43 protein-coding genes and 1 pseudogene (1 of these 44 running past the window's edge) are annotated in these 47,202 nt (G+C 45.3%); 22 read left to right on the top strand and 22 right to left on the bottom strand.

What is annotated here, in order from left to right; all coding sequences use genetic code 11:
* Positions 1–967: 967 nt before the first annotated feature.
* From rpmH to UL82_RS10510, 8 genes are all read left to right on the top strand, one after another.
* Positions 968–1,111 carry a 50S ribosomal protein L34 gene (gene rpmH / locus UL82_RS10545; protein WP_046440977.1) on the top strand — a complete coding sequence of 48 codons (144 nt, stop codon included), beginning with the start codon at positions 968–970 and terminating at the stop codon, positions 1,109–1,111.
* Between the two features lie 37 nt (positions 1,112–1,148).
* Positions 1,149–1,538, top strand: coding sequence for a ribonuclease P protein component (rnpA, locus tag UL82_RS10540; protein ID WP_046440975.1), 390 nt, complete (start codon positions 1,149–1,151; stop codon positions 1,536–1,538).
* Positions 1,531–1,785, top strand: a complete 255-nt coding sequence (gene yidD, locus UL82_RS10535) for a membrane protein insertion efficiency factor YidD (RefSeq protein ID WP_083966480.1) — start codon at positions 1,531–1,533, stop codon at positions 1,783–1,785. The genes rnpA and yidD overlap by 8 nt, the downstream gene beginning before the upstream one ends.
* Positions 1,786–1,890: 105 nt before the next feature.
* Positions 1,891–2,847, top strand: a complete 957-nt coding sequence (gene yidC / locus UL82_RS10530) for a membrane protein insertase YidC (RefSeq protein ID WP_046440972.1) — start codon at positions 1,891–1,893, stop codon at positions 2,845–2,847.
* A gap of 243 nt (positions 2,848–3,090) precedes the next feature.
* Positions 3,091–3,738, top strand: a complete 648-nt coding sequence (rsmG, locus tag UL82_RS10525) for a 16S rRNA (guanine(527)-N(7))-methyltransferase RsmG (protein ID WP_046440969.1) — start codon at positions 3,091–3,093, stop codon at positions 3,736–3,738.
* A gap of 117 nt (positions 3,739–3,855) precedes the next feature.
* Complete coding sequence (locus UL82_RS10520; protein ID WP_046440967.1) at positions 3,856–4,818, top strand: ParA family protein; 963 nt, start codon at positions 3,856–3,858, stop codon at positions 4,816–4,818.
* Entirely contained in the window at positions 4,818–5,804 is a 987-nt protein-coding gene (locus UL82_RS10515) for a ParB/RepB/Spo0J family partition protein (protein WP_046440965.1), read from the top strand. The genes UL82_RS10520 and UL82_RS10515 overlap by 1 nt, the downstream gene beginning before the upstream one ends.
* 33 nt (positions 5,805–5,837) lie before the next feature.
* Positions 5,838–6,458, top strand: a complete 621-nt coding sequence (locus UL82_RS10510; RefSeq protein ID WP_148668924.1) for a hypothetical protein — start codon at positions 5,838–5,840, stop codon at positions 6,456–6,458.
* 56 nt (positions 6,459–6,514) lie between these two features.
* Here the strand turns inward: UL82_RS10510 and UL82_RS10505 are convergent, their stop codons facing one another.
* The 7 genes from UL82_RS10505 to UL82_RS10475 all read right to left on the bottom strand — a co-directional run bounded on the left by UL82_RS10505 (position 6,515) and on the right by UL82_RS10475 (position 17,896).
* On the bottom strand, positions 6,515–7,702 hold the full coding sequence (locus tag UL82_RS10505; protein WP_046440961.1) for an N-acetylmuramoyl-L-alanine amidase: 1,188 nt from the start codon (positions 7,700–7,702) through the stop codon (positions 6,515–6,517).
* Between the two features lie 73 nt (positions 7,703–7,775).
* Positions 7,776–8,096, bottom strand: coding sequence for a thioredoxin (gene trxA / locus UL82_RS10500; protein WP_046440960.1), 321 nt, complete (start codon positions 8,094–8,096; stop codon positions 7,776–7,778).
* 152 nt (positions 8,097–8,248) lie between these two features.
* On the bottom strand, positions 8,249–9,184 hold the full coding sequence (gene trxB, locus UL82_RS10495) for a thioredoxin-disulfide reductase (RefSeq protein WP_046440958.1): 936 nt from the start codon (positions 9,182–9,184) through the stop codon (positions 8,249–8,251).
* Positions 9,185–9,310: 126 nt separating this feature from the next.
* A complete protein-coding gene (locus UL82_RS10490) occupies positions 9,311–10,261 on the bottom strand; it encodes an RNA polymerase sigma factor (RefSeq protein ID WP_046440957.1) in 951 nt (316 codons plus the stop codon).
* Between the two features lie 514 nt (positions 10,262–10,775).
* Entirely contained in the window at positions 10,776–14,123 is a 3,348-nt protein-coding gene (locus tag UL82_RS10485) for a murein biosynthesis integral membrane protein MurJ (protein WP_232009491.1), read from the bottom strand.
* Positions 14,124–14,234: 111 nt separating this feature from the next.
* A complete protein-coding gene (locus tag UL82_RS10480; RefSeq protein ID WP_052735972.1) occupies positions 14,235–16,820 on the bottom strand; it encodes a DUF6049 family protein in 2,586 nt (861 codons plus the stop codon).
* The gene (locus tag UL82_RS10475) at positions 16,820–17,896 is read right to left on the bottom strand and encodes an NUDIX hydrolase (protein WP_046440953.1); all 1,077 of its coding nucleotides are present in this window, start codon (positions 17,894–17,896) and stop codon (positions 16,820–16,822) included. Before UL82_RS10475 ends, UL82_RS10480 begins: the two co-directional genes overlap by 1 nt.
* A gap of 153 nt (positions 17,897–18,049) precedes the next feature.
* On the opposite strand from UL82_RS10475, the gene UL82_RS10470 reads away from it, so the two are divergent.
* The 4 genes from UL82_RS10470 to UL82_RS10455 all read left to right on the top strand — a co-directional run bounded on the left by UL82_RS10470 (position 18,050) and on the right by UL82_RS10455 (position 21,476).
* A complete protein-coding gene (locus UL82_RS10470; RefSeq protein WP_046440951.1) occupies positions 18,050–19,498 on the top strand; it encodes a CCA tRNA nucleotidyltransferase in 1,449 nt (482 codons plus the stop codon).
* A gap of 22 nt (positions 19,499–19,520) precedes the next feature.
* Positions 19,521–20,129 (top strand): YqgE/AlgH family protein, encoded by a 609-nt coding sequence (locus UL82_RS10465; RefSeq protein ID WP_046440949.1) that lies wholly within the window; start codon positions 19,521–19,523, stop codon positions 20,127–20,129.
* A gap of 130 nt (positions 20,130–20,259) precedes the next feature.
* Positions 20,260–21,120, top strand: a complete 861-nt coding sequence (locus UL82_RS10460) for an AzlC family ABC transporter permease (protein ID WP_083966479.1) — start codon at positions 20,260–20,262, stop codon at positions 21,118–21,120.
* Positions 21,120–21,476: a branched-chain amino acid transporter permease gene (locus UL82_RS10455; RefSeq protein WP_046440947.1), complete on the top strand. Its 357-nt coding sequence runs from the start codon at positions 21,120–21,122 to the stop codon at positions 21,474–21,476. Before UL82_RS10460 ends, UL82_RS10455 begins: the two co-directional genes overlap by 1 nt.
* 373 nt (positions 21,477–21,849) lie before the next feature.
* On the opposite strand, the gene UL82_RS10450 is transcribed toward UL82_RS10455, so the two are convergent.
* The 4 genes from UL82_RS10450 to UL82_RS10435 form a co-directional block, all read right to left on the bottom strand.
* Positions 21,850–22,170, bottom strand: coding sequence for a hypothetical protein (locus UL82_RS10450; RefSeq protein ID WP_046440946.1), 321 nt, complete (start codon positions 22,168–22,170; stop codon positions 21,850–21,852).
* Entirely contained in the window at positions 22,167–23,159 is a 993-nt protein-coding gene (locus UL82_RS10445; RefSeq protein ID WP_046440944.1) for a bile acid:sodium symporter family protein, read from the bottom strand. Before UL82_RS10445 ends, UL82_RS10450 begins: the two co-directional genes overlap by 4 nt.
* A 76-nt stretch (positions 23,160–23,235) precedes the next feature.
* The gene (locus tag UL82_RS10440) at positions 23,236–23,613 is read right to left on the bottom strand and encodes a Rieske (2Fe-2S) protein (protein ID WP_046440941.1); all 378 of its coding nucleotides are present in this window, start codon (positions 23,611–23,613) and stop codon (positions 23,236–23,238) included.
* A 351-nt stretch (positions 23,614–23,964) separates the two neighbouring features.
* A complete protein-coding gene (locus UL82_RS10435; protein WP_046440939.1) occupies positions 23,965–24,633 on the bottom strand; it encodes a DNA alkylation repair protein in 669 nt (222 codons plus the stop codon).
* A gap of 461 nt (positions 24,634–25,094) precedes the next feature.
* Between UL82_RS10435 and UL82_RS10430 the strand changes: the two genes are divergently transcribed.
* Both UL82_RS10430 and UL82_RS10425 read left to right on the top strand, forming a co-directional pair.
* On the top strand, positions 25,095–25,385 hold the full coding sequence (locus UL82_RS10430) for a hypothetical protein (protein ID WP_046440937.1): 291 nt from the start codon (positions 25,095–25,097) through the stop codon (positions 25,383–25,385).
* Between the two features lie 363 nt (positions 25,386–25,748).
* Positions 25,749–25,976, top strand: coding sequence for a hypothetical protein (locus tag UL82_RS10425; protein ID WP_046440936.1), 228 nt, complete (start codon positions 25,749–25,751; stop codon positions 25,974–25,976).
* Between the two features lie 122 nt (positions 25,977–26,098).
* Here the strand turns inward: UL82_RS10425 and trpA are convergent, their stop codons facing one another.
* The 7 genes from trpA to UL82_RS10390 form a co-directional block, all read right to left on the bottom strand.
* On the bottom strand, positions 26,099–26,938 hold the full coding sequence (gene trpA, locus UL82_RS10420; RefSeq protein ID WP_046440934.1) for a tryptophan synthase subunit alpha: 840 nt from the start codon (positions 26,936–26,938) through the stop codon (positions 26,099–26,101).
* Position 26,939: 1 nt separating this feature from the next.
* On the bottom strand, positions 26,940–28,178 hold the full coding sequence (trpB, locus tag UL82_RS10415) for a tryptophan synthase subunit beta (RefSeq protein ID WP_046440932.1): 1,239 nt from the start codon (positions 28,176–28,178) through the stop codon (positions 26,940–26,942).
* A gap of 9 nt (positions 28,179–28,187) precedes the next feature.
* Complete coding sequence (gene trpCF / locus UL82_RS10410) at positions 28,188–29,594, bottom strand: bifunctional indole-3-glycerol-phosphate synthase TrpC/phosphoribosylanthranilate isomerase TrpF (RefSeq protein WP_046440930.1); 1,407 nt, start codon at positions 29,592–29,594, stop codon at positions 28,188–28,190.
* Positions 29,587–30,612 carry an anthranilate phosphoribosyltransferase gene (trpD, locus tag UL82_RS10405; RefSeq protein WP_046440929.1) on the bottom strand — a complete coding sequence of 342 codons (1,026 nt, stop codon included), beginning with the start codon at positions 30,610–30,612 and terminating at the stop codon, positions 29,587–29,589. The genes trpCF and trpD overlap by 8 nt, the downstream gene beginning before the upstream one ends.
* Positions 30,613–30,615: 3 nt before the next feature.
* Positions 30,616–31,314: an anthranilate synthase component II gene (locus UL82_RS10400; RefSeq protein WP_046440927.1), complete on the bottom strand. Its 699-nt coding sequence runs from the start codon at positions 31,312–31,314 to the stop codon at positions 30,616–30,618.
* A complete protein-coding gene (locus tag UL82_RS10395) occupies positions 31,314–32,900 on the bottom strand; it encodes an anthranilate synthase component 1 (protein ID WP_046440925.1) in 1,587 nt (528 codons plus the stop codon). Before UL82_RS10395 ends, UL82_RS10400 begins: the two co-directional genes overlap by 1 nt.
* Before the next feature lie 387 nt (positions 32,901–33,287).
* Complete coding sequence (locus UL82_RS10390; protein WP_046440923.1) at positions 33,288–33,752, bottom strand: SdpI family protein; 465 nt, start codon at positions 33,750–33,752, stop codon at positions 33,288–33,290.
* Positions 33,753–34,240: 488 nt separating this feature from the next.
* On the opposite strand from UL82_RS10390, the gene UL82_RS10385 reads away from it, so the two are divergent.
* From UL82_RS10385 to UL82_RS11255, 4 genes are all read left to right on the top strand, one after another.
* Positions 34,241–35,488 (top strand): dicarboxylate/amino acid:cation symporter, encoded by a 1,248-nt coding sequence (locus UL82_RS10385; protein ID WP_046440921.1) that lies wholly within the window; start codon positions 34,241–34,243, stop codon positions 35,486–35,488.
* A 181-nt stretch (positions 35,489–35,669) separates the two neighbouring features.
* Positions 35,670–37,163 carry a DUF1846 domain-containing protein gene (locus tag UL82_RS10380; protein WP_046440920.1) on the top strand — a complete coding sequence of 498 codons (1,494 nt, stop codon included), beginning with the start codon at positions 35,670–35,672 and terminating at the stop codon, positions 37,161–37,163.
* A 264-nt stretch (positions 37,164–37,427) separates the two neighbouring features.
* Positions 37,428–37,667: a hypothetical protein gene (locus UL82_RS10375; protein WP_046440918.1), complete on the top strand. Its 240-nt coding sequence runs from the start codon at positions 37,428–37,430 to the stop codon at positions 37,665–37,667.
* 978 nt (positions 37,668–38,645) lie between these two features.
* Entirely contained in the window at positions 38,646–38,819 is a 174-nt protein-coding gene (locus UL82_RS11255; RefSeq protein WP_169746262.1) for a hypothetical protein, read from the top strand.
* Positions 38,820–39,033: 214 nt separating this feature from the next.
* Here UL82_RS11255 and UL82_RS10365 read toward each other — a convergent pair whose 3' ends face one another.
* The 4 genes from UL82_RS10365 to UL82_RS10350 are packed head-to-tail and all read right to left on the bottom strand — an operon-like array spanning position 39,034 to position 42,870.
* On the bottom strand, positions 39,034–39,825 hold the full coding sequence (locus tag UL82_RS10365) for an ABC transporter ATP-binding protein (protein ID WP_046440916.1): 792 nt from the start codon (positions 39,823–39,825) through the stop codon (positions 39,034–39,036).
* Positions 39,822–40,865, bottom strand: coding sequence for a FecCD family ABC transporter permease (locus UL82_RS10360; protein ID WP_046440915.1), 1,044 nt, complete (start codon positions 40,863–40,865; stop codon positions 39,822–39,824). The genes UL82_RS10365 and UL82_RS10360 overlap by 4 nt, the downstream gene beginning before the upstream one ends.
* Positions 40,862–41,830, bottom strand: a complete 969-nt coding sequence (locus tag UL82_RS10355) for a FecCD family ABC transporter permease (protein WP_046440914.1) — start codon at positions 41,828–41,830, stop codon at positions 40,862–40,864. Before UL82_RS10355 ends, UL82_RS10360 begins: the two co-directional genes overlap by 4 nt.
* Complete coding sequence (locus UL82_RS10350) at positions 41,830–42,870, bottom strand: iron-siderophore ABC transporter substrate-binding protein (protein WP_046440913.1); 1,041 nt, start codon at positions 42,868–42,870, stop codon at positions 41,830–41,832. Before UL82_RS10350 ends, UL82_RS10355 begins: the two co-directional genes overlap by 1 nt.
* Positions 42,871–43,346: 476 nt before the next feature.
* On the opposite strand from UL82_RS10350, the gene moaA reads away from it, so the two are divergent.
* The 4 genes and pseudogenes from moaA to UL82_RS10330 all read left to right on the top strand — a co-directional run.
* Positions 43,347–44,348, top strand: coding sequence for a GTP 3',8-cyclase MoaA (moaA, locus tag UL82_RS10345; RefSeq protein WP_046440912.1), 1,002 nt, complete (start codon positions 43,347–43,349; stop codon positions 44,346–44,348).
* A 63-nt stretch (positions 44,349–44,411) separates the two neighbouring features.
* Positions 44,412–44,651, top strand: a complete 240-nt coding sequence (locus UL82_RS10340; RefSeq protein ID WP_046440910.1) for a MoaD/ThiS family protein — start codon at positions 44,412–44,414, stop codon at positions 44,649–44,651.
* A gap of 11 nt (positions 44,652–44,662) precedes the next feature.
* Complete coding sequence (locus tag UL82_RS10720; protein WP_052735970.1) at positions 44,663–45,322, top strand: NTP transferase domain-containing protein; 660 nt, start codon at positions 44,663–44,665, stop codon at positions 45,320–45,322.
* A 37-nt stretch (positions 45,323–45,359) separates the two neighbouring features.
* Positions 45,360–47,202: pseudogene (locus UL82_RS10330) on the top strand (nitrate reductase subunit alpha); it runs 1,870 nt beyond the window's last position.

Below are 47,202 nucleotides of genomic sequence, written 5' to 3'. Positions count from 1 at the left end.
AGTGTTTCATCCTTAACTTGGTTAATTTTGGGTTTAGCCAAATTGGCTGTGGTGAAGGCCAATAAGTCCATAATTACATTAAATGAATAACGTAAAAATCTTTGCAGAACTTTTTAAGATACTTTGACGCCCCTTGAGACATGGAATTTTACTGGCCATAGTTACATAAGTAGTTGCGAAATCGAAGAGTATCTATTTTTCTACTTTTCACATAATTTCAAGCATTAGTCCCCATATCTCTTTGTGGTATTGACCTTTGTTTCCACAGGGTTTTCCACAGCTGTGGAAAACTTTGGTGAAGAAACTGTGGGAAAAGTTTTCCACAAGTTATTCACAGGGCTGTGGAAAACTTTTGGTGCAATTTTTAATGCTTCTACCTGTGGTTTATGTAATTTTTAGGATAACTCTCAACACGAGATTGAGAGTTATCCACAGAGTGGATTGTTCACAGGGTGTGATTTTCTCTTGCTTCTATTTGTAGTCTTTAGGAAAGGAATCAGTCCAAAAAATAGAGTTTCTTCACACTGAAGAATTTTGGGTCAGAATGAAAAAATAATTGTTTTACGCGTGTCGATACTTCTGTGACCGGCAAAAGTAGCTATGAGCAGCAGTGTAATTACTTATTTGTAATTTCAGGGGTAGCGGTGGGGGTGTTGCGTGTCGATTTGTTCGACGCTAGTTTTTTCACCTAATATGAGTGAGTCTGTCACTGCACCGAAAAGGTCTTTTGCCTTTTCTTCGCACGTGCTTTAAATGAGATCGACGCTAGGATGCTGGAAGTTTTCAGCATCGCTTTTTCTAGCTGTTGGTGTTTATGGTCTGTAACCCAAAGGGTCATAACTCTCATATTTTATTTATTCAAACTTATTGGGTGACCAGCTCGGCTGAGGTTGAGAATGCTTTAAACGATTTATTAAAAGCGTTGTTTAAAGCGCGGTTGCTCATACATATTTGCTAGGAGTTCACAGTGGCTAAGGGAAAGCGGACATTCCAGCCGAATAACCGTCGTCGTGCAAAGAAGCACGGCTTCCGCATTCGTATGCGTACTCGTGCTGGTCGTGCAATTGTTGCTGCACGTCGTAGCAAGGGTCGCGCAAAGCTTACTGCGTAATAGCAGTAGCTTTAAGCACACAGAAATGTAACACGCGGTGCTCCCCGCCCAGTACAAGCTTGAGAATTCTGAAGCGTTTCGCTCAGCGATTCGTTTTGGCAAGCGTGCGGGCAGGAGCACCGTTGTTGTGCATTTACATCTTTATTCATATGGTCGCCTTGGTTTTGAAGCACCCTTTTTTGGTGGCCCCCGGGCAGGCTTAGTGGTATCAAAAGCCGTTGGGAATGCGGTAACCAGACATCAGGTATCGCGACGGCTACGGCATATTTTTATGCAGCTTATCGACGATATACCCGCAGATGCTCAGCTAGTTATTCGTGCTCTGCCTGCTGCTGCAACTGCCAGTTATGAGGAATTGGCTGATGATGTTTCCCAGGCTTATCTAAAATGTCTCAAACGATATGGCACTCATGCAGAACATGAATAATCGGCCACGATCTTTGCTGGGACAATGGCTTTATAATGCGGTGCGTTTCTACCAAAAATATCTTTCACCGCTTAAGATGGGTTCTACCTGTCGTTTCGAGCCTGTATGTAGCGCCTATGCGCTGGATGCTTATGCTACACATGGTGTTTTTAAGGCAACTGTGTTGGTGTTTGTTCGGTTGGTGCGATGTGGCCCGTGGCATCCGGGAGGATTCGATCCTGTTCCTCGTGGGCGTAGATGGCGTTAGAAAAATATCGCGTGAGATATTCGTAAAGTGTTTCTGACTTAATGTGCGTGTGCCATGTGGCTCGTTAAATTTTAATAACCTTAACTCAAGGAGTTCTGAAAAACAGTGCTCAACTTTATCTACTGGCCGATTTCGGCAATCTTGTGGTTTTGGCACAAGGCAGTCAGCCTTGTCTTGAGCCCAGATTCTGGTTTGTCGTGGATTTTGGCGATTATTCTGCTGACGTTTACGATTCGTGCGCTTTTGTTTAAACCTACCCAGAATCAGATGCGTTCCATGCGTAAGATGCAGGAAATGCAGCCAGCATTGCAAGAGATTCGCAAAAAATATGCGAATGATCAGCAAAAAATGATGCAGGAATCGCAGAAGCTTCAACGTGAAGCTGGCGTGAACCCAATTATGGGTTGTCTGCCAATGCTGGTTCAGATTCCAGTGTTCATTGGTCTATTCCATGTGTTGCGTTCTTTTAACCGCACCGGTAATGGCGCTGGTCAATTGGGGCTTTCGGTAGAAGAAAACCGTGCTTTAGGTAATTACATCTTCTCTGCGGATGATGTTCAGTCTTTCTTGGACGCTCGCTTATTTGGTGTACCGCTGTCATCGTATATTTCTATGCCAGAAAGCATGTATCAGGCATTCCAGCCGGTAGATTTCACTCGTTTTGATATTGCGTTAGTGGCCGCACCGTTGATTCTCATTATTGTATTGGCAACGCACTTTAACGCTCGTCTTTCAGTTGATCGTCAAAAAGAGCGTTTGGCTTCTGGCAAACAAAAGCCACCAGCAAATGATCAAATGGCTATGCAGACTAATATGATGAACCGCATGATGCTGTGGTTTATGCCGTTGACTATTTTGTTTACTGGTGCACTGTGGCATATTGGTTTGCTCTTCTACATGGTGGGTAACAACGTGTGGACATTCTTCCAGCAGCGTTATTTATTTAAGCGCATGGATGAAGAAGAAGAGGCTGAAATTCAGGCTAAAAAAGATGCTAAGCGAGCATCTGCTCCAAAACCTGGTCAGCGCCCACAAAACAATAAGAAAAAGAAGAAATCTTAACCTCTAGCGAATATTATCGCTTTTACTAGATTTAAGTATTTTTTACCGTCCATTATTTCATGGGCGGTTTTTCTTTCCTTCCTGTCATGTCCAGGGCGCATGCTAAGTTGTAATGCGTATTTATAACTAAGTGTGTTTCACGTGAAACATGTTTTTATGAGGCAAGATAAAACAACACTTAAACATTGGTGTATACAGCACTAGTGGTTCTATGTATAGAAAAGCTAAAAGGAAGTAGTATTCATGGATCAGCATCATCAATCTGAAGATATTCCGGTTATTGCCCAAGAAATCTTTGGCGACCGGTTAGCTGATGCATGTTCTTATCATGAGTTGCTAGCTACCGACGGTTTTACTCGGGGCTTTATTGGACCACGAGAAATTTCGCGGTTATGGCAACGCCATATTCTTAATTGCGCGGTTATTGGTGAAGCAATGGATACCGGTATTCGGGTTGCTGATATTGGTTCTGGGGCAGGTTTACCTGGTATTCCACTTGCGATAGCACGTCCGGATTTAGACATAACCCTTATTGAACCTTTGCTTAAACGTTCAGTTTTTTTAGGTGAAGTAGTAGAAAAATTATCCCTTAATAATGTTCAAGTTATTCGTGGTCGAGCCGAAGAAAAACAAGTACGTACCACACTAGGGCTTGTCGACGTGGTTACTTCTCGTGCTGTTGCGCCTTTAGGTAAGCTAGCTGGTTGGTCTTTACCATTGGTACGTAAAGACGGAATGATGATTGCAATGAAAGGTTCTACAGTCCGGGAAGAACTTCTTCGCGACGAAAAACTTATTAAAAAAGCTGGTGGTGGGCGTGCCAGTATTTTTGAAGTAGGTAAACAACTTGAGCAGGCAACAACGCTGATTAGCATTAAAAAAATTCGTTAGCCTTCTACCCTGCTCTTGTAGAGACAAGTATGAAAAAGAACTAGAGTTGAACCCGGAAACTCATGCGGTATAGCGCGCTAAAAATTCGGGAAACCGGAACTATCTAAGAAGGATGATATGGAAGAGCACGACTGGGATGACACGCCTATCGCGACAGCAGCGCGAAGAGCGGCTCAGGTATTAACCCCCAATAGTCTACATCTGCCGCGTCCTCAGCGAACCCGCATGGTGTCTATCTCTAACCAAAAAGGTGGAGTGGGAAAAACTACTACTTCAGTCAATATTGCCGCTGGGCTAGCTATTAATGGCCTAAAAGTTTTGGTTATTGATATTGATCCTCAAGGTAATGCTTCTACCGCACTTGATATTCAGCATCATGTAGGAACCCCATCAATTTATGAGGTGCTTATCGGCACTAAAACCATTGAAGAGGTTATTCAACAGTCCTCGGTTAATGAGAACCTATATTGTGTTCCAGCAACCATTGACCTCACCGGTGCTGAGATTGATCTCATGTCGATGGTTCGTAGAGAGTACCGGCTCGCTGATGCACTTAATGCACCTTTTATTAAAGAAGCGCAATTTGATTATATTTTCATTGATTGTCCGCCGTCGTTAGGCTTACTCAACCTTAATGCGATGACTGCGGTTGAGGAAGTACTCATTCCGATTCAGTGTGAATATTATGCTTTAGAAGGTGTGGGACAGCTGCTTAATAGCATTACACAAATTCATAAACAGCTTAACCCTAATTTGCATGTTTCAGCTATTTTGCTCACCATGTACGACGGACGTACCAAGTTGTCTGAACAGGTTGTACAGGAAGTACGAGGGCATTTTAAGGAGCTGGTGTTAAAAAACAAGATTCCGCGATCTATTCGTGTATCTGAAGCTCCTGGCTATAGTAAACCGGTTCTTACCTATGATGCTGGATCCCCTGGTTCGGTGGCATATATGGATGCGGCGCGCGAACTTGCCTTGCGTGGAGATTACCGCCCGCTTGATTCATCGGAAATTATTGGTGTTGCACCAGAAAAAGTAATGGAAGAAAACGTGGCTCAAGAAAGCGAGGCTAATTAATGAGCGACGAGTCTCGAAAAGGTGGTCTTGGCCGCGGTTTGGCAGCATTAATCAATAGCACGCCTAATAATGGTGAACGCTTAGGTAAAGACGCTACCAATGTTATTTTTGGCGATCAGAAGACAACGAATAATAAGCCTGCTCATTCTGACTCAGCTGCACTACCTGATGAACAGTTAATAGCAGGTGCTCGTTATCAAGAAATTCCCGTTGGGTTACTCATTCCTAATGATAAAAACCCACGCAATGTTTTTGATGACGATGATCTTGGCGAGCTGGTGCACTCTATTAAAGAGTTTGGCTTATTACAACCAATTGTTGTTCGCCCAAGTGAACATGATCGCTTTGAAATCATTATGGGTGAGCGCCGCTGGCGCGCTGCTTCAAAAGCTGGCTTAGGTACTATTCCAGCGATTATTCGGGAAACCGAAGATGGCAATATGCTCCGCGATGCATTATTGGAAAATATTCATCGTGTGCAGCTTAATCCTTTGGAAGAAGCACACGCATACCAGCAATTGCTGCAAGAATTTGGGGTAACCCAAAACCAATTAGCTGATCGTTTGGGTCGTTCTCGCCCACAGATTACTAATATGATTCGTTTGCTTAACCTACCAGTGAATGTGCAACGTAAAGTAGCTGCTGGTGTTCTTTCCTCCGGGCACGCTCGCGCTCTATTAGGTCTCAAAGGCGATGATGAGCTTAAAGATAAGCTTGCTGAGCGCATTATTGCAGAAGGCCTGTCGGTACGTGCAACCGAAGAAGCCGTAACACTTATTAATCGTGGTGAAAAAACCGCAGAAAAGAAGCCACGAGAGAAAGCCCCTCCCCCGGAGTTTTTGCGTACTGCTGCCGATCACCTTGCTGATTCTCTTGATACCAAAGTTTCGGTAAGCATGGGTAAGCGAAAAGGAAAATTAGTAGTCGAGTTCGGTGGCCGAGAAGATTTCGAACGCATTATGGCACTTTTAGGCGGACGGGACTAGATTCCTATGCTCTCGGCTGTCTCTGCAATTAGGATGCAGTCGCTTTCTCAGGTGCATCCGCAATGCGCAAAGAATATTTTTTTCGAACTCGCACCGAAAACAGCTGATCGGGTTAAAAAAAGTGGTGACCCACGCTTTGAAAAAGAAGCGTGGTTTTCCACCGTGCTTACCGAGCAACCATCATGTGGTTTTAATATTGGTTCCGAGAAGTATAGTGTGGCCAGTTTATTATTTTGCGCACCTCAACACGCTCCAGGAGTGCAACGTATCCCTACTGCCCCAGCTAGCCAGGATGCATATCTTATAACGAGTATGCACATTGATCCTGGCTTTGCTGGCATGGGCTTAGAGACAGTACTTTTCGACGCCGCTATTAGAGAAATACAAATGTATGGTGCTACTGCCATTGAAGCATTTGGTTTTCATTCTGATTTTCGTGATGACGCTACTGATCCTCAACCAGTAAAAGTTATGGATATATTTCAAGCACATCAGGAAATAGGTTTAATGAGCGTTGAAGTATTAACTTCGGCTGGATTTCAGATTGTTCAAGAACATCCAGTGCTGCCTCGATTACGTCTTGAATTGCCACCACCACAAGCATTAATTTCCGCAATGGCGGTTAATGAATTATTGGCTAAAGTTTTAGTTTAAAAGATATATAAAAATGGGTGCAGATCTTCTCTTAGATCTGCACCCATTTTTTGACCTTAATTCTTCATTCGCTCTTGTTCTAAAAGCTCACTAAATTTATAAGTGCCAGTAGGCTGATTATCGTCGTCAAGCAAATAAAGGCGCTTTACTGAGACAACAATAGCTTCAGCAATAGCATCGCGGTGTTTTGGATCACTAAGAATAGCTACATCATTGGGGTTGGTGAGATAACCGGTAACTACCTCAACTGTAGGCATCTTTGTTATGCGTAATAGATCCCAGGTGCGTCCGTGGTTGCCACAGTTTACTAAACCAGTACGAGCTACTATTTCTCGCTGGATAAAACCTGAAAGCAGCTCACCAGTCATTGAACTAGCACCCATTTCAGAACCGAAATAGAAACTTGCCACACCATTGGCTTTTTCATTGTGGTAGCGGTCGCATTGCATACGAATCATAAGATCGGCGCCAAAAGCATTAGCAATCTCGGCACGGTCTTTATGCGTAGGATCATCGTGACGTGGACGAGAAATAATGGTTTCCATGCCAGCAGCAATCATACGGCCTTCGATACGATTAGCTAAATCCCAAATGATTTCTTCTTCGGTGATATCGCCAAAAGCGCCTCGAACGACTAGACCTTTATTTTCGCCACCGAGTGCTGGATCAATAACTACTCGTTTGCCAGTAAGTTTTGGCCCGGCATCGCGCATTCGCTCTCGCTCACGTAAAGCCTGTGGGGAACCACCTTTAATGCGACGGCCAAGGCGACTAAAAGCACGGATTGTGTGTGGCCCGCAGATGCCATCTATGTTGAGTCCATAGTTCATCTGGTAGTTCATCAAAGCATGATGGGTTGCTTCCCCGAAATGTCCATCAATGCGATCGGTATAGAAACCGAGTTCTTGTAGTTGGGTTTGCAACTGTACAACATCGTCGCCGACAAGCTGATTACTGGGTTGATAGCTCAATACGCGAGTGCCAAGACGATGCGAAGCCTCGCGAAGTACCCGCAGAGTGATATCGTCGATTTCTCCAGAAGCGATAATTCCACGCGACTGTTGAAAGCCACGCAAAGTGTTTGCTAGGTGATCGTCGAAAAGCGTCTCAGAGTCTGTGTACTGCTGAGCGCTACTGTTGCTTACGGAACCTGCGTACTCGTTAAGCAAACCTAGTCGTGCAAGAGCACCTCGAACTTCAGCGACCCGTGGACTGCGGTCGCCGACTTTAAGAATGTCGGACACGCTGTGGTTTTCCTCCTTAATCGACCTGCTGCACAATTCATGCAGCAGGCAACGCTGGCACCTACGATACCAGTTAGAGGAACTTCTTTAACTCCGCCACGATGTCAGACTTGGAACGAACTCCAACAAATTCGGAAACCTTCTGGCCATCCTTGAAAATTAAAACGCTAGGGATGGACAAAATTTGAAACATTGCACCCAAATTGCGCTCTGCATCCACATCGACCTTGGCGACGGTTACCTGGTCACCCATTTCCTCGGCAATTTCTTCGATGATTGGACCAAGTTTTTTACATGGGCCGCACCACTGTGCCCAGAAATCGATCAGTACGGGTTTATCGGACTCGATAACAGTGGATTTGAAATCTGCTTCGGTAAGGTTGATTGGCTTCATATAAGTTTTCTCCTGTCTTAGATATAAGATTTACACACTATAAAACATAGCCATGTGAATATTAGGAGCTGCATTAAACAGTGTCCATAAAGTTAGGGGTTAACCTTGGCCTAGCACTAGGCTAGTTGAGTGCAGTTAGTTAAGCCTAAAATTTAGGCTTCAAATTCGCTGAGATAATTGCCAGCATCAATAGCACCACGGGCACCAGAACCCGCAGCGGTAATAGCTTGCTGGTAGTGATCGTCAACCAGATCGCCAATAGCAAAAACACCAGGAATGTTTGTGCGGGTGGAGGGGTGTTCTACCTGCACATAACCAGCTTCATTGGTGTTGATGACATCACGGAACATATCTGAGCGTGGGTCATGACCAATGGCAACGAACATAGCGGTGACATCGAGGGTAGAGTTCTCGCCGGTGACTGTATCGACAAGTGCTAGGCCGGTAACAGTAGACTCGCCTAGTACCTTGGTTACTGCCTTATTGGTGAGAATACGAATCTTCTCATTCTCCTGGGCACGCTGGAGCATAATTGCGGAAGCGCGGAATTCTTCGCGGCGGTGGACAACAGTAACGGATTTGGCAAACTTTGTTAAGAAGATCGCCTCCTCCATTGCCGAGTCTCCGCCACCAATAACCGCAATGTCGTGATCACGGAAGAAGAAACCGTCGCAGGTAGCACAAGCAGACACACCGCGTCCAAGGAGAGTTTGCTCACCGTCGACTCCTAAATACCGAGGAGCAGACCCTGTGGCCAGAATGACGGTGCGTGCGAGGTGTTCTTCCTCATCAACCCAAATCCGCTTGATGTTACTTTCTAGCTCTACCTTGGTGACTAATTCCATGCGCAACTCGGCACCAAAGCGTTCTGCCTGACTGCGCATTTCCTCCATGAGATCCGGACCCATAATGCCGTCTTTGAAGCCGGGGAAATTCTCGACTTCAGTGGTGGTCATTAGCGAGCCACCATATTCAATGCCTTCAAAAACAATAGGCTTGAGATCAGCACGTGCGGCATAAAGCGCTGCGGTATATCCTGCTGGACCGGAGCCGATAATAGCAACGTCATGGATAGGTTTTTCGCTCACTGGGATACCTTTCTTAACTGTTTCTAGCGATGATATTCGTGCTTAGTCTAGCCGGGGTGAATACCATCTCTCTAAGCAGAACCATTCTAAGAGATTATTAATTCCCACTCAGCAAATTTTTATTTTTTATGCTTTGCGACGTTTTGAATACTGCTCTATTTGTTGCTGATCCCACTCTAAAATTTCTCGGATTTTTTCCCGTGCTCGACACCTACGAGTATGAATAGTATTAACGTTGACATTAAAAATTTTGGCTACATAGTCCACTTCAAAACCAGCAATATCAACGAGCTGAATTGCCCACCGTAACTTAGTTGGTAGCTGATAAATCACGTCGATAATAGTGCTGAGGTCAACATATTCTTCAATAGGTTGTTCAGTATGAATGCGGTGGATGCGAACATGGCGTACCTCATTAATACTAATAGTGCGGTGATCTGGAGATTTATCGGGTTTATGACGTTTATCAGCAGCATGATTTCGCACTAGCCGGTGCAACCAGGTACCAAAACTTGCGGTGCCTTGGTAGGTATGAATTGCCTGAGTAGCTTTAAAAAGACATTCTTGGAGCATGTCTTCAGCATCGGAAAGAGTGGGACTTTCTTGACGTACAATCCACCACAATCGTCGTAAGTATTTGTTAATTAAAAAGGTAAGAGCAATATCGTCTCCGGCTAAATATTTTTCGACGACGGCTATATCACTGTAGTGACCATAAATTTTATAAAGGTCAGTGTAGTTTTTATTGGTCGTGATAAGCGTATGTGGTCCGGCAAAAGAAAAATTTTCTATATCAATATAGAAGTTGGTAATTGCTCTGCGTTCGCCTTTTTTAATTGGCGGGTACGAAGAAAAATAGTTTGTTGTTGCGGGTTTTTGTGGAGCACAAAAAATATCAAGAATTGTTTGGTGATAAAGCTCATCAGAGTAGGGCAAGACCATACCCACCGGAAGGGATTGTCGAGCGCGCCTAATGCACGCTGATCCAGGGTTAGTACGATGCGTGGAAAGCATAATGAGCGGAGCTGGATCAGGCTCATTAAGTTCATCGGAATCGATTTTTTGGTGGGGGTACATGGACGTAAATACTGGGAAGAATAAAAGTACATACGGAAAGTTGAAATAAGTTTCCCCCAAGGAAAGATTTCTTAAACGATGTTTAACTGACTAATTAATTGGGTGTTTTCTTTACTTAATTAGTTAAGGATGAAAAAGTAATTGTTTAGCAAATATGCTTTTTAACTGCATTTATGCAGTTTTTTACATTAATTATGTCGGCTGAAATTGTATTTTCCTGGTTCTTACTAGCAGTTGCTTATACATCTAGTTTCAGGTGGCCACATACTGATTACTGCCCTACTCATTTATAGTGGCGAGCACCCTAATAGAGCTCATTACCCCCATAAAACGTAGAAAAAACTCCCCTTATACAGGGAGAATGCCAGGTGATCGGCTAACTTTTAGCTAACCAGTAGTTCTGGATAATCCACTTCTAGTGTTGGTGTTTAAGTAGTGTGCTTATGCTTTTAGGAACATAAGCACACTACTGGCTTATCAGTAAAAGGTACTGATGAATATTGATCGAATGATTCTAGCGCGTGTGATGGCCAACGACAGTGAGGTTGTCGATCGTTATTTCTTGTTGTGAAATGTTTTCTAACCACACAATATAATTTTTCGCAGTCGAATCCCCAACATCAATACGGGTAATTCTTTCTGAAGCAGTGACATTACTAATTAGTTCCGCCTCGGTTAAAGAATCAACTGTTTGCGGATCGCTCTCAGAAACGCCATAAACCTGGATATTAAGCTCCCCTAGGCTGATACCAATAACAATGCTTTCAGTATGAATACCTTCGCTAGGAGTTACCCAAATACCAGTTTTTGTTCCTACCGGAAGCACAATGGCGGTGTTGGGGTCATCGTCGAAAAGCAGATCGGCACTATTAGGAAGAATATTGTTATTCGGCTCCCAGCTAGAGACATCATCAAGGGGCACCACAATATTAGGCGCAGACACGGAAGTGGAAGAATTTTGGCTAAGCGTACTGTTATTAATAGGTGATTGGCTGGAATTATTATTAAAAAGACTGATGAGATAAGCAGTCAGTAGTGCTACGGAAACAACTACTGCAATAGCTGCCAGACCAAGTATGGCTATGCCTGCGCGAGAATAACCTTTTCGGCCGAAACCAGGAGTGCTTTCCGGTTGTGGTGCGATATCAGCAGCAACATCAATAGTGTCATCATTATCGGGTATCTGTACTGCCAAAAGTTGTTGAATAAACTCTTCGCCTTCAGATTTAACAACTGGCTCAACAACCGTTTTCTTTTCTCCGACTAAGGTAGCCAAAGCAGTACGGATGCTGCGGATATCTTTATCAAAGCTAGTGCCTTCTAAGACCGCCGGGAAAGCCAGAACCGCCATACCTGAGGTATTAATGCGGATTCGAGCGCGGTTATCTAAACCAATACTAGTGTGTGCACTTCGAGCTATAGTTGCTGCCTGAGCAAGTGGAGTAAGTGCCACTAGCGCAGCATAAGGATTGACTTCTTCGGTAGCAACCGCAGCAAGTGGGCGACCTGGGGTCCAATCAGCGATCACAATGCAACCAGAACGATAATTAATAATCTCGACCCCAGGAGCTATGCAATCAAGCCCTAAACCAGCTAGTAATCGAGTACGGCGGGATACCTCAGCTGCTTTAGCAGCGGCTGCCGCCGGAGTTAATGGAGCTACTGGAGCCTGACCAGAAGTATCTACAAAAGTAAGCGCAACTTCTCTTCCGGTGAGCTTTTCTCTGGCTTGCCAAAAACGTGCCCCTGGTACAGAACCATGATCGGCAAGTAATCGGAAGTGACCATCAGAAACCTCAGCGCCGGGTACCAATCGCGGCCCGCGAACAATACCCGCCGACATCGGCGGAGGCACTGGGGAAGCATTGAAGGTGGCGTCGAAACGCAAAGCTTCGGCCTCAACCTCATTAATGGGAGCCATAGGAGCAGATTGATCGCTGACTGTAATAAAGCGACGCAAACCTGGAATGCGATGTAATACCGTACCAAGTGTGGCAACCTCGCTGAGTCCAGAACGGCTGAGCACAAGCCCGGTGACAATCAAGAAGATAACACCGACCACACTCAGGATGACTAATTGGATAAAAGAACTATGTTGTGGCAGTACGAAATTAAGTCCCCCTTTTACCACTAAAGCCACCGACACACCTATTAAAGAGGAACCAAGTGCCCATAGTGAGGTATGCAGCACGTCCTTTGATCCTAAGTTTCCTAACTTACGACGCAACAACAGCGCACCAATAACCGCACCAGCGATAAAACCAAAACCATTTGCGGCACCGAGCAGAATAACTACCTGATGTGAATTAGTAGTTATATATGGTGCTAAAAAGCTCAGCACAATCTTGGTAACGGTAATACCGGCGATAATATAAGTTGGTGTCCACGCTTCCTCCCGGGCATAAAATACGCGTAGATGCAGCAGCACGAGTGCATAAGGAATAAGCGTGAATGCAGAAAAGCTTAAGGTCAATCCCAAAGTTGTGGCGGAATTGCCACCGAAGTTGCCATAGGCAAAAAGACCATGGGCAATTGAGGTACCAAAAGTACTAAAGAAAACCACGATGGGAATGAGGGCAATAAAGGTTAATTTACTGCCTACTACTAAGTCGCGTACTACTGCCCGGTCATCACCATTAGCAGCATTGCGAGATAATCGCGGCATAATTGCGGTTAATAATGTAACGCCGATAATGCCATAAGGCACCTGCAATAACATCCAATGCTGCTGATAAATAATGGGGGCATCGTCGCTAGCTAAAGAAGCAATACGAGTGGTAACGATATAACCCAACTGAGAGATAAGCACATAAACGACAATGGCTAATGCCATACCACCAAATTGCTTGAGGCGATCATCCAAACCCCATAGGGGACGCAAAGACACTCCGGCCTTACGAATGGGAGGGATCATAATCAGTGCTTGGATTACCACACCTAAGGTAGTACCAATACCGAGTAACAGAACATGAGGATCGGTGATCCCAGCTGGTTCACTTGGCGATAAAGAACCAGGCACAATCCAATAAGCACCCATGACTACGAGCACAATGAGGTTGTTAATAACTGGCGCCCACGCACCGGGTTTAAACACACCCTTGGTATTAAGTACTGCCATTAATAAGGCAAAAACACCATAGAAGAAAATTTGCGGTAATAGCAGATAGGCAAAAGAGGTTGATTGGATAACATTGACCTTGCCTTCAATATCTAAGGTAGTGCGCACTAATAGCGGTGCCCCAATAATTGAGATGAGCGTTACTGCCGCTAATAGGGTGGCCGATAAGGTAAACAGCCGACGAATAAATGCCGCTCCCCTATCTGCATCCTCTTTTTCTGCCCGAACCAAAACCGGTACTACCAAACTGGTAAGAACCGCACCTAATACAACTTCGGTAATCAGGTTTGGCAAGGTATTGGCAACATTGAATGCTGAAGCTACCGCACCACCAAGAGTAGAAGTGAGCAACACATTACGTAAGAAACCAGTAATACGTGAGATCAAAGTAGCAATCGCCATTGACCCGGTAGAACTGACTACCTCTTGGTCATTACTTTGTTGATTTTCTGGCTGCACCGAATTAGCTTGGGCACGAGTGCTACTAGTAGCAGATTGAGTAGCTACTGACGTACTGGTGCTAGGTGCAGAATTGTTAACACTTGAGCTGGCTGTACCGATTGTGTTGCTAGCACGTGTTGAAGCCACTGCTGGTGGAGTACTTAATGAGGAAAAATCATCGCTTTGCGATGGTGCTCGTTTAGTTGTGAAAGTTTCTTTAGGCACGGGCGCGGGTGCACTCGGAGTGCGGAAGCGACTGCGGGTACCAGCCTGGTTGTTTTCTTGAGGTACCTGTGAGTTCACGATTACTCGCATTCTTATTGGGATTCATTCACCGGAGTCGGGAAAGCGGGCGGTTAAGGCGATTGTTATTAAGGGACAAGCCTTAGTCAGACTCTGAGAGAAAAACTAAGGCTAGTGGGTTGGTTTATGCGGATCTGCGGATTCGTCCTCAACATCGTTGCGCCTATATATTCTGCTTCTAGGCATACGTGAAGTATTACGTGGGTAACGGTTATGCGCTAAACGTTTTTCCACACTTCGTTTACTTTTTTCTTGTGCTTGGGTTACCCGATGTTCTTCAGCTAATCGAGCACGGCGTCTACGCAGGAAGAGGCGAGAAAATAAGGCAGCAATAAGCCCAAGAACTAATAAAGTAGCAGCAGTGCCGGCAGAGAAAATCCCCTGCCTGGTTTGCACACCAATATCAATTGGCTGGCTAATAGCTACTTTATCGCGATTGGCTAGCCATAATTGTAAATCTGTGCGCCCTTTCGTATCAGTTAATTCTGCCATCATTTGTACCGTAATAGAGCCCTTCGCTGGAATAATAAGCTGCTCAGGAACCTCAATATGTACCCCTTCTGGGCCGGCATACATAATGGTTGCATCTACTGGTAGCGGCAAACCATTCTTTGCGACGATAAGTAGCGGCGAATTATTCGAGAACCGAGTATAAATATTTCCTGGTGGAATAAGGCTGACTGAATTATTTAGTTCTCGTAAGGTTTCTACGCCAGAACTTTGTAGTGCATTTATCTCTGTAATGTGCTTATCAAAGGTATAAAGCGAGCGTCTGCCGGTGGTACTTAATGTGCGAAGTACATCAAGGCGTAATGGTTCGGTAAAACCATAAGGAGTTAAAGTGATCGCGGGGTCACTAAAAAGTAGTTGCGTAAGGTTATCAATATGCGTAGCTTGTTGACCAGCACGGAGCACTTCAGTATCGGAAACCACTGTGGGATCAACTGCTGGGTTGAGCAAATTATTGTTTTCTGGTGAAACAGAGATTGTTGCATTCTTGAGGTAGTCCGCTAATCCTAACGGAGTAGTCGCTTCGGATTGAAACAGCTGATTAATGGTAGTAAGCCACGCGGTAGTGTTGTACTCGGCAGGAGCCATAATCAATGTGGGCTGGGTACTACTAAGACCTAACCTTAGGGCAGTATCGGTAGTAGCACTGCGAGCGTACACACTATCTAAGGTGTAATCATAACGGGAAGAATAAGCACTATAAGCAGTGGTTATGGGGGTATCGAGACCAGAAGCGAGGACACTAGCTAGGGCACTAGGATAGGTAACCGCTTGCAGATTATCACTGAGTAAAACAGATTGTTGCTCACTGCTTATATTATTGTCGGCAACAAGAACAGTAAGGGTAGCGCGTGGCTGAGCGGTTATCTCAGTAGGCGTATTGTTGGCGCGCCAGGCTTGTTCAATATCGGTAGTAGTAGAGTCCACCAATTTTTGAATCTGATCGACAGCTCGAGAATTTATATAGCCGTTAGGTGATATCACCACATTATCTAACGGTTCGGTACCTAAAATTTCTCGGATACTTTCATTACCACGCTGGAGTGCTTCGCGTAAGAGCCATTCGTTATTGGTAGCGGCGACAGCATTAATATCAGCCTGTGCCCATGGTAAAGAAACAACACAGTGATCGCTGAGTTGACGTAGTGCAACCAGGAAATCTTGTGCCGCTTGTTTGCCTTGCCCTGTTTCTAACGGCAGTTCTTCATCTTTTTTTAGCCAACTATCACGCAACCGCTGATTTTGTGATACTGAACTTGGCCGCTGCTCACCTACCGAATAACCATTGCTCATTCGGTTAAGTACATGCAATAACGCTGGATCAATAGCTATACAGCTGGCCTGGTTGAGGGCCGGATTTAAGCGCGCTTGGAGAAGTTCGTCGACAAGTGTGCGTAATCTACCACCGGCGGAAATCTCGTGGTAAATAGACTCATTGCTAAGAATAAGCGGTGGCGGATTAGGGGCATCTCCAGTTTCCCCATCGACGATATTGACCTCAGTGGTGAGTGGAAAAATAAGCGTTACTGGCGTGGCTGGTGGAGTGGATTCTTCATCTTCGGTGGTGGCACGCACACTTTGATGCTGATCTAATACCGCAAGCAAGAACCGTTCGGAATCATGTACTCCCTCGGTGGACTCAATATTGATGGTTACCGGATAAGCGCCAGGATCAGCAATATTAAAGCCGTTGAGATCACCGGCTACGGTTGGGATAGTGAGATCTACTTCCACACTCGACTTCGCGTCGATGCTATACCCTAGTGTGGTTGCCTGTGCCGTATAAGGATATTGCCCATTGGTTCCCGCAAGAACAGCTTGCGCGGTTTCTACAGTTGGTTCAGCATCGGCATGGCGAGGTTGAATGCGTAGTTGTTCGGCAGCGATAGCACTTTCAGAGTTATTGCTAATACGTACCCGTAAGCTAAGTTCCTCACCAACTGGGATTGCTTGTGGCTGATCGAGAATTTCGATCTGGATGTGCGGATTCGTTTCTTCTCCCGGCCGAGTGGTCGGATTAATCCATTGCGTACGAGAATCGTGGTTGGTCGGTGAGGTAGGCAGGGCTTCCCCATATGCCGGTGCTAAAAGTGAACCAGTATGTATCGTGATGCCAGCTGTAGTACTTGCACCGATAATAATGGCCAGACTAAGCAAACCTGGCCTATAACGTGCAGATATAGCCATTATCGTGGTGTAGCCCTTCCTGCCTTTTTCTCCGCGCGAGCAAAATCTGGGAGAAGTTCATGGGCAATGCGGGCAAGCTTGCGTTCATCGGCATAAGCGAAATGCTCTACTAATTCATTGGCATTAATCCACGCTACCTCAGTTACTTCGGGATCTTCATCGTTAAGATCGCCGTCAACATAGCGTAGTAAATGATGATGAACAGTTTTATGAATCCGGGTTCCTTCAGAAACAAACCAGTAGTCAATGACACCTAATGTGGCAAAAACTTGACCATGAATACCGGTTTCCTCCCATACTTCTCGCTCAGCAGTGAGATCAATGGGTTCATTGTTTTCTACGTGACCTTTAGGGATCGACCACAATAACCGACCACGTCGATCAAGGCGACCAATAAGTGCTACATAAATATTGTCTAGATCAACTGAACCATCGCTGCGCACAGCCTCGGCTAGACCAGAGACAACTAGCCCACCCGCTGAGGTTTCGGTACGAATCGGCATGGTGTTAGCAGCCGGGTTGCGTAGAGCATTGCGGCTAAGTGCACCGGTTTTGTGAGCATAGCGACTATTTTTAGTTTCCGATGATCTTTTATCTGATGCTCTTCTCGGCCGCGATTCCGAATTGAAATTATTTCGATTATTTTTTCCTCGCGAAGTACCAGTAAAAGTATTTACGCCATACGCTTTTTTGCTGTTTTGTTTTTTACTGTTGCTAAGAGTTGAAGTGTTATGTGTACTGTGGTTCTCTGCAGTCTCATGAGCCTTAGTGGTTTTTCGAGTTTTATTTTTAGTTATATTTCCAGCATAACGACGGTTTTTTCGTGTCGAATGGGTGGAATTTTCGTTGTGCTGAGTTTTCTCGTTATGGCTGCGATGAGATGCAGTCAATTTTCTAGTAGCTGCCAAAGCTAAGACGGAAGGAGTAACCGCAGCGTTTGTATTGTTGCGTGGGGTTTCTCGCTCTAAACCCTTATTGCGGGATCGGTTACGTCGGCGGCGACGCTGGCCGCCAGTGCCTTGTGCGTCGCCGTCTCGGGTATAGGGCGTATTTCGCCTCGATTCGGCTTCATTCATCTGCTTGATCGTATCCCTTATTCTGTGTCGAGGAAACTAAAGAAACACTTTTCGTGTTTGAGTCTTCACTTTTTCTTTTTATTCGGGTGTGGCTAACACTTCTTTTGTTAGACAGCGGGTTCCTTTTCGCAGGTGATTTCAGTAGGTAGAATCATGCGAGTGAATTCTGAAAACACCGTCCCTTTTGCTCAAGCCCAAGAAGCTTTGGCTGCGCTGCGCCCTACTGTAGTTCCGTTAGCTCAGCTTTTTGTTGATCGTGGTCATCGACTTTATCTTGTGGGCGGGCCAGTACGCGATGTTTTCATAGGAAAAATCAGTAATGATTTAGACTTTACGACGGATGCTCGACCGCAGGTAATTCAGGAAATTCTAGATAATTATGCCGATGTGGTGTGGGATACTGGAATTGAATATGGCACAGTGTCGGCAGAAAAAGATCAACAGCAAATTGAGATCACGACTTTCCGTTCCGATAGTTATGATGGTCAATCGCGCAACCCGGAGGTGCGTTTCGGGGATCATTTAGACGGGGATCTTATTCGCCGTGATTTTAAAATTAATGCGATGGCAGTGGAAATTTGTGCCGATGGTGAGTTTATTTTTCATGACCCCATGGGTGGTTTGAGTGACCTTACAGCCATGCTTATTGATACCCCGACTGAACCTGAAATCAGTTTCCATGACGATCCTTTGCGTATGTTACGCGCGGCGCGGTTTAGTTCGCAGTTGGGTTTTAAAGTTGCTGATCGGGTGAAAAAAGCTATGACCGATATGGCTGCTGAGATTAACCGGATCACTGCTGAACGAGTGCGCGTAGAACTTGATAAGCTCATTTTAGGCATTGCCCCATGGGAGGGTATTGATCTTATGGTGGAAACCGGTTTGGCTGCCCATATCTACCCAGAGCTTCCCGCCTTGCAATTAGCTCAAGATGAACACCGCCAGCATAAGGATGTTTATGCTCATTCCTTACAGGTATTAAAGCAAGCGATTGATAAGGAAGATGGTCAGCCGGATTTGGTATTGCGTTGGGCTGCATTGGTGCATGATATTGGTAAACCAGATACGCGAGCATATAACGAAAATGGCCAGGTGAGTTTCCATCACCACGAGGTTATAGGTGCGAAGTTAGTACGTAAACGCATGCGTGCATTGAAGTACTCCAAGCAGATGATTGCTGATGTAAGTGAATTGGTATATCTGCATATGCGTTTTTATGGATTTTCTGAAAACCAGTGGACAGATTCTGCGGTACGTCGATACGCAACCGACGCTGGTTCGCTTTTGGATCGTCTACATAAACTGGTGCGTTCGGATTGTACGACTCGGAATAAAAAGAAAGCGGCTCGTTTGCACCGAGCTTATGATCATTTGGAAGAGCGCATTGCTGAGATTGCTAAGAAAGAAGATTTGGCTAAGGTGCGTCCGGATCTCGACGGTAATGAGATTATGCAGTTACTTGATTTAAAACCGGGTCCGCAGGTGGGTAAGGCATGGAGTTATCTTAAAGAATTACGTTTAGAACATGGTCCAATGCCGCGAGAAGAAGCCATTAAGCATCTGACTGCCTGGTGGGCACAACAAAAAGAGATAACAACATAAGGGATTAGAAGGGGCACTGATTATGGCTGAGGAGCTTTTTGGCAGCACATTATTTACTGCTGTCGAGCGAGAAGATCCTGCTGCGGGAATGTTATTGGTAGCAGCACCGGGATTAGATAATGAGTTTTTAACTAGAAGCGTTGTTTTGTTATTGGAATATTCGCATCGATTTACTGTTGGGATAAATCTCACTGCACGCAGTGAAACAGCTGTGTTTAATGTTCTACCTGAGTGGGCGTCATTTGCCGCTAAACCACAGGCAATATATATCGGTGGGGTGTTAGAACAACAAGCTGTGTTGGGGATAGGGGTAACAGCAACTGGTGTTGATATTGTCGCGGAACCTCATTTGGATCGGATTGCTAATCGGTTAGCAATGGTGGATTTACAAGCTGATCCTGAAGCTATGCGTAGCAAGCTTGATGGAATGCGTTTTTTCGCCGGTTTTATGCAGTGGCAACCAGGTGAGTTGGAAGCAGAGATTGAAAGTGGCGACTGGTTTGTTACCCCTGCTCTGCCAAGCGATGTTATTGCGCCGAGCAATATTGATGTCTGGGGCGAAATTATGCGTCGTCAAGGAATGCCTCTGGCAGTGTATTCGACTTTTCCAGAAAACATTAACGACAACTAAAGTAATCTCCAAGAAATACTTTTGCAGAACAACTCTTTGTGCAGATGTGTCTTTCTTTTAAGGGCTCTGTTCACAGAAGGTGGTCATTGCTTGTAGATAGTAGATTTTTAGCTTTTTAGAGAGAAAAAACATGGTTTCACGTGAAACTAGCGAAAATTATGATGCTGAGAATGAGGACACTCCCCCATTTTTACCATTGCCAGGTACACCAGAACAGGCTATTCAGTTCAGTCAAGATGAGTGTGCTTCTTTTAGTGCTCAACAAGAAATTCGTTATGGCTTAAAAGAAACCTGGGCGGTTGGAGTTGGACTGGTTCCACTTGGCCTTGCTTTTGGTCTTTTATTGAGTCAAACCGGATTTGCTTGGTGGTGGGCACCCATTTTCTCAATCATTATTTATGCCGGTTCTACGGAGTACCTTGCTCTGGGCCTTATTACTGGTGGTTTAGGGCCAATTTCTGCGGCATTGACTGGTTTTATGGTGAACTTCCGGCATCTTTTTTATGGCTTAACCTTTCCCCGCCAGGTATTAAAAAACCCATTAGCTCGTGGATATTCTGCTTATGCGCTTACCGATGAAAGCTATGCTATTGCCTCGGTATCGTATTCACGGCCAATGACTGCAGTTCGGTTGATGACTATCCAAATCACGTGTCATACAATGTGGGTTTTATCAGGTGTTGCCGGAGCGCTTATTGGCCAGGTTATTCCACCAGATATCCATGGCATGGATTTTGCCCTTACTGCGTTATTTGTGGTTCTAGCTTGGGAAGCATTCCAAATTAATAAGGATTTTTCATTACCGATCTGTGCCATTCTTTTTGCCCTAGGGGCAGTTATTCTTGCGCCAGCGCAGATGCTCATGATCGCTTTGAGTGCTTATTTTCTTTTTCTTGTGATGCGTTTCCGGTCACCGAAGGTTGATCGTCGGTTAAGTTGGCGCAGGGCAGAAAAACCGGAACAGTGTAGTTATGGCGAGGGCGAAAAATAATGATTGGTGCGGAATATGGACTTCCTGAAGGCGTGAGTTTAATTGGTACTCTCGCCGTGCTTATTCCTATTAGTGTGGTTACTTTTTTGCTACGTTGGCTTCCTTTTAGTGTGGTAAAAACCTTAAAAGGTAGCCCGTTTATGGGTCTGCTTTCGAAAACTATGCCTGTGGGGGTAATGACCGTATTGGTTGTTTATTGTTTGTATAACGCGCGCACCCTACCGGGAAATATACCAGTGGCACTTCTTGCTACAGCGGTAACTCTGGCCTTACACATGTGGCGACGTGACTCTGCCCTATCAATTATCGGCGGCACAGTGTTCTATATGCTTATGGTCAATATTGTTTTCGCTTGATAAAACTTGTGTAAAACGAATATCAGAGAAAATGCAAAGTCAAAGACTTCTATCAACGGTAGTTACGCATTGTTAACTCTTTCGGAATGAATGCGCAAAACTGGTATCTCATCAACTAATCACCTATCACGGGATATCGCATCCGATATGGAAAGAAAGAACCTCTTCAAAAAGAGATAAGTCTTTAGATTTAAGTATGTTTATCTGTGAACATCACAAGTGAAACAGTACATGCTTAAGCTCATGATGGATTATCAAAGCCATAAGTTACGAAAAATAAAAACTTCTTACTACTAAACCCCTACTGCAATAATTCTTAGCTGCAGTAGGGGTTGTATGCTCTGACAACACATATGAGGAGTGCAAAAAAGCTTTATTTCAAAGTGGGAAATTGGGTAATAGTTTGTTGCCAGAGAGTATCAAACTCTTTTTCTGAGAGTACTTCGGCAGTGACATCTGGGAAATCCCCATAGAGATCTGGATGTGGAACAATACGTTGCGGATCAGTTTGTAGTCCTGCACTAGTAGTAGGGGTTGCGCCACCATGAATAGTGCCATCGGGAGCAAGTTCAATAATGCGGATGAGCTGACAGGTGCGTGCATCAAGTGGACGTAATTGCGCAGTATGAATCACGCTGCCGGCACCTGGCACCTCTAGGGTGAGACGAATAAAAATATCAGAATGTTCACTCATAGGCTTACTCCTTGGCTCAGTTCTTCAGTGGGATCTTGCTTACTATAGCGGGTGGCAAGCCATGAGCAGATCATTAATTGCACTTGATGGAAAATCATCAGCGGCAAAATGAGTAGACCAACCTCAGTACTAGCAAAAATTACCGAGGCCATGGGTAAGCCGGTAGCTAGTGATTTTTTGGAACCACAAAAAGCAATAGCAATGCGATCTGCCCGAGAAAAGCGGAGTAATCGTGAGATCAGATTAGTTAGCCACAACATGAGGCAAACTAGTGCAATAGATAAAAGAGTAAGGAATACTATTTGTTGCACATTGATCTGTGACCAAATTCCTGCCACAATGCCGGCGGAAAAAGCCGAGTACACCACCATGGTAATTGAGCCGCGATCAACGATTTTTGTGCCCTTTTTCGCCGCAAAATCCGCGACCCAACGTCGACATAGCTGCCCTAGAATAAAAGGCAGTAAAAGTTGAATTGCAATATCAGCAAAAACTTTGCCATCGACATTGATATGTGCTTCGCTCACATTCGACATCAAAGCCATGACCAGTAGTGGAGTAAGTACAACGCCTAATAAATTGCTTATCGACGCACTGACGATCGCACCAGCAACGTTACCGCGCGCAATAGAAGTGAAGGCTACCGAGGATTGCACGGTCGAAGGCACTAAGGTGAGATACAAAATACCTAAGTACATAGACTCGCCAATCACATGGCCTAGAGGTTGAAGTATAAGGCCGATAATTGGGAAAAGCACAAAGGTAAAACACAAAATAGTAAGGTGCAATTTCCAATTTTTTAAGCCGTCGAGGGCTTCATTCGTCGATAATCGAGCGCCATAGAGGAAGAAGAGCACTGCGATAGCAACCTTAGTGGCAAGAGAAAACCACTGTGCGAATTCCCCTTGGGCTGGTGCAATAATTGCGACAATGACCGCAAGAATAATCAGCACAATAAGGACATCGACTTTTTTCAATCGAGTGAGCATAAGCTATAAGCATAGGCCGTTGAGTGCAGCGATGCCTATGCTTTTTAGTTCAATGTGGGCTAGCTCGTGATTGTAGTTAGCTTAGTTCAAGAGTATCGCCGTCATGGGTTATGGTTTTGGCAATCAGCGGGTCGCGAGCGAGACCTTCGATAACTGAACCATCGACGGTAGAAAAATGTGAATTATGCTTAGGACAAATTGCTACTTGTCCTTCAATGCGGTCAATCACACCATTTTGGTGGGTGCAGGCAGTGGAATAGGCTTTGTACTCCCCTGCTGTGGGCTGAGCAATAATAAAACTATCGACGATAATGGCACCACCAACTGGAACATCATCGGCGGCAACAGTTGTCGGTGGGTTTTCGCCACCACAGGCGGTAAGAAGCGCGCCAGCAAAAGTTGTTGCTGTTCCTAGAAGAAACATTCTGCGGCTGCACATGGGTGACTCAGACATAGCATAAGTATGACATGTCATATTTATAAACGACAGTTGTGGGTAAAAAATTCAACCGTCTGATTGAGTTCTCATTGCTTGCGAAAATATTTTTATAATTTATGGGCACGAGAGGGTCTTGAAGTATTTTTGTCACTGTTATTTAAATATTGTGCATTCCCCAGCTTTTTAATGGGAGGCAAAAACGGATAGAAATTCGTTTACTGCTAGTAACTAGTCCCCTAGTGGGTTATATATAGATGCAACACACTATGTTGAAAGCGGCCTATAAGAGTTGTAGATATTTAAGTAGTCCAAACTAATATATCGAAATAAGTAGCTTTAAAAATCTGAAGTTCTTGCAGTAAATTCCTATTGCGATAGTGGAGATTGGTGAGATGGAAGTGATCGCAAGGCCTCTCGGATACTTAGCGGTGCTAACACATCACTATATTTCTCAACAAAATTAATTACCCATTGTGGATTGGTTCGGGCATAATCCCGTAATGCCCAACCGATTGCTTTATTAATAAAGAATTCTTTGGTGTCAAGGTTTTGGGTAATAATGGCTTGAAGTAACTCAGTATTAGTTTTCTGCTTAAAACCTAGCTGATGGATAATACTTACTCGACGCAGCCAAATATTTTCTTCCTGTGACCACTTAAGCATTTGTTCTTTGGTAGCAATCTCTCCTATTGGCTTGGCTAAGGCATCGACACTGTCCCACCAAGAATTGCGGGTAACAAGAGAACCCAGCCATGGAATGTGGGTGGTGGTTAGATCTTTCCGGGCACGAATATAGTCGATAGCGACACTATGAAACTCCCGCTGTGGCATCTGCCAAGAAGCTTCTACATAGTTAACGTCGAAAGGTTCATTTTTCCATTGACGAAAAAGTTCTTTCACCGCTTTGCGACGATCGGGTGTTTTAATGCCCAGAAAATCATAGCGATTGCGCAAATAGGCTTTCATTTGTGCTGCATTTGCTTCATTGGCTAGAGGTCGTAGCACTTTTTCTATACTCGCTAGTTTTTCGCTCATGATTTCATACTATGGGTAAGCGGTCAATAAAAAACGGTTAGGGCGAGAATGGGTGGTCGCAGTGAGTGAAAATCCTTTATTTGGCATAGGACAGTTTTTTCTGGAGTGGAATTTATGCAGATAAAAGAAGCCCAAATTTTAAGAAAATAGAGAAAATAAACCCTGGAAACAAAAGATTGTGCCATTTTCCACTCATAATAAGTTCTGTAACCTACATAAAATAACCGAACGAAATAATATTAAAAATTACCCATTCTACCTGTGTAAACATATAGCTATATAAAGCCTGGGGTTGCACACTGTTGCTATGGAATATCAAAAAGTGACAAAAAATCTCAGGTTTGAAAAAGGAATCTATTAGGTTACTTTTAGTTTTTTAAAAAGAAGTGTAAATTTCTAAGTGCATTGATCAGATGCATTCACACTAATTTTTTCCACTCCTACTCAGAAAGAGTTCCATCTTGAAGATTCGCAAGATTACCCTCACTATTGCAGGCGCAACCATGTTAGCAGGTGCTGCTGCAGCGATTACTTCTGCACAGGCTGCTACCTATTCGCCAGAACCACGCTCGACTCAGTGGTGCCATGAGACTTTTGGTGAAAACCAGCATGATCTGTGCAACTACTATAACTGGGCTAGCGAGGCTGCTCGTGTACTACGTGCAGAAAATGATCCTCAGGCTGAGGATTATCAGTTCCAGGCAGATGAGGCTTTGCGTCGCCTTTATGCAGAAAAGAAGCAGGGTATCTAACTTCTGCTTCTGAGTATGTGAAGTTGCTAGCTAGTAAAGTTTAAAAACATTTGGGGTGTTTTTAGAGCTAGTTACTGATTTTTTCGTTACTTGTTGTGAGGGCCCTTACGTGTTTTCCTTTTTGGAGAACACGTAAGGGTTTTGGGTTTTTAGTATAGCCCTTGTGCTGTGGTGTGTGCATGGAAAACAACCTTTAGTTTTTATAAGGTATCTGGCGGTTGTTGTGGATACTAACTTTCCCACGCTAGTAAGAAAAGTGCTGTGTCTTGAGATCAGCTTAGTTCACTGTGATAGTCGTAGAAAACGTATAAGCTTATTCTGGTGTTTAAAGTTGTTTTTTGACGATGCGAAAGAATAAGAAAAATGAGTAGAAAACAAATTATTCTAGGTTTTGCTATTGCCCAGGTAATGTCTCTTATTGGTCTTTGGGCATCTGGGATATTTTCTGATGGAGCATCTCTAGCAATCATGGCACTAGCTATTTTGGGCTCGATAGTTATTGCTAGCGTAATTTGGCTAGTCGTTTATTTCTTTGTATATAGTGCACGGACGCAGAACAAAGATTCCTGGAACAAAAAACAGAAATACTAGATGCTTGCACGTTTTAACGCTTGGTTAGCGTATAAAACTGTTGTTAGAGCATATCTAATCTAATTTACAGAAAACACCACGACGTTATATCCGTGGTGTTTCGATGTTCAAGAATGAAAAACTTATTTTTTGGTTGCAGCCTTCATTGCGCGTACATAGTTGCTTAACTCTTTTTGAAGCGCTGGCATATCACTAATTATTGAAAGCTCAGGGTACTCCCCTTGGCAGTGTGATTCGATAATTGAGGTAATCGCTGAACCAGTAATAGCGCCAGCTGCACCAGCAGCCAATGCATCACGAACATGTTCTGGTTGAGAAATACCAAAACCTAACAGAATTGGTGCGCCGTCGAAACGCTTGATACCATCCACCACGTCACTTAAACCTGTTGTCTTGGAAGCACGCTCGGTACCAGTTACCCCATCACGAGAAATAGCATAAATATAACCACGTGAATGAGCCGCAACCTGAGCTAAAGTTTCCTCGCCTGCACGTGCCGGTGCAATAAAAATAGGGTCGATGGCAGCTTTTTTAGCAGCAGCAACAAAAGGTTCTGCCTCTCGTACCGGAACATCGGGTAGCAAAATGCTATCGGCACCAGCGTGAGCAAACGCGGCATAAAAATTATCTAGTCCGCGAGTAAATGCGATATTGCCATAAATCAACATGCCAATGGGGATCTCAGGAAAACGTTCGCGGATTTTTCGCACTAACTTTAGGCTGCTATCAACGGTAGCTCCATGTGCTAAGGCACGTAAATGAGAGCGCTGAATAGTTGGACCATCAGCTACCGGATCGGAGAATGGAACACCGATTTCTAAGGCATCGGCTCCGGCGTCGATAAGCGTTTCGATGATTGTCAGGCTGTCTTTTTCACTGGGATCGCCGAGCATAATGAAGGGGACGAAAGCGCCTTCATCGGATTGTGTGAGGCGAGCAAAAAGTTCTTGGTAGCGAGTCATGTTAATCCTTGAGAATCAGTGTTGGGTCGTTATCGAGCGTGGCACGCACATGATCGACATCTTTATCGCCGCGACCAGAAAGCGAAACCACAATGGTGATGTGCTCCTTGTTTTCCTCGGCGAGCGCAGCACGTTTGAGGGCATACGCAAATGCGTGTGAAGATTCCAAAGCCGGCAGAATTCCTTCTTTGCGGTTAAGTAGTTGGAAGGCAGCGAGTGCCTCAGCATCGGTGATCGCCACATAACGTGCTCGGCCGGTAGCGGCAAGATGGGCATGTTCGGGACCAACACCGGGATAATCCAAACCGGCAGAAATAGAATAGCTTTCCTCAACCTGTCCATCGCTGGTGCGCATAAGATAACTGCGCGCGCCATGAAGAATACCTACTGTGCCATTATTGATGGTTGCGCCGTGTTGACCGGAATCTAAACCAGCGCCGCCGGGTTCGGCGCCAATAAGTTCTACGCTTGGCTCGTCGATAAAGTCGGCAAAAATACCAATTGCATTTGATCCGCCACCAACACAGGCAACGACTACATCGGGAAGCCCACCGATACGTTCTTGTAATTGTGCTTTTGCTTCAGTAGAAATAATGCGATGAAACTCTTTAACGATGGTTGGGAAAGGATGCGGTCCGGCTGCAGTACCCAATAGATAATGGGACTCGTGGAAGGTAGCAGTCCAATCACGCAGTGCCTCATTCACGGCATCTTTAAGAGTGCCAGAACCAGAATCTACCGGCACAACTGTTGCGCCCATGAGTTGCATGCGATAAACGTTGGGTTGCTGGCGTTCTACATCTTTCACGCCCATATAAATGACACATTCTAAATTAAGTAGCGCGCAAGCAAGTGCGGTTGCGGTGCCGTGTTGGCCAGCTCCGGTTTCGGCGATAATCCGTTTTTTACCCATTCGTTTTGCAAGTAGCACTTGGCCAATAACCTGGTTGGTTTTGTGTGCTCCACCGTGAACTAGATCTTCTCGTTTCAAAAAGATACGTGCATATCCCCTCCCCTGTCCGTCGAGTGGTAGGTTGGAACACTCGGTGAGCGGTGTGGGACGACCAAGATAATCATGAAGGTAACCGGCAAGTTCTTCGTGGAAACTGGGATCGTTTTGTGCATCAACAAAGGCTTGCTCAAGTTGATCGAGTGCGGGTATGAGTGATTCGGGAACAAACTGACCGCCAAACTCGCCAAAGTAAGCGGGCAATAAGGTTTTAGACTGTGACTGAGTCATGAGAATCCTTTACTTGTGGAAGCGTCTTATGTGAGAAAAGAGACGGTGAATGGCACCGGCATCTTTATAACCGGGTTGATTGGGGTACTCTACGCCAGAATTAATATCTACTCCGGCAGCTCCAATGGCGAGTGCGGCATCAATATTGTCAATACCAATACCGCCGGCAAGTAGAATATGTGGGGCTAGATCTGCCGGAATGTGTGACCAATTGAAGCTCTTTCCTGTCCCGCCGGCACCATTATCGAGCACGAGCTTATCGACGCTATCAAGCAGGCTGCTGGCGATTATGGCAGGATCATGAAAGCTGTCAAAAGATAATGCGCGCCATAGTTCCACTTCTGTATCTACCTCGGAACGTACCTGTGTGATAAGTGCTTGTTCTTTTTCTAGACTGCCTTGATAAGGGGCATGGACTTGAATAGCAACAATGCCGGGCTGGATAAGTTCATGCCAATTTTTAGTGCGACGACTCACTGCTACGTAGTCGAGTCCAGGTTCCGCGGCGATGATTTTTTGCGATGTTTCACGTGAAACATTGCGAGGAGATGCTTCCTCAAAAATGAGACCGCCATAGATCGCGCCTACTGCACGAGCGACTTGGGCGGCCGAGTCGGAGGTAAGTCCACAGATTTTAGTGGTACCGTAGATCAATTTGCGAACAGCGCGATCAATATCGGGCTGACTGGTTAATTGGGAACCTACTAAAAAACCATCAACATATCCGGACAGTGCTCGCACAGTTGCGTTATCACGAATACCTGATTCGGCAATAACTACTGTCTCTTTGGGTAGCAGTTGGGCAAGCTCACCTGAGCGAGAAAGATCAATACTAAGATCGTGCAGATTGCGATGATTAATTCCGACAATTGTTGCGCCAAGAGCAATTGCTCTTTCCACTTCCTTCTTGTTAATAACTTCGGTGAGGATATCTAATCCTAGTGAATGCGCAAGGGTGGCAAGACGCGTATAGGTAGCATCATCAAGCACACTGAGCATAAGTAAAATGGCGTCGGCGCCAAAATACCGAGCTGCATAAATCTGAATATCGTCGATAATAAAGTCTTTACACAATACCGGAAGATGCGTAGAACTAGCCACCGTGGCTAGATGATCATAATCTCCACCGAAACGCTCTGGTTCGCAAAGAACTGAAATGCCTGCCGCATACTGTGAATAAATACGCGCAATATCACCGGGCTGATAGTGCTTACGGATTAACCCAAGCGATGGTGAAGCCGATTTACACTCCATAATGAAGTGTGGCTTATTGTTGGCGCGGAGATTTTGATACAGGGAACGTGTTGATGCTGGTAGTTGTGCACGATCAACATGGGCAATTCGTTGCTGAATCTCAGCAAGATGTTGGCGACGAGAAGAAACAATTTCTTCTAAAACAGTGGGAAGTTTATGCATTATATAGTGCTCCTTCCTGGGCGGTTAACCATTGGTCGACGGTGCCGTCGCTAAGTAAATCGAGAGCAAGCTCAACACCTTCTTTTATTGAATCAGTGCGACCATGAACATAAAAGATGGCACCTGCTGAGGCTGCAAGGGCGTCCCGATGTGCGGGTGTACCATGTCCGGCGAAAGTTTTTCGTAACATTTCGGCATTTTCGGCAGCGCTACCACCGGTGAGCTCATGAAGCGGATAGGTGTTCAGTCCGAGTGATTCCGGGGTGATCTCAAAGTGGCTGATCTCGCCGTGCTCATTGAGTTCCCATATTGTAGTGGCACCATGCAAAGCAATTTCATCCATCCCAGAACCATGGATCACTAGTGCACGACGACGACCCAAATCGCGAAATACCTCCGCAATAGTTTGTCCTAGTTGAGGATTAGCAATCCCCATGATCTGATACTCTGGGCGCACCGGCGAAAGAATCGGGCCCATGGTGTTAAAAATTGTGGGAACCTTCAATGCTTGTCGTACAGGTACTACATGTGCAACTGCTGGGTGGTAGGCAGGAGCAAAAAGAAAAGTGAAATGAGTATTATCTAGCTGACGCACCGCGGCATCGCAGTCCAAGGTAAGTGGAATGCCGAGCGCTTCTAAAACATCGGCCGAACCCGAACGAGAACTTACTGAACGATTGCCACATTTAATAACCTTTTGGCCTGCTGCGGCGGCAATCATTGAAGCACCCGTGGTGATATTAATAGTGTTCAGCCCATCTCCCCCAGTGCCAGCGGTATCAATAATTCCCTGTCCGGTTACCGGAAAAGGGCGTGCTACCGCTAAGAAGGCCTGGGCTACTCCACTGAGATCAGCTTTGGTTTCACCGCGAGTTCGAATAGTCGCAAGTAGTGCTGCGGTATGTACTGGATCGTATTCCCCTGCTGCCAATGGTTGAAAAACTTCGATAACTTCTTCGGTAGTAGGTGTTGGATTATCTAAAAAGCGAATAAAACGAGTTTGAGTTAAAGAGTCCATGGGTCAGCCTTTGCTGGATATGGTGGATAATAGTTGGTCAATACAGCGGTCGAGAATAATTGGTCCGGTCGGTGAAAGTACTGATTCTGGGTGAAATTGCAATCCAATAGCACCAGCAATGGCATCCACAGCATCAATACCATCACTTATAGTAGGTATTTTTTCTCGGTCTAGTTCGGCTGCCATGACCACCTCTCCTATTTCAGAATCGCAATAGGCAAGATCAATAAACTCTGAAGGAGAACTGGTACATCCCAGTGAATGGTACCGAGCAATAGGAACTTGGTTGCCACGAAAATTGTTTTCCGGGTTAGCGTCGATACGCAAATCAGTAAAGATGGGTGAAGTGCATCCGGCGGTAGTTAATCGCATAATATCGGTTGTGCCATGTACTGGTCCGCAGGGTTCGACAGTGCCACCGAAGTGTTCGAGTAATGCCTGGAAGCCGAGGCAGATTCCAAGCAAGGGAATACGACCGATGGTTGCGTTAATAATTTCCATCATATAACCGGCATCTTGAGGATGGCCGGGTCCTGGAGAGAGACAAATGAGGCTAGGTTGGGCTTCCAATACTTTTGTCACTGTGACATTGTTGCGAAAGACGGTACAACGGTAGCCGGCGACGGCAAAAGCATCAACTAAGTTGTATACAAAGGAATCACGGTTATCAATAAGCACTACATGAATATCATTGCGAGACATTATCGCACCACCGAAACTGTTTTATTTTGTGCTGTTGCTAGGGCGTGCAGAACTGCATAGGCTTTATGCACGGTCTCATCGGCTTCGGCTTGTGGTTGAGAATCCCGAACCACACCCGCACCGGTTTGTACTACCGCTTTTTGATCAACAATAAAAGCAGATCGAATAACAATGCAGGTATCCATTGATCCATCACCAGCTAAATATCCCACTGCCCCACCATAGGAACCGCGTCGATGCTTTTCGACGCCACGTAACAATTCCATTGCACGCAATTTAGGTGCGCCAGTTAGTGTTCCCATATTCATACATGCACGATAAGCATCGAGAGCATCGAAATCTTTGTGTAGAGTTGCAGTAACACGCGATACTAGGTGCATTACTCGCGAATAGCGGTCTACCTGTAATAAATCGGTGACGCGCCGAGTTGCGGGAACAGCTACGCGGGCAAGATCATTGCGGGCCAAATCAACCAGCATGGTATGTTCGGCAATTTCTTTAGTATTGGTGCGCATTTCTAGCTCGGCACGAATATCTAGTTCATGATTAACGCTGCCATCTGGATTTAAACCACGCGGACGGGTGCCAGCAATGGGATAAAGCTGTATCTTTCGGGTCGATGCATCGAATTTTAGATTAGATTCCGGTGATGCTCCGATAAGTTCATAGTTGCGATCATTAATAACCCCACGCAGGTAAAACATATATGGTGATGGATTGCTTGCACGCAGCATTTGATAGGCAGCAAAAGAGTCAGGACAGTAAGCACTAAATGTACGTGCTGGGACTACTTGGTAGATCTCTCCACGACGAATCTCTTCTTGTAAGGCAGCGACTTGCTTACGAAACTCTGCATCGGATATATCGGCAGTAACCTTCAGCGTCTCGGGATTATCGACGTTTGTAGATGGGTTGGAAGCAGTATTTTCATAAATATTGTGTGCAATCTTTTCACTCAAGGTACTCAATTCATTTTCGAGTGCTTCTGCTGAATTTGCGAGTATTTCTAGGGTGGAGGTGGCGTTTAAATGATCCACTTTTAACAAGTGCTCGGCGACCACAAATTGATAATCAGGATAAATGTTGGCTGCGGTTTCTACTGCCGGCAGGTTTTCAAAAGTTTCCAGATAATCAAAAGCAAAACCACCGGCGATAAAAGGAAGACTCTTACTGCTATAACCTGCGTCATGTTGTAACGCACGTAAAACTTCAATATTGCTGGGAGCTTGTAAGCGTTCACGTTCATCAGCGGCTTGCGATATAGGGAATCGAAAAACTGCTTTTTCGGCTTCTATTTCATTTTCATTGTCCACAATAAGGTAGTGGAAAAGCTGTGTGCATAACTGTTTAAGAATAAGTTTTCCTACGCTAGTTAAAGCTACGGCTTCAACATCGTGGCCATGACAGCTCACTCGTAGGGCAGCTTTGAGAACGCAAATTGAAGTGGTGTTCTTTTTTGATGCAATATCAGAACTTTCTAGCAGCACGGTATCGCAACGATCTATTCCCCCGAGGGCATGAAAAAGTGACGAGGTATTCTCGTGATAACGCACGCTGCGGTGACCAGTAAAAAAGTAGGTGCTCATTACACACCAACTTCGCTGTGTGCAGTTGAGGTATTTGGTCGGGTTACAATAATCGTCATTATCGGCACGGCTTTCTTAGCTAAGCTCGCTGATTCTTATCTTAGAAGTCCAGTACCTATAGAAAAAGGCTCGCTGCTTCTTCAAAGAAAAGCATCGGCGAGCCGGAATATATGAGTACAATAACAGTGGCTCGCGATTACGCGCGCCACCACCAGTTACTCATAGTTTTATACATAGTGCGTTAGTTTAGTTTCCGCAAAGCTATTTTTGCAAAATATTTTTGTGATCTCCGGTTATATTAATCCTAATAGTGTGCAGGATTACATGGCATTTAAGCTGCTCACCGAGATAGTTTTTAATGCGGCTGGGTAAGAAAATTAATTATTTTCATTCATCTGATTCTTGGGCAGCACGTCGCACTGCGGCAAGATCTACCTGTGGTGCGGGAGCGGTAATTTCAGGGGTTGCGGGTTCGCTAACTTCGGAGGTTGTTTCTTTCGTAGAAGCGGAGAGGTTTTTTTCATGTGCTTCCACAATAGAAATGGTGCGAGCGCCAAAATTAGCGCCGAGACTCAAAAACACCACACTGGCAATGATGCTAAAGGCAACAATAAGCCACATCCATCCGGTAGCAATAAATGCTATGAGTGCACCAATAACAAGGGAGATTCCGCTGACGATCCATAATGGACCAGCAATTTGGTGGGCAGCTTGCCAATTTTCTTGAGAAGCACGTACTTCTGGTATCCGAAGTCCAATTATGGAGTTGCCTGGAAGTTTCTTTGTCCATGCTAAAACACCAATCACAATAAGTGTGAGTGCAAAAATAAGAAGGATGCTGCCTAGAATCATGGTTACCACTTTAATGCCTATGACGGAGAAATATTTTTCTTAAAAACTGTGCTCTTCTGGTATCGGTGAGATGGGGCTGGTTTTAGTTATTTTCTATTAGCAACAAACCTTTTCGCTATCCCACATTGTGGGAATCTCTTTTTAGATAAGTGGTCTAAGAAGACGGCTAAAGGCATTCGTATGCAATGAGAAAAAATCGTCGAAAAGTAAAAAATGGAAGCATAATATGGCCTCAGTGTGGGAAATAACGCTTCCTAAAAGAGATGAAATACCCCACAGTAAGGTTTCACGTGAAACTATAAAAATGCCGCTAGACGGTTTTGTTCACCAGGTGAGAAATTTAAGCGCTCGATAGAAATATGAGAAATCGTTAAAAGAGGATAGATTAGGTGCTAACCCACGCAAGTGGACAGAAGCAAACAACGGTTAAGCGGGTCAGCGTTATGCTCAACGCGTTTGGCTGGCGTCGTCTCCTCTAAGGAATATACATGGACATGAAACGACTCTCTTCGTCGCTGCTGTTTAGAATCATTGTCGCCATTATCTTGGGAATTATTTGTAGTTTTTTCCTCTCAGATTCTGTGGCACGTATTTTTGTGACCTTTAATGGTCTTTTTGGAAACTTCCTTGGCCTCTTTGTGCCAGTGCTTATTTTTGCGTTGATTACTCCCGCCATTGCAGGACTGGGACGTGGTGCAGGTAAGTGGCTGGCTGGTACAACCGCTATTGCTTATGTATCGGCATTGCTTGCCGGGCTTCTTTCCTGGTTGGTGGCAGCCACGATATACCCTTGGTTGCTTGCTGCTCAAAGTTCAGTCAATATCAGTGATGTTGAAGCAGGTGCACTAATGCCATATCTTACGGTGGAAATGCCAGCCCCGGTAAGTGTCATGACAGCACTTATTCTGGCTTTCGTGATTGGCGTAACCATGACAAACGTTAAATCTGACACCTTATTTGCCAGCGTGACAGATTTACGTCGCATTGTAATGAAGGTGATTACTGGCTTTATTGTGCCGCTGTTGCCGGTGTATATCTTCGGCATGTTCTTGTCGTTAGGCATGAACGGCAACTTGGTTGATACGCTATCGGCTTTCGCTAAAGTACTCGTTTTAGCAATCCTGATGAGCTTCGTTGTTCTGATTGTGCAGTTCTTTATCGCTGGGGCATTTACAGGCAAGAACCCATTTGTGGCATTAAAGAATATGATGCCGGCCTACTTCACCGCACTAGGTACCTCCTCTTCGGCAGCAACCATTCCGATCACCTATGAGTGTGCTCGTAAAAATGGGGTATCGCAGTCGGTAGCCGGTTTCGTGGTTCCGCTATGCGCCACGATTCACCTATCTGGATCCATGCTGAAGATCACCTTGTTCGCCTTCGCCATTATGTTTATGGATGGCATGGAGATTCCGCTTAGCGTCGCTGCTGGCTTCATCCTTATGCTGGGTGTGACCATGGTTGCTGCTCCTGGTGTTCCTGGTGGCGCAATTATGGCTGCCGTTGGTTTGCTTAGTGCTAACCTTGGTTTCAGTGACGATCAAGTTGCCCTGATGATTGCTGCCTACATCGCCATCGATTCCTTCGGTACCGCCTGCAACGTTACTGGTGATGGTGCTATTGCCATGGTGATTAATAAGTTCGCCAAGGGTGATATTGAGCGTAATGAACTCGACGGTGCCGATGATCTTGGTTTGGCCGTGGTAATTTCTGGTCAAGATGAACAAGATGCTTAGTTCTTTAGCACAATACCAATAGAAACAAGCCGCCTTCGGGTGGCTTTTTCTTTACCTGATTTAAAAGATGGGTGGGTAAAACGTCGAAAAGCAAAAAATATTAGGGCAGCAATTCTGCTGAAAACCGGTTATATGCTGTAATGATGCCGATGAGTAGCTGAAGGTTGTATGCTTAAATTCCATGGTTAATAAGATCGGTTTTGACCGTGGACAATATATCGAGATGCAATCCCAGCATATTAAGGCTCGGCGCGAAGAGATAGGTGGCAAGCTCTATCTCGAAATGGGTGGCAAGCTTTTCGACGATATGCATGCCTCCCGTGTTCTACCCGGATTTACCCCAGACAATAAAATTGCCATGCTGGAACAAATCCGCGACGAGGTCGAAATCTTAGTCTGTATTAACGCCAAAGATTTAGAGCGACATAAAATTCGTGCCGATCTAGGTATTTCTTATGAAGACGATGTGCTGCGTCTTGTTGATGTATTCCGTGATCGAGGCTTTTTGGTAGAGCACGTAGTGCTCACTCAGATGGATGATGAAAATACGCGAGCAATTGCCTTTAAAAATCGACTAGAACGCCTAGGACTAAAAGTTGCTCGTCATCGAGTTATTCCTGGCTACCCCACCAATATGGATCTTATTGTTTCCGAGGAAGGTTTGGGGCGCAATGAATACGCTGAGACCACTCGAGATCTAGTTGTTGTTACTGCACCAGGGCCTGGATCAGGAAAACTAGCTACTTGTCTCAGCCAGGTGTATCACGAGCATCAACGTGGCATTAATGCCGGCTATGCTAAATTCGAGACCTTCCCAATTTGGAATTTGCCACTAGAGCATCCGGTTAATCTTGCTTACGAAGCCGCCACCGTGGACCTTAACGATGCCAATGTGATCGACCACTTCCACCTCAGCGCCTACGGACAGTCAACGGTTAATTACAACCGCGATGTAGAAGCATTCCCCCTACTAAAAACCTTGCTGGAACGACTAACCGGTACTACCCCATATCAATCGCCTACTGATATGGGAGTAAATATGGCCGGAAAGTGCATTACCGACGATCAAGTATGCCGCGAGGCGGCCAACCAGGAAATTATCCGCCGCTATTTCAAAGAGCTTGTCGACGAAGCACGTGGCGGATTAGACGCCACTCAATCTGAGCGTGCTGCCGTGGTGATGGCTAAAGCTGGTATCCAAGTGGCAGATCGTAGCGTGATTGCTCCGGCACGTGCCAAGGAAGAAGCTACCGGCGCACCAGCATCAGCTATTAAACTCAGTGATGGCCCAATTATTACTGGGCGTACTTCCGAACTTTTAGGTTGCTCGGCAGCAATGCTACTGAATGCCTTAAAACACCTAGCTGGTATTGATGACGGAGAACTATTGCTCTCCCCTAGCGCTATCGAACCAATTCAAACGTTGAAAGTAGATCACCTAGGAAGCCTCAATCCGCGCCTGCATACCGATGAGGTACTAATCGCTTTGTCGGTATCGGCATCTACCAATGATCAAGCGCGCCGGGCTCTTGATGAATTGAAGAATCTACGCGGTTGCGATGTGCACACGACGACGATTTTAGGCTCTGTTGACGAGGCTATTTTTAGAAACCTAGGTGTGCTAGTAACCAGTGATCCAAAGTTTGCCCGTAAGAGCTTGTACCAGAAACGCTAGTATCCTTTGATGTTTGGTGTGAGCATTTATGTGCTGAAGCTGGACTAAGTAAAACAAGGATTGTTGTGAAAAACCGTGCTGAAATATAACGGCACGGTTCTTTGATGCTGATAAGTGAGAGGAAGCAATAAAATTTTCTCTTAGAAAGAGAGATCGCTGCAGTTGTCGGCAGAAAAGTTCTAAAAAATGTTTGCGTACTGGCAATTCTGGGGTTAGAGTGGAGAAACACGTATGACCCCGACTCCTTCTCTTTAAGGAAATTTTATGAATTCTATTAAGAAGTTCGGCGTATCTTTGATCGCTGCAACCGTTATCTTGGGCGCAACCGCAGCTCCTGCAATGGCCGAGACCACCGACAATGGAGCAGCATCCTTGTCCTCTGCTTCTTCTGAGCTCAACCCTACCGAGATCAATGAGTTCTTGAAGATCTTCAACACCATGTTCAAGACCATGAACGATGCCTTGAACTTTGCCAACCAGCTCCAGAAGCTACTCGGCAAGTAAAAATAGCAACAACCGCTGCCCTGGTATTCATTACCGGGCAGCGGTTTTGTTTTACGTAAGTGCGATAATTATTCCTTAACAGTTGGTGTGATGGATTCGTTCATGTGTTTGTTTCATGATAGTGAGCATTTTGTTGGGTTAGCTGAGGGGTTTGAGCTGGTGTGATGCTCTTAGTAGGTATCGCCAATTATGCTTGAATGTGTTTTTTAAATAGCTTAGATGGGCCGCTATGGCATCGCTAATTTATTTATATTTACTGCTCGTGGAATCGAAGACTGCCTGGGAATAATTTAATATGAGCATACCTGTGAACCTTAATAGCTGTGTTTCTTGGCCGAAACGAATAGTAGAGAAGTGATTTATTTAATGCTATTGATTAGGTACCAAAAACTAGATAACGTGTATCGTAATTTAGCACTATAGAGATAGGAGAGACTATGCCCCTCTAGCTAGGGCATTACTTTCGGTAATTTTAGCTGTTATCTTTTTGCAGAATAAGGATTCTCTACTAGTGCGGAAACAAATGACCCAGTGGTTTTCCAGCAGCGTCACAATCAAACTGGTGCAGGATTATGAGTCACTCCAGAGTTCTAACTCAGACATTCCACGTACCATAAATGAAGATTCGACAGTAACCTTCAACCTTGGAAGCACGAAGTTAGCACTATTAGACTTGCATGCCATCACCGCTTACGTAAGTGGAGGAAGAGAAAATAGAGGATTCTGGGTGGAGTTGACTTCCCTAGAACAAGATATGATCATCAGCGGATTTGGGGTCTCCCTTAGCGCCGCTATCTGCGCTATTCTCGGGGTTAGTTGGGTAGCGTGCACTGTCATCGAAGCTATTATTACTGGTGTTACTGTAGTCCTCAGCCATCATAAGAAGTGTAATGGAAGAGTTAAAGTCCATTACATCTGGATCAGACAGCTTCGAGGTAGTCAACGTGTTTAAAAATCGAATGCACAAAGGAGTAGGCCATGAATAATTTTAAAATATCTCCTAATGCTGTTGTTGTAGCATTATTTGGTTTAGCACTTTCGGGGTATGTTGCTATATCAAACAAGTCGATTCTCGGATTCTGTATCCTTATTACTTTCACCATAATCGCAGCAGCATTGGTCAATTTTGTGAAAAACCGTCACCATAAATAGGTGGTAATGACTGATTTTTATCAGGAACTGATTGATGATAATAATCAACCTGGGATGAACACTATCATCCCAGGTTTTTTATACGCCACTATCGCAGATGAAAAGAAAGATTGACGACGTGTACAACCGCATTGCGTACGTGTTTTTATTGATCTGTCTACCAGTTGTTGTGCCCATGTACGTGGTAGCTCTAGGGGCGAATGGGTAATGCCAATTACCACCTACCAATAGGAATAACCATGGGGGAACCAGATACCGGGTCGGCTATTACCTTAGAGGTGAGATGAAATATTTCGTGCACATTTTCTTCAGTGACTACTTCTTCCGGGGTGCCAGTGCAGATAATCTTTCCTTCCCGCATGGCAATAAGTTCATCAGAGTAGTGTGCGGCTAGGTTGAGATCATGAAGCACCATAACGATAGTCGTTGCGCTAGTGGTATTAAGGTCTTTAAGCAGGTCAAGCACATCTAATTGATGGGTAACATCTAAATAGGTGGTTGGTTCGTCGAGAAGCAAAACTTCTGTTTCTTGAGCTAATGCCATAGCGATCCATACCCGCTGGCGCTGACCGCCAGAAAGTTCATCAATGGTGCGTTCCGCAAGATCAGAAATGCCAGTGACATTAATAGCATGAGCGACGGCATCATAATCACGGCTAGACCAGCGCCCTAACATACCTTGATAAGGAGTACGCCCGCGGCCAACAAGATCAGTTACTGAAATCCCTTCCGGGGCCAGTGGAGTTTGCGGCAGAAGCCCTAGATTGTGCGCCAGTTTTTTAGAGTTCCATTCTGATAAAGCTATCCCGTTAAGAGTTACGGTTCCTGATGTCGGTTTGAGTAGCCGAGCTAGGGCTTTGAGCAGGGTGGATTTGCCGCAACCATTGGGGCCGATAATTGAGGTAATTTTACCGGGAGTAATGGATACACTGAGGTTACTAGCGATAGTGCGCTCGCCATAGGCTAGTTCGACGTCGTGTGCTTGGAGTGAATGAGCAGTGCTCACAGCGAGGCACCCTTCTTGTTGGAACGGATAAGCAGATAGATAAGAAATGGTGCGCCGAGTACTCCAGTAACCACACCTACCGGGTAACGGTAGGGCAATAATAGTTGAGAAATAAGATCGGAAACCAAAACTAAAAGTGCACCAATTAGTGAGGCGGTCAAAATAAGATTGCGGTGTGGAATGCGCAGTGCGATGGGACCAGACATAAAAGCAACGAAAGCGATGGGGCCAACAGCAGCAGTTGATACGGCAGTAAGAAATACGCTTAACGCCATGACTGTTTTGCGAGAGCGATCAACACTGAGGCCTAATCCGGCTGCTAGTTCATCGCCAAGGCGAAGCACTGAGAGATGGTGTGATAAGCAAATAAGCAGCGGCAGTAGGATTAATACCAATACGACTACCGGGAGAACTAGTTTCCAGTTGGATTGATTTAGTGATCCAGCCATCCATCGCCCAGCGCTTTGTAGATCAGATTCATTGGCTTTAGAAAGTACAAACACCACAATGGATTGCATAAAAGCGCCCACTCCGATGCCAATAAGAATCAGCTTTGTGCCACCTTTAGTAAAGGTATACATAGCGATAGCGACAAGAAGAGTAAAAACCAGTGATAGCAGTGAAATTAGCCAGCTATTGAGATGGAAAACAGTAATACCAATAACACCGACCGTGCTAGCAGTTGCCGAAATACCTACAATATCGGGACTGGCTAGTTGGTTACGCAACATTATTTGAAAACTTACTCCGGAAGCACCCAATGCAAGACCAACGCATACACCGATAATTGTCCGAGGTAGTCGCAGTTCACCGACAGTATAGGAGGCACCGGGAACAGTACGTCCCTGGATAACTGCAAAAACATCGCTAAGCGGATAAAAAGTTTCCCCGTACATCAGGGCTACCGCAATCAATACCACCAGCAGAATTAATAAGACAGTAATACCAGTTATTGCTTTGGTGCGAGCTAGTGTGCGTTGCCGTCGTAACGCGTGAGCGCTTATCGACGGTTCGACTGCTAAAGAGGATGAATCTGTCATGCCAATTCACGTGCCTTAAAAGTGTGAACAATCCAAACAAACACCGGAGCACCAATAAGTGGCATTAAAATGCCAACGGCAATCTCAGTATTGTCGATAATTAAGCGGCCAAGCGTATCGGAAATAAGCAGAAAACTAGCACCCAATAAAATAGAAAATGGCACTAAAATGCGATGATTTGTAGAACTAAGCATCCGGCACGCATGAGGAACAACGAGACCAATAAAAGAAATAGGACCACATAGGGCGGTGACCATTCCGCATAAAACAATGCCGCTTATTCCTACGATAAGCCGCACGCGCGAAACATGAAACCCTAAGGCGGTAGCTGCTTCATCGCCTAACGCCAAGGCATTCATGCTACCTGCTTGAGACCACAACACTATAAGCGCTAGGCCAATAATTGGGATCGCAATACGTAAGGTTGGCCACTGGGTATCACCGATATCGCCTACTTGCCAATGCCGGAAAGAATCGAGCACCCGCGATTGAGGCAGCGAAATAAGCCGAATTAAAGATACTAAGGCAGCTGTGGTAGCAGCACCGGCAAGAGCAAGTTTTAATGGAGTTGCACCAGATCTACCCATGGAACCGATAATGAAAACAAACACACCGGCTATTCCGGCACCGATAATAGCTAATAAAAATGGTGCATTCCAACCAAAGGTAATGCCAAGAACCACTGCAAGCGATGCCCCATGAAGCACACCTAAAATACCAGGATCAGCCAAGGGGTTACGAGTAATTGATTGGAAGGCTAGACCAGCGGCAGAAAGTCCAGCACCAGCGAGAACACCAAGTATGGTTCGTGGTAGTCGAGCTGCGGCAACAGCTTGTTCGACGGTATTGGTATGTCCTAATATCGCCTGATAAACGTCGGAAAGAGAAATATCGCGCACGCCGAGGGTGATGCTGGCAAGCATCGCCGCGACGAGCACGATAAGACTCAGCGTAAGCTGCTTCATTAACGAGTTGCTGCCTGGTTAATCATGCCAAAGTAGGTATCCAAGGTAGCCGGAATAGACAAAGGGGTTGGATTAGCTGCAGCAGCGATGGGTCCATTGCCTAAGAAAACAACCCGACCAGCCTGAACTGCTGGGATACGACCTGTGAGTGGGTTTTCTTGGAGAGCTTTGAGTGTTTCCTGGTTTTCTGCCTCATCATCGGAACCATAGGAGATAAACACATCAACATCATCAAAAGCTTCGGGGTTTTCTAGTGAGCGTTCAGACCAGAAACCACTTGCGGTCTGAGTGTCTTCCTTAACGACGGTTGGAACCTCAAAACCAGCGCTTTGGAGGAATCCAGCGCGAGGGTCATTGGTGGTGTAGAAACCAAGGTTGTTATCTTCTTTAGAGTAGCCGAAGCTGGTAAACAAGACTTTCTTTCCTTTGAGCGCTGGGTATGCGGCCATGGTGTCAGCAATTTCTTGCTTGAGATCCTGATTGAGCTTCTCCCCTGCTGCTGCCTGGTTCATGCCCTGAGAATCCATGAGGTTCATTTCTTCCAAGCTGGTCTGCCATGCTTCACCAGGCTGTGCAATCACCGGAGCAATCTTTGAGAGTTTGTCATAGTCTTCCTGGGTCATACCGGAATAGGCAGCCAAAATAACATCTGGTTTCGTATCAGCAACCTGCTCGAAAGGAATACCGTCAGTTTCGTCGAAAAGCACCGGGGTCTCGCCACCAAGTTCAGCAAGTTTATCTTCTACCCAGGGCAGAATGCCATTACCGTCATCATCGCCAAAGGTTGCACGTGATATACCTACCGGGACGACACCGAGAGCAAGTGGTACCTCATGGTTTGCCCAGCCTACAGTAGCGATACGTTCTGGGGTTCCTTGAATAACTGTTTCACCAAAAGCGTGCTTGATAGTTACAGAATCGCTCGTGCTTGCTGATTGGCTCGAGTTGTTTGACGAGCTGGTATTTTCAGTCGAGCAGGCAGTGAGTGTCAACGCTAATAGTGCGGCAGCTGTAGCGACGATGGCACGGTTAATGCGCATTATCTTCCCTTCAATATAATAAGACCAAGCTTTACCTTAATTAGGTATAGCTCGACTAAGTATCATAAACGATTCATTCAAAAGTTGTAGAGTTTGTGTTGTATTTCGGAAGCCTTTTTAGGTTGGTATCAACCAGGTGACTTGAATATTTACTGTCGGTTACCGCCATACACTGGCATGAGAAATTTTTTGCTTTACATCTTTACGTGATAGCTGTTGGAGGGGATACGCAGCTTGCATATCGTTCTTAGCTATCTAATTACAGCTGTAGCTTTGCGGTCTTTTATAAAGAGTGCAGTGTAAGCAGCGTAGTTGAAATGAGATAGATGAGAGTAAACGTAGATTGTGATTCTTAAATATAAGTACGAATAAATTACCTATGGGCAGTATTTATAGGTCTACCCATTTATATTTTATGCTGTTTACCAGCTCTTTTATAGAAATATTTATAGCATGCTTGGTGTTATCATGCTTGTATGACTCACCATATACTCAGTGACGCTTACGGTAGGGTTGCCCGTGACTTACGGGTATCGTTAACCGATCGCTGTAATTTACGTTGTACCTATTGTATGCCTGCCGAAGGTATGCAATGGTTACCACGGGAAGAAACACTGAGTGATAGTGAGATTAACCGCTTGCTACGTATTGCAGCTCAGAATTTGGGAATTACTAGAGTGCGTTTTACTGGTGGTGAACCTTTATTGCGTCCAGGGCTAGAAAATATTATTCGGTATGCATCCAAGTTGGGGCTGGAAACTGCGCTCACTACTAATGGACTTGGTTTGGATAAACGGGTACATCGTTTTATTGAAGCAGGACTTGATCGGGTTAATATTTCGCTTGATTCACTTGATTCTCATCGTTATGCTGCTCTAACTCGTAGGGATCGTTTGAAAGATGTATTGCGCTCAATTGAAATTACTCAGAAACTAGGTGTAGCGCCGATAAAAATTAATACTGTTATTATGCGAGGCACCAATGAGCAAGATATCCTGCCGTTAGCTCACTTTAGTTTGGAGCGAGGATTGCAATTGCGGTTCATTGAACAAATGCCGCTCGGACCGCAGGAAAAATGGAATCGAAGCAATATGGTTACTGCACAGGAAATTCTTTCTGTTTTGCAAACTCGATATACCCTTAGTCCGATTGATGAGCGAGGCTCGGCACCTGCTCAATTATGGCGTGTTCACGCTGATAATAATCAACCAGGTGGCAAAATTGGGGTCATTGCATCAGTGACTAATTCTTTTTGCCAAGCTTGTGATCGTACTCGCCTTACCTCAGATGGCACGATTCGTTCTTGTCTTTTTTCACAGGAGGAAATTGACTTGCGGGCAATTTTGCGCAGTGGTGGTAATGATGATGAGATTATTGAAGCCTGGGTGGGTGCACATAAGCGTAAACCACGTGCCCATGGAATTAATACCCCTACTTTTATCCAGCCTGAACGCACAATGAGCGCTATTGGTGGTTAATAGTAGTCGATGGATGAACTGTTAAGAACCAAAACTATGAGAAGAATGTAGTGAAAGGAAAAAATGCAGATTCGTTTTTTTGCCGGTGCTGCTGAAACAGCCGGTACAGATCAGTTAGTTTTTGATGCTGCAGGTTGTAGCGCACAAGAGGTTATTGATGTGTTGGTAGCAGATAATCCTAAGTTGGAGCGTGTTTTTCAGGTATCTTCATTGCTTGCCGACGGTATACGTCTACAAACGCTAGATCAAGATATCAGTGGGGTACAGCAGTTGGATGTATTGCCACCTTTTGCTGGTGGATAAAGTATCTGGAGTTGGTTGAAAAGAAAAGTATTGGTGCTTGCGCAATGGTTGATCAGCCTATGAAACATGCCATTATTCTTGCTGGTGGGCGTTCGCAGCGTATGGGAATAGACAAGTTATCGTTGGTTAACGGGTCAACTACTATGTTGGCTGCGGTATGTGAAAGTGCACGTTGCTATGCCGATCAATTATGGGTGGTTGGCTCTCAACGTCCTGGTTTGGGTACAGATGTTTGTTTTGTGCGCGAAAATCCCCCTTTTTCTGGTCCAGCTGCAGGAATTATGGCTGCCGTGCGCTGTATGCCGATGATTGGGGAGACGCTAATTTTAGCCGGTGACCTAGCGCATCCAGAAGAGATTGTTCACCTTTTAGCTACTGCTTCGATACCAAAGGATAAAGATGGGGTGATTTTGGTTGACGAGTCGGGCTGGAAACAGTTTTTGTGTGCAAAATATTCTCTCCAATCACTGCATAATATTCATTCTACCGCAATTAATGTAGCGGTCAAACGACTGTTCTCCAACCTTGATTTCCACAACATTTATGTGTCGAAATTCCTTGTTGATGATATTGATATTCCAGAAAAAGCCGCAGCATATGGATTTAAATCGGAAAAAACCGGAGTAAAGTTTAGGTTAGCATTACCAAACTTTACTGACGGGGCTTCTTGATGATTATGTGGGCGGAATTTTATGTTATAAATAAGACATGACAAGTGATGCCCGTTTGGACTCCCCAGCCACCGAAGCTTTATTAAAGCTTGGTAAATTTTTCACCCGACACGAGCACACCCATGATGATCGTGCGGTCTTCCGTAAAGGTGGACGTGCGGGTGATGTTTTTTACCGGGATCGCTGGAGTTACGATAAAGTTGTTCGTTCAACACATGGTGTGAATTGCACCGGATCGTGCTCATGGAAGGTTTACGTTAAAGATGGCTTGATCACCTGGGAGGCTCAGCAGACCGACTACCCCACTACCGGACCTGATCGTCCGGAATATGAACCACGCGGATGTCCGCGTGGTGCAGCTTTTTCTTGGTACACCTACTCCCCTACTCGCGTACGATACCCTTATGCTCGCGGTGTATTGGTAGAGATGTATCGTGAGGCAAAACAGCGACTTGGCGATCCAGTTGCCGCATTCCGAGAAGTATCTACCGATCCAGAGAAGCGTCGTCGTTATCAACAGGCGCGCGGTAAGGGCGGTTTGGTACGTATCTCTTGGGAAGAAGCACTAGAAATCTCAGCGGCCAGTTATGTGAACACCATTAAAAATTATGGTCCAGACCGGTGCGTTTCTTTCTCGCCAATCCCAGCTATGAGCCAGGTCAGCCATGCAATTGGTACCCGGTTTACCCACCTTATTGGTGGCGCAATGACCAGCTTCTACGATTGGTACGCTGATTTACCTGTTGCCAGCCCACAGGTATTTGGCGATCAAACCGACGTTCCAGAATCGGGTGACTGGTGGGATTCCACGTACTTGATGATGTGGGGTTCAAATGTTCCAATTACTCGTACCCCAGATGCCCACTGGATGGCTGAGGTACGTTACCGTGGCACTAAGGTTATTACCGTTTCGCCAGATTATGCCGATAACGTTAAATTCGCTGATGAGTGGTTGCCAGCTCAAGCTGGTACCGATGCTGCCTTGGCCATGGCTATGGGGCATGTGATCCTTAAAGAAAACTTTGTTGACCGCCAAGTACCTTATTTCCAGGACTATGTACGTAAGTACACAGACCTAGGCATGCTGATTACCTTGGTGGAACACCCAGATGGACATGGTCTAACTGCCGGTAAGTTTGTTACTGCTGCAGATCTTGCTCAGTATTCTGATCTACCCGATGCTGCTTTTAAAACAGTGATGTGGAATCAAGCAACTGAAGCACCTGCCGTACCAAATGGTTCTATGGGTTTCCGGTATAACGAAGAAGGCATGGGGCAGTGGAACCTGGAACTAGGTGATATTGACCCTGCTCTGACGTTGCTGGGACAAAGCGAAGCTCAGGGTGTAGAAGTAGCACTGCCGGTATTCGAAGATCCTCGTGGTGAAGGTTCTATTATTCGCCGTGGTGTACCTGCTCGTCAGTTACCTAATGGTCAATTAGTCACCACAGTCTTCGACCTGATGCTTGCTCAATATGGTGTTGGCCGGGAAGGCCTGCCAGGTGTGTGGGCAAAAGACTACGACGATGTGCACAGCCCATATACACCTGCTTGGCAAGCTGAAATTACCTCAGTACCAGCAGAAGCATGTATCCGAGTTGCTCGTGAATTCGCCAATAACTCTGAGGAATCTCAGGGACGCACGATGATTATTATTGGCGCGGGTATCTGTCACTGGTTCCACGCAGATGTTACCTACCGGTCAATTATCAGTTTATTGATGCTTACTGGATGTATCGGCAAAAATGGTGGCGGCTGGGCACACTATGTGGGTCAAGAAAAATGCCGGCCAATGACCGGTTGGTTCAATATGGCTAATGCAACAGATTGGACCCGCCCACCACGTACCATGATTGGTACCGCATACTGGTATATGCATA

The organism is Corynebacterium kutscheri (assembly GCF_000980835.1).
Classification (GTDB): domain Bacteria; phylum Actinomycetota; class Actinomycetes; order Mycobacteriales; family Mycobacteriaceae; genus Corynebacterium; species Corynebacterium kutscheri.
The sequence above is the reverse complement of the archived record's forward strand: the minus strand, read 5'-3'. Positions and strand labels throughout refer to the sequence as shown.

What these genes read in the sequence shown, in the direction of transcription:
- yidD (WP_083966480.1), top strand. Translation starts at nt 1,531, where the DNA reads ATGAATAATCGGCCACGATCTTTGCTGGGACAATGGCTTTATAATGCG.
- rsmG (WP_046440969.1), top strand. Translation starts at nt 3,091, where the DNA reads ATGGATCAGCATCATCAATCTGAAGATATTCCGGTTATTGCCCAAGAA.
- UL82_RS10520 (WP_046440967.1), top strand. Translation starts at nt 3,856, where the DNA reads ATGGAAGAGCACGACTGGGATGACACGCCTATCGCGACAGCAGCGCGA.
- UL82_RS10515 (WP_046440965.1), top strand. Translation starts at nt 4,818, where the DNA reads ATGAGCGACGAGTCTCGAAAAGGTGGTCTTGGCCGCGGTTTGGCAGCA.
- UL82_RS10510 (WP_148668924.1), top strand. Translation starts at nt 5,838, where the DNA reads ATGCAGTCGCTTTCTCAGGTGCATCCGCAATGCGCAAAGAATATTTTT.
- trxA (WP_046440960.1), bottom strand. Translation starts at nt 8,096, where the DNA reads ATGAAGCCAATCAACCTTACCGAAGCAGATTTCAAATCCACTGTTATC.
- UL82_RS10490 (WP_046440957.1), bottom strand. Translation starts at nt 10,261, where the DNA reads ATGTACCCCCACCAAAAAATCGATTCCGATGAACTTAATGAGCCTGAT.
- UL82_RS10480 (WP_052735972.1), bottom strand. Translation starts at nt 16,820, where the DNA reads ATGGCTATATCTGCACGTTATAGGCCAGGTTTGCTTAGTCTGGCCATT.
- UL82_RS10475 (WP_046440953.1), bottom strand. Translation starts at nt 17,896, where the DNA reads ATGAATGAAGCCGAATCGAGGCGAAATACGCCCTATACCCGAGACGGC.
- UL82_RS10470 (WP_046440951.1), top strand. Translation starts at nt 18,050, where the DNA reads ATGCGAGTGAATTCTGAAAACACCGTCCCTTTTGCTCAAGCCCAAGAA.
- UL82_RS10465 (WP_046440949.1), top strand. Translation starts at nt 19,521, where the DNA reads ATGGCTGAGGAGCTTTTTGGCAGCACATTATTTACTGCTGTCGAGCGA.
- UL82_RS10460 (WP_083966479.1), top strand. Translation starts at nt 20,260, where the DNA reads ATGGTTTCACGTGAAACTAGCGAAAATTATGATGCTGAGAATGAGGAC.
- UL82_RS10455 (WP_046440947.1), top strand. Translation starts at nt 21,120, where the DNA reads ATGATTGGTGCGGAATATGGACTTCCTGAAGGCGTGAGTTTAATTGGT.
- UL82_RS10450 (WP_046440946.1), bottom strand. Translation starts at nt 22,170, where the DNA reads ATGAGTGAACATTCTGATATTTTTATTCGTCTCACCCTAGAGGTGCCA.
- UL82_RS10445 (WP_046440944.1), bottom strand. Translation starts at nt 23,159, where the DNA reads ATGCTCACTCGATTGAAAAAAGTCGATGTCCTTATTGTGCTGATTATT.
- UL82_RS10440 (WP_046440941.1), bottom strand. Translation starts at nt 23,613, where the DNA reads ATGTCTGAGTCACCCATGTGCAGCCGCAGAATGTTTCTTCTAGGAACA.
- UL82_RS10435 (WP_046440939.1), bottom strand. Translation starts at nt 24,633, where the DNA reads ATGAGCGAAAAACTAGCGAGTATAGAAAAAGTGCTACGACCTCTAGCC.
- UL82_RS10425 (WP_046440936.1), top strand. Translation starts at nt 25,749, where the DNA reads ATGAGTAGAAAACAAATTATTCTAGGTTTTGCTATTGCCCAGGTAATG.
- trpA (WP_046440934.1), bottom strand. Translation starts at nt 26,938, where the DNA reads ATGACTCGCTACCAAGAACTTTTTGCTCGCCTCACACAATCCGATGAA.
- trpB (WP_046440932.1), bottom strand. Translation starts at nt 28,178, where the DNA reads ATGACTCAGTCACAGTCTAAAACCTTATTGCCCGCTTACTTTGGCGAG.
- trpCF (WP_046440930.1), bottom strand. Translation starts at nt 29,594, where the DNA reads ATGCATAAACTTCCCACTGTTTTAGAAGAAATTGTTTCTTCTCGTCGC.
- trpD (WP_046440929.1), bottom strand. Translation starts at nt 30,612, where the DNA reads ATGGACTCTTTAACTCAAACTCGTTTTATTCGCTTTTTAGATAATCCA.
- UL82_RS10400 (WP_046440927.1), bottom strand. Translation starts at nt 31,314, where the DNA reads ATGTCTCGCAATGATATTCATGTAGTGCTTATTGATAACCGTGATTCC.
- UL82_RS10395 (WP_046440925.1), bottom strand. Translation starts at nt 32,900, where the DNA reads ATGAGCACCTACTTTTTTACTGGTCACCGCAGCGTGCGTTATCACGAG.
- UL82_RS10390 (WP_046440923.1), bottom strand. Translation starts at nt 33,752, where the DNA reads ATGATTCTAGGCAGCATCCTTCTTATTTTTGCACTCACACTTATTGTG.
- UL82_RS10385 (WP_046440921.1), top strand. Translation starts at nt 34,241, where the DNA reads ATGGACATGAAACGACTCTCTTCGTCGCTGCTGTTTAGAATCATTGTC.
- UL82_RS10380 (WP_046440920.1), top strand. Translation starts at nt 35,670, where the DNA reads ATGGTTAATAAGATCGGTTTTGACCGTGGACAATATATCGAGATGCAA.
- UL82_RS10375 (WP_046440918.1), top strand. Translation starts at nt 37,428, where the DNA reads ATGAATTCTATTAAGAAGTTCGGCGTATCTTTGATCGCTGCAACCGTT.
- UL82_RS11255 (WP_169746262.1), top strand. Translation starts at nt 38,646, where the DNA reads ATGAATAATTTTAAAATATCTCCTAATGCTGTTGTTGTAGCATTATTT.
- UL82_RS10360 (WP_046440915.1), bottom strand. Translation starts at nt 40,865, where the DNA reads ATGACAGATTCATCCTCTTTAGCAGTCGAACCGTCGATAAGCGCTCAC.
- UL82_RS10355 (WP_046440914.1), bottom strand. Translation starts at nt 41,830, where the DNA reads ATGAAGCAGCTTACGCTGAGTCTTATCGTGCTCGTCGCGGCGATGCTT.
- UL82_RS10350 (WP_046440913.1), bottom strand. Translation starts at nt 42,870, where the DNA reads ATGCGCATTAACCGTGCCATCGTCGCTACAGCTGCCGCACTATTAGCG.
- moaA (WP_046440912.1), top strand. Translation starts at nt 43,347, where the DNA reads ATGACTCACCATATACTCAGTGACGCTTACGGTAGGGTTGCCCGTGAC.
- UL82_RS10340 (WP_046440910.1), top strand. Translation starts at nt 44,412, where the DNA reads ATGCAGATTCGTTTTTTTGCCGGTGCTGCTGAAACAGCCGGTACAGAT.